The organism is Aeromonas sp. Y318-1, assembly GCF_027706125.1.
In the GTDB taxonomy this organism is placed as follows: Bacteria; Pseudomonadota; Gammaproteobacteria; order Enterobacterales; family Aeromonadaceae; genus Aeromonas; species Aeromonas hydrophila.
In genome coordinates this window covers 1-55,559 of the sequence record NZ_JAPDCM010000008.1, presented here as the reverse complement: position 1 = coordinate 55,559, position 55,559 = coordinate 1, and the positions used below count along the sequence as shown (strand labels likewise).

Annotated in this window: 55 protein-coding genes and 2 pseudogenes (1 of these 57 running past the window's edge); 23 read left to right on the top strand and 34 right to left on the bottom strand. The window is 58.0% G+C overall.

Annotated elements, in window-relative coordinates:
- The 5 genes from atcJ to OKB87_RS13065 all read right to left on the bottom strand — a co-directional run.
- Positions 1–181, bottom strand: partial view of a cold adaptation protein ActJcold adaptation protein ActJ gene (gene atcJ / locus OKB87_RS13085; RefSeq protein ID WP_005305278.1) — the 5' portion only. Its footprint begins 104 nt before the window's first position; the window shows 181 of its 285 coding nt (coding positions 1–181); the start codon lies at positions 179–181; the stop codon falls past the left edge of the window.
- Between the two features lie 279 nt (positions 182–460).
- Entirely contained in the window at positions 461–988 is a 528-nt protein-coding gene (locus OKB87_RS13080) for a protein disulfide oxidoreductase (protein WP_270827685.1), read from the bottom strand.
- A 3-nt stretch (positions 989–991) separates the two neighbouring features.
- Positions 992–1,741, bottom strand: coding sequence for a DsbA family protein (locus OKB87_RS13075; RefSeq protein ID WP_270827684.1), 750 nt, complete (start codon positions 1,739–1,741; stop codon positions 992–994).
- Between the two features lie 10 nt (positions 1,742–1,751).
- Entirely contained in the window at positions 1,752–3,794 is a 2,043-nt protein-coding gene (locus OKB87_RS13070; protein ID WP_270827683.1) for a protein-disulfide reductase DsbD family protein, read from the bottom strand.
- 55 nt (positions 3,795–3,849) lie between these two features.
- Positions 3,850–4,230 (bottom strand): hypothetical protein, encoded by a 381-nt coding sequence (locus OKB87_RS13065; protein ID WP_060390766.1) that lies wholly within the window; start codon positions 4,228–4,230, stop codon positions 3,850–3,852.
- A 176-nt stretch (positions 4,231–4,406) separates the two neighbouring features.
- Between OKB87_RS13065 and OKB87_RS13060 the strand changes: the two genes are divergently transcribed.
- The 4 genes from OKB87_RS13060 (at position 4,407) to pspG (ending at position 6,483) form a co-directional block, all read left to right on the top strand.
- Entirely contained in the window at positions 4,407–5,135 is a 729-nt protein-coding gene (locus OKB87_RS13060) for a 1-acylglycerol-3-phosphate O-acyltransferase (RefSeq protein ID WP_011707454.1), read from the top strand.
- Positions 5,136–5,341: 206 nt separating this feature from the next.
- Entirely contained in the window at positions 5,342–6,004 is a 663-nt protein-coding gene (gene pspA, locus OKB87_RS13055; protein WP_017782532.1) for a phage shock protein PspA, read from the top strand.
- Positions 6,005–6,006: 2 nt separating this feature from the next.
- A complete protein-coding gene (locus OKB87_RS13050; protein ID WP_017411260.1) occupies positions 6,007–6,213 on the top strand; it encodes a PspC domain-containing protein in 207 nt (68 codons plus the stop codon).
- A 42-nt stretch (positions 6,214–6,255) separates the two neighbouring features.
- Complete coding sequence (gene pspG, locus OKB87_RS13045) at positions 6,256–6,483, top strand: envelope stress response protein PspG (RefSeq protein ID WP_270827682.1); 228 nt, start codon at positions 6,256–6,258, stop codon at positions 6,481–6,483.
- A 212-nt stretch (positions 6,484–6,695) separates the two neighbouring features.
- Here the strand turns inward: pspG and OKB87_RS13040 are convergent, their stop codons facing one another.
- Entirely contained in the window at positions 6,696–7,106 is a 411-nt protein-coding gene (locus OKB87_RS13040; RefSeq protein ID WP_270827681.1) for a GIY-YIG nuclease family protein, read from the bottom strand.
- A gap of 44 nt (positions 7,107–7,150) precedes the next feature.
- Between OKB87_RS13040 and OKB87_RS13035 the strand changes: the two genes are divergently transcribed.
- On the top strand, positions 7,151–7,885 hold the full coding sequence (locus OKB87_RS13035) for a substrate-binding periplasmic protein (protein WP_017411259.1): 735 nt from the start codon (positions 7,151–7,153) through the stop codon (positions 7,883–7,885).
- On the opposite strand, the gene rarD is transcribed toward OKB87_RS13035, so the two are convergent.
- Positions 7,867–8,775 (bottom strand): EamA family transporter RarD, encoded by a 909-nt coding sequence (gene rarD, locus OKB87_RS13030; RefSeq protein ID WP_016352063.1) that lies wholly within the window; start codon positions 8,773–8,775, stop codon positions 7,867–7,869. The two genes, OKB87_RS13035 and rarD, sit on opposite strands and share 19 nt — an antisense overlap.
- Positions 8,776–8,876: 101 nt before the next feature.
- Between rarD and OKB87_RS13025 the strand changes: the two genes are divergently transcribed.
- A complete protein-coding gene (locus OKB87_RS13025; protein ID WP_043160694.1) occupies positions 8,877–9,458 on the top strand; it encodes a uracil-DNA glycosylase family protein in 582 nt (193 codons plus the stop codon).
- A 10-nt stretch (positions 9,459–9,468) separates the two neighbouring features.
- Here the strand turns inward: OKB87_RS13025 and OKB87_RS13020 are convergent, their stop codons facing one another.
- Positions 9,469–10,326, bottom strand: a complete 858-nt coding sequence (locus OKB87_RS13020) for a DMT family transporter (protein WP_011707447.1) — start codon at positions 10,324–10,326, stop codon at positions 9,469–9,471.
- Positions 10,327–10,417: 91 nt separating this feature from the next.
- On the opposite strand from OKB87_RS13020, the gene OKB87_RS13015 reads away from it, so the two are divergent.
- Positions 10,418–11,335 (top strand): LysR substrate-binding domain-containing protein, encoded by a 918-nt coding sequence (locus OKB87_RS13015; RefSeq protein WP_041216486.1) that lies wholly within the window; start codon positions 10,418–10,420, stop codon positions 11,333–11,335.
- A gap of 89 nt (positions 11,336–11,424) precedes the next feature.
- Here the strand turns inward: OKB87_RS13015 and znuB are convergent, their stop codons facing one another.
- Positions 11,425–12,204 carry a zinc ABC transporter permease subunit ZnuB gene (gene znuB, locus OKB87_RS13010; RefSeq protein ID WP_041216487.1) on the bottom strand — a complete coding sequence of 260 codons (780 nt, stop codon included), beginning with the start codon at positions 12,202–12,204 and terminating at the stop codon, positions 11,425–11,427.
- Between the two features lie 21 nt (positions 12,205–12,225).
- On the bottom strand, positions 12,226–12,990 hold the full coding sequence (znuC, locus tag OKB87_RS13005; protein ID WP_017411255.1) for a zinc ABC transporter ATP-binding protein ZnuC: 765 nt from the start codon (positions 12,988–12,990) through the stop codon (positions 12,226–12,228).
- Between the two features lie 94 nt (positions 12,991–13,084).
- On the opposite strand from znuC, the gene znuA reads away from it, so the two are divergent.
- Together znuA and OKB87_RS12995 are read left to right on the top strand one after the other, a co-directional pair.
- Positions 13,085–13,999: a zinc ABC transporter substrate-binding protein ZnuA gene (znuA, locus tag OKB87_RS13000; RefSeq protein WP_270827680.1), complete on the top strand. Its 915-nt coding sequence runs from the start codon at positions 13,085–13,087 to the stop codon at positions 13,997–13,999.
- A gap of 85 nt (positions 14,000–14,084) precedes the next feature.
- A complete protein-coding gene (locus OKB87_RS12995; protein WP_011707442.1) occupies positions 14,085–14,759 on the top strand; it encodes a transglutaminase-like cysteine peptidase in 675 nt (224 codons plus the stop codon).
- Here OKB87_RS12995 and OKB87_RS12990 read toward each other — a convergent pair.
- Both OKB87_RS12990 and OKB87_RS12985 read right to left on the bottom strand, forming a co-directional pair.
- Entirely contained in the window at positions 14,754–15,695 is a 942-nt protein-coding gene (locus OKB87_RS12990) for a TAXI family TRAP transporter solute-binding subunit (protein WP_270827679.1), read from the bottom strand. The genes OKB87_RS12995 and OKB87_RS12990 overlap by 6 nt on opposite strands.
- Entirely contained in the window at positions 15,695–16,987 is a 1,293-nt protein-coding gene (locus OKB87_RS12985) for a LapD/MoxY N-terminal periplasmic domain-containing protein (RefSeq protein ID WP_270827678.1), read from the bottom strand. Before OKB87_RS12985 ends, OKB87_RS12990 begins: the two co-directional genes overlap by 1 nt.
- 260 nt (positions 16,988–17,247) lie before the next feature.
- Between OKB87_RS12985 and mepM the strand changes: the two genes are divergently transcribed.
- On the top strand, positions 17,248–18,585 hold the full coding sequence (mepM, locus tag OKB87_RS12980; protein ID WP_016352056.1) for a murein DD-endopeptidase MepM: 1,338 nt from the start codon (positions 17,248–17,250) through the stop codon (positions 18,583–18,585).
- A 66-nt stretch (positions 18,586–18,651) separates the two neighbouring features.
- Here the strand turns inward: mepM and OKB87_RS12975 are convergent, their stop codons facing one another.
- A complete protein-coding gene (locus OKB87_RS12975) occupies positions 18,652–19,596 on the bottom strand; it encodes a D-2-hydroxyacid dehydrogenase (protein WP_270827677.1) in 945 nt (314 codons plus the stop codon).
- Between the two features lie 162 nt (positions 19,597–19,758).
- On the opposite strand from OKB87_RS12975, the gene OKB87_RS12970 reads away from it, so the two are divergent.
- Positions 19,759–20,340: a YjaG family protein gene (locus OKB87_RS12970; RefSeq protein ID WP_135318949.1), complete on the top strand. Its 582-nt coding sequence runs from the start codon at positions 19,759–19,761 to the stop codon at positions 20,338–20,340.
- A gap of 48 nt (positions 20,341–20,388) precedes the next feature.
- On the opposite strand, the gene OKB87_RS12965 is transcribed toward OKB87_RS12970, so the two are convergent.
- A complete protein-coding gene (locus OKB87_RS12965; protein ID WP_011707436.1) occupies positions 20,389–20,868 on the bottom strand; it encodes a MarR family winged helix-turn-helix transcriptional regulator in 480 nt (159 codons plus the stop codon).
- Positions 20,869–21,031: 163 nt separating this feature from the next.
- Between OKB87_RS12965 and OKB87_RS12960 the strand changes: the two genes are divergently transcribed.
- The gene (locus OKB87_RS12960; RefSeq protein WP_270827676.1) at positions 21,032–21,559 is read left to right on the top strand and encodes a hypothetical protein; all 528 of its coding nucleotides are present in this window, start codon (positions 21,032–21,034) and stop codon (positions 21,557–21,559) included.
- A gap of 9 nt (positions 21,560–21,568) precedes the next feature.
- Positions 21,569–23,167 (top strand): BCCT family transporter, encoded by a 1,599-nt coding sequence (locus OKB87_RS12955; RefSeq protein WP_270827675.1) that lies wholly within the window; start codon positions 21,569–21,571, stop codon positions 23,165–23,167.
- 93 nt (positions 23,168–23,260) lie between these two features.
- On the opposite strand, the gene mutS is transcribed toward OKB87_RS12955, so the two are convergent.
- Positions 23,261–25,816, bottom strand: coding sequence for a DNA mismatch repair protein MutS (gene mutS, locus OKB87_RS12950; RefSeq protein ID WP_270827674.1), 2,556 nt, complete (start codon positions 25,814–25,816; stop codon positions 23,261–23,263).
- Between the two features lie 202 nt (positions 25,817–26,018).
- On the opposite strand from mutS, the gene OKB87_RS12945 reads away from it, so the two are divergent.
- Positions 26,019–27,302 (top strand): tyrosine-type recombinase/integrase, encoded by a 1,284-nt coding sequence (locus OKB87_RS12945; RefSeq protein WP_123173875.1) that lies wholly within the window; start codon positions 26,019–26,021, stop codon positions 27,300–27,302.
- A 91-nt stretch (positions 27,303–27,393) separates the two neighbouring features.
- On the opposite strand, the gene OKB87_RS12940 is transcribed toward OKB87_RS12945, so the two are convergent.
- A complete protein-coding gene (locus OKB87_RS12940; protein ID WP_245095815.1) occupies positions 27,394–28,440 on the bottom strand; it encodes a hypothetical protein in 1,047 nt (348 codons plus the stop codon).
- A gap of 409 nt (positions 28,441–28,849) precedes the next feature.
- On the opposite strand from OKB87_RS12940, the gene OKB87_RS12935 reads away from it, so the two are divergent.
- The 3 genes and pseudogenes from OKB87_RS12935 to OKB87_RS23685 form a co-directional block, all read left to right on the top strand.
- Positions 28,850–29,032 carry a helix-turn-helix transcriptional regulator gene (locus OKB87_RS12935; RefSeq protein ID WP_143238122.1) on the top strand — a complete coding sequence of 61 codons (183 nt, stop codon included), beginning with the start codon at positions 28,850–28,852 and terminating at the stop codon, positions 29,030–29,032.
- Between the two features lie 669 nt (positions 29,033–29,701).
- On the top strand, positions 29,702–30,385 hold the full coding sequence (locus OKB87_RS12930) for an inovirus Gp2 family protein (RefSeq protein WP_236381755.1): 684 nt from the start codon (positions 29,702–29,704) through the stop codon (positions 30,383–30,385).
- An 821-nt stretch (positions 30,386–31,206) separates the two neighbouring features.
- Positions 31,207–31,327: pseudogene (locus OKB87_RS23685) on the top strand (IS3 family transposase); the annotation flags it as partial.
- An 18-nt stretch (positions 31,328–31,345) separates the two neighbouring features.
- Here the strand turns inward: OKB87_RS23685 and OKB87_RS12925 are convergent.
- The 5 genes from OKB87_RS12925 to OKB87_RS12905 all read right to left on the bottom strand — a co-directional run bounded on the left by OKB87_RS12925 (position 31,346) and on the right by OKB87_RS12905 (position 35,725).
- Complete coding sequence (locus OKB87_RS12925; protein ID WP_139729615.1) at positions 31,346–32,041, bottom strand: family 16 glycosylhydrolase; 696 nt, start codon at positions 32,039–32,041, stop codon at positions 31,346–31,348.
- Positions 32,042–32,280: 239 nt separating this feature from the next.
- On the bottom strand, positions 32,281–32,592 hold the full coding sequence (locus tag OKB87_RS12920; protein ID WP_010673336.1) for a PTS lactose/cellobiose transporter subunit IIA: 312 nt from the start codon (positions 32,590–32,592) through the stop codon (positions 32,281–32,283).
- Between the two features lie 10 nt (positions 32,593–32,602).
- Positions 32,603–33,982, bottom strand: coding sequence for a glycoside hydrolase family 1 protein (locus OKB87_RS12915; protein WP_100654524.1), 1,380 nt, complete (start codon positions 33,980–33,982; stop codon positions 32,603–32,605).
- A gap of 57 nt (positions 33,983–34,039) precedes the next feature.
- Complete coding sequence (locus OKB87_RS12910) at positions 34,040–35,392, bottom strand: PTS sugar transporter subunit IIC (protein WP_042658342.1); 1,353 nt, start codon at positions 35,390–35,392, stop codon at positions 34,040–34,042.
- 27 nt (positions 35,393–35,419) lie between these two features.
- Positions 35,420–35,725 carry a PTS sugar transporter subunit IIB gene (locus OKB87_RS12905; RefSeq protein WP_042658343.1) on the bottom strand — a complete coding sequence of 102 codons (306 nt, stop codon included), beginning with the start codon at positions 35,723–35,725 and terminating at the stop codon, positions 35,420–35,422.
- A 116-nt stretch (positions 35,726–35,841) separates the two neighbouring features.
- On the opposite strand from OKB87_RS12905, the gene OKB87_RS12900 reads away from it, so the two are divergent.
- Complete coding sequence (locus OKB87_RS12900) at positions 35,842–36,033, top strand: hypothetical protein (RefSeq protein WP_270827673.1); 192 nt, start codon at positions 35,842–35,844, stop codon at positions 36,031–36,033.
- Between the two features lie 616 nt (positions 36,034–36,649).
- Here the strand turns inward: OKB87_RS12900 and OKB87_RS12895 are convergent.
- Positions 36,650–38,878, bottom strand: coding sequence for a glycoside hydrolase family 9 protein (locus OKB87_RS12895; protein ID WP_270827672.1), 2,229 nt, complete (start codon positions 38,876–38,878; stop codon positions 36,650–36,652).
- Between the two features lie 790 nt (positions 38,879–39,668).
- Between OKB87_RS12895 and OKB87_RS12890 the strand changes: the two genes are divergently transcribed.
- The 3 genes from OKB87_RS12890 (at position 39,669) to OKB87_RS12880 (ending at position 45,795) form a co-directional block, all read left to right on the top strand.
- On the top strand, positions 39,669–42,389 hold the full coding sequence (locus tag OKB87_RS12890; RefSeq protein ID WP_270827671.1) for a glycoside hydrolase family 3 protein: 2,721 nt from the start codon (positions 39,669–39,671) through the stop codon (positions 42,387–42,389).
- Between the two features lie 93 nt (positions 42,390–42,482).
- On the top strand, positions 42,483–44,456 hold the full coding sequence (locus OKB87_RS12885) for a methyl-accepting chemotaxis protein (protein WP_270827670.1): 1,974 nt from the start codon (positions 42,483–42,485) through the stop codon (positions 44,454–44,456).
- Positions 44,457–44,466: 10 nt separating this feature from the next.
- Complete coding sequence (locus OKB87_RS12880) at positions 44,467–45,795, top strand: ABC transporter substrate-binding protein (protein ID WP_201948215.1); 1,329 nt, start codon at positions 44,467–44,469, stop codon at positions 45,793–45,795.
- A 330-nt stretch (positions 45,796–46,125) separates the two neighbouring features.
- On the opposite strand, the gene OKB87_RS12875 is transcribed toward OKB87_RS12880, so the two are convergent.
- The 4 genes from OKB87_RS12875 to OKB87_RS12860 all read right to left on the bottom strand — a co-directional run bounded on the left by OKB87_RS12875 (position 46,126) and on the right by OKB87_RS12860 (position 50,739).
- Positions 46,126–47,148: a LacI family DNA-binding transcriptional regulator gene (locus tag OKB87_RS12875; protein ID WP_042084009.1), complete on the bottom strand. Its 1,023-nt coding sequence runs from the start codon at positions 47,146–47,148 to the stop codon at positions 46,126–46,128.
- Positions 47,149–47,289: 141 nt separating this feature from the next.
- Positions 47,290–48,159, bottom strand: coding sequence for a MalM family protein (locus OKB87_RS12870; RefSeq protein ID WP_236381746.1), 870 nt, complete (start codon positions 48,157–48,159; stop codon positions 47,290–47,292).
- Between the two features lie 74 nt (positions 48,160–48,233).
- Positions 48,234–49,523, bottom strand: coding sequence for a carbohydrate porin (locus OKB87_RS12865; protein ID WP_236381745.1), 1,290 nt, complete (start codon positions 49,521–49,523; stop codon positions 48,234–48,236).
- A gap of 61 nt (positions 49,524–49,584) precedes the next feature.
- Entirely contained in the window at positions 49,585–50,739 is a 1,155-nt protein-coding gene (locus OKB87_RS12860) for a putative glycoside hydrolase (protein WP_270827667.1), read from the bottom strand.
- Here OKB87_RS12860 and OKB87_RS12855 point away from each other — a divergent pair.
- The gene (locus OKB87_RS12855) at positions 50,705–51,106 is read left to right on the top strand and encodes a hypothetical protein (RefSeq protein ID WP_158651142.1); all 402 of its coding nucleotides are present in this window, start codon (positions 50,705–50,707) and stop codon (positions 51,104–51,106) included. The two genes, OKB87_RS12860 and OKB87_RS12855, sit on opposite strands and share 35 nt — an antisense overlap.
- 136 nt (positions 51,107–51,242) lie before the next feature.
- On the opposite strand, the gene OKB87_RS23680 is transcribed toward OKB87_RS12855, so the two are convergent.
- The 7 genes and pseudogenes from OKB87_RS23680 to OKB87_RS12820 all read right to left on the bottom strand — a co-directional run bounded on the left by OKB87_RS23680 (position 51,243) and on the right by OKB87_RS12820 (position 53,938).
- Positions 51,243–51,446 (bottom strand): hypothetical protein, encoded by a 204-nt coding sequence (locus OKB87_RS23680; RefSeq protein ID WP_236381743.1) that lies wholly within the window; start codon positions 51,444–51,446, stop codon positions 51,243–51,245.
- Between the two features lie 110 nt (positions 51,447–51,556).
- A complete protein-coding gene (locus tag OKB87_RS12845) occupies positions 51,557–51,814 on the bottom strand; it encodes a hypothetical protein (protein WP_201944266.1) in 258 nt (85 codons plus the stop codon).
- Complete coding sequence (locus OKB87_RS12840) at positions 51,807–52,217, bottom strand: hypothetical protein (RefSeq protein WP_236381741.1); 411 nt, start codon at positions 52,215–52,217, stop codon at positions 51,807–51,809. Before OKB87_RS12840 ends, OKB87_RS12845 begins: the two co-directional genes overlap by 8 nt.
- Positions 52,218–52,226: 9 nt before the next feature.
- Positions 52,227–52,654 (bottom strand): annotated as a pseudogene (locus OKB87_RS12835) (DUF2787 domain-containing protein).
- Between the two features lie 19 nt (positions 52,655–52,673).
- On the bottom strand, positions 52,674–53,021 hold the full coding sequence (locus tag OKB87_RS12830; RefSeq protein ID WP_236381738.1) for a YkvA family protein: 348 nt from the start codon (positions 53,019–53,021) through the stop codon (positions 52,674–52,676).
- Positions 53,022–53,104: 83 nt separating this feature from the next.
- Positions 53,105–53,554: a hypothetical protein gene (locus OKB87_RS12825; RefSeq protein ID WP_270827666.1), complete on the bottom strand. Its 450-nt coding sequence runs from the start codon at positions 53,552–53,554 to the stop codon at positions 53,105–53,107.
- A 48-nt stretch (positions 53,555–53,602) separates the two neighbouring features.
- The gene (locus OKB87_RS12820; protein WP_025202118.1) at positions 53,603–53,938 is read right to left on the bottom strand and encodes a hypothetical protein; all 336 of its coding nucleotides are present in this window, start codon (positions 53,936–53,938) and stop codon (positions 53,603–53,605) included.
- Between the two features lie 207 nt (positions 53,939–54,145).
- On the opposite strand from OKB87_RS12820, the gene OKB87_RS12815 reads away from it, so the two are divergent.
- A complete protein-coding gene (locus OKB87_RS12815) occupies positions 54,146–54,496 on the top strand; it encodes a helix-turn-helix domain-containing protein (protein WP_101530889.1) in 351 nt (116 codons plus the stop codon).
- 11 nt (positions 54,497–54,507) lie between these two features.
- On the opposite strand, the gene OKB87_RS12810 is transcribed toward OKB87_RS12815, so the two are convergent.
- A complete protein-coding gene (locus OKB87_RS12810; RefSeq protein WP_270827665.1) occupies positions 54,508–55,497 on the bottom strand; it encodes a recombination directionality factor in 990 nt (329 codons plus the stop codon).
- Between the last annotated feature and the right edge of the window lie 62 nt (positions 55,498–55,559).

Sequence of the window (55,559 nt, the reverse complement as noted above, 5' to 3'; positions counted from 1 at the left end):
ACAGCACTTCATAAGCCTGCTTTACCTGGTGCAGCTTGAGGGCTGCCTGCTCTTTCTCTTCTTCACTCGCCCCGTGCAGCTTGTCGGGGTGGTACTGGTTCGACAGCCGACGATAGGCTTTTTTGATGTCGTTTTCACTGGCGTTGGACTTGACGCCCAACACCCGGAAGTAGTTGTTCATGACGGATCCTGCCTCACTGGCATCGTGGAATTGACCCTGCGCTGGCCTGGCGGCGGGGCTCTTGGCAAACCAGGCTCGGCAAAAACCCGACATTTTAACGCAAACAGGCCGCCATCGCCATGGATAGGAAGCGAACAGATGGGCGTGCGGGTAGCGTCGTGCGGGGCCTCGTCAGGGGCGGTTTAGGGCCGTTTGTGACTATTTTGTCAGTTCCATGGCGACCCATGTGTGACAGGGGTTGAAAAAACGCCCGGACTGGCCGGGCGTCGAGGTCAGGGGTCAGCGCAGGCTGGCCCACAGCAGGCGGGCCTTGAGCCCGAGCCATGAGCTCCAGCCGGTGGTGCAGCTCACCAGCTTCCCATCCTTGATGATGAGGAAGGTGGGGGTGACCCCCACCTGCCAGCGAGCGGCCAGCGCCCCCTGCTCATCGTTGTGGGTGGGAAAGGCGAGCCCCTTCTTCGCCATCCCGGCGCGCAACTGGTCATCGCTACCGGAGCGCAGCGCCACCGTCAGCACGTTTTCACCCTGCTGCCAGAGCTGCTCCACCGTGGGGGTGGTGAAGCGGCAGACGCCACACCAGCTGGCCCAGTAGTAGACCAGCAGCGGCTTGCCGCGGCTCTGCTCGGCCAGGCTGGTGGTGGTGCCATCCTGCAGGGTGAAGGGGGCCTCCATGGCCCCCTCAGCCAGGGTCGGGCTGCGCCACAGATCGAGCAGGGTCGAGATGACCAGCGCCATCAGCAGCAGCCAGAGCACCTCCTTGCCCCAGCGGCGCCAGCGGGGTGGCTTTACGACTGCATCTTCCGCCATGGTTTAGCTCCGCTTGGCCAGCTCGGCTTTGACCAGCTGCTCCAGCTCGTCATAGGGCACGGCACCCGGCACCAGCTGGTTGCCGATCAGGGTCGCCGGAGTGCCCTGCACCCCCAGGAGCGTGCCGATGCGAAGGCTGTTGCGCAGCTCCTCGGTGGCCTTGGCATCGGGTTTGAGGGCCGTGTTGCCGGTGGCCGCCAGCGCCTTGTTGATGTCCGCCTCGGTCAGCATCCCTTGCTTGCTCATCAGCTTGTCGTGCAGGGCGAGGAAGCGGGCCGGCTCCTGCTGCCACAGGGTGAGGCTGTACTGGGCCGCCTTGGCGGAGCTCTGTCCCTTGAACGGCAGCAGCTTGATCACCAGTCCCAGATCGTCGGGATAGGCCTTGAGCAGCTTGGTCAGCTGGGGATCGAACTGCTTGCAGTAGGGGCAGTTGTAGTCGGTGAACAGCACCAGGGTCAGCTTGGGGTGCTTGGCGCCAAGGCGCGGGCTGGTGGCGCTGTTGAACAGCACGTCCTGATTGCCCTTGATGAAGTCGCCGAGCTGGGCCTCCTGGGCGGCGGCGTTCTGCTTCTCCCAGGATTCGGCCGCCTCGTCGAGGATCTTGGGGTTGGCGACCAGAGTCTCGCGAATGAGCTCCTTGATGCGTGCCTCCTGCTCCGGGGTGAAGGGCGCCGCCTGCAGCAAGGGGGCGCAGAGGGTGCCGGCGATCAGGGCGGTGCAGAGGGTGCGCAGTTTCAGGGTACGCAGGGTCATGGGATTCTCCTTAAAAATGGGGGGCATCGGCCTGGACGAGGCCGGCCTGGTGCAACACGTCGAGCAAGTCGGCCTTGTCCAGCAGGGGCGAGAGGATCTCTCCCTCTGGCAGGCCTGGCCCGTAGATCTGGTTGAAGGGGACGGCGGCCGCGCCGCGCTGGTGCAGGAAGGCGGAGATGGCATCGCTCGGCCGGCTCCAGTCGCCGCGCAGGGCCACCACGTCAGGGGCCGACAGGGCGCTCTGCACCTCGTCACGCAGCAGCACGTTGTACTTGTTGGCCTTGCAGGTGACGCACCAGTCGGCGGTGACGTCGACGAAGACCCGCTTGCGCTGGGCCAGCGCATCGACGATGGCCTGTTCGGAGAGTGGCTGCCAGGCAATGCGATCGACGCTGCCTGACCCCTGCGCCGTGAGGGCGCCCCCCAGCAACAGGGCGCCGCCGATGAGTGCCGAGAGAGAGAGGGCCAGCGTGAAACCGCGCATGCCATAGCGCCAGAGGATGCCAATCAGCAGCGCCAGCAGCATGGCGGCCATCAGCCAGCCGGTGGCCGTGCTGCCCAGATGGTTGCCAAGCAGGCTCGCCAGCCAGAGGCTGGAGCCCAGCATCATTAGCCCGAGCAGGATGCGTAGTCGCCCCATCCAGCGGCCCGGTTTGGGTAGCCAGAGGGCGAGGCGCGGCAGGGCCGCCACCAACAGCCAGGGCAGGCTCATGCCAAGGCCGAGCGCCGTGAAGATGAGCCAGAGCTGGCCGAGCGGCGCTGCCAGTGCAAAGGCCACCGCGGTGCCGAGGAAGGGGGCCGAGCAGGGGGTGGCCAACAGGGTGGCAAAGCTCCCCTGCAGGAAGTGGCCGCCGAGCCCCTTGCCGCCGCTGGTGGCGAGGCGAGTGCTGAGATTGCTGGGCAGGCGGATTTCGAACAGCCCCAGCAGGTTGGCGCAAAACAGCAGGGTCACCGCCGCCATGAAGCCGATGAAACCGGCGCTCTGGAACTGGATCCCCCAGCCGACGGCGCCCTGAGTGGCGCGCAGCAGGCTGCTCATGGCCGCCAGTACCCAGAAGGAGGCAATGATCCCGGCACTGGCGGCGAGGAACTGCTTGCGCACCTGTCGCTGTTCGCTCGCCTGCTGCTGCAGCACGGTGCCCAGTTTCAGGGCCAGCACCGGCAGCACGCAAGGCATCAGGTTGAGGATGAGGCCGCCGAGCAGCGCCGCCCCCAGCAGCCAGATGAGAGGCTGGCCTGGGGCTGGCAAGGCGAGGGGATCGGCGATGGTGGCGCGGGTCTGCCAGGCCTCATCGCCGCTGCCGAGCAACAGGCTGAGGGATTGGCCACGCAAGTCAGGAGCATCCCCCTGCCAGCCATCGCTGACCGGAACCCGGGCGATCAGGGTGTTGCCGCTTACCTCGAGCGCGGGCTTGCCGAACTCGGCTCCCTCCAGCGCATCGATGAAGAGCGCAGGCACCTGCCACCCCTCTGCCCGCTCGGCGCGCAGCTGCAACTGGTGGTGCTGGTAGCCGAGCTCGACCCGGGTGTCGGCGGGCAGCGTCTGCGGCAAGGTGCTCATGGTTTGGGCCCAGGCGAAGTCAAAACCGGCCGGCGCCTGCCCATCCACCGCCAGGGTGAAGGGGTAGTCGGTCAGGATGCAGACGTTGCTGCAGGTGGAGAGGCGCAAGGTGCCCTTGAGCGGCTGCCCGGCCGGGTAGTCCAGGCTCAGGGGAAAGCGCACCTGTTGCTGATAACCCTGGGTGCTGAGCCCGGCCACCTCGAAGGGGCGCGGCGTGGGCCAGTGCCACTGGAAGTCGCCGACCGGCTGATCCCACAGGATCTGGGGCGCTATGCCCCCTTCACCCGGGCTGCGCCAGTAGGTTTTCCAGCCGGATTCGAGGGCCACCTCGAGCAGGATGCGGGTATGGTCAGGGGCGCTGCGGTCGGCTTGCAGCCTGACCTTGGCGTGATCGTTCTGGGGGCTGGTGAGCCAGCCCGTATCGCTGGCCAATCCGCTGGATTGCCACAGCAGGCAGCCCAGCAGCAGGCTCGCCTTGAAGAGAGTTGACATAAATGTTGTCTCGCAAAAAATGAATGACAGCAGGCTGAAAAAAGCGCGGCTGAACTCATTCCCGCCAGACACAGAGGGTGAGGTGAAGTCGTCGTTCGGGAGGGGAGACGGCCCGTGGCGGCGGCAGTGGCGGCGTGTAGCGCCAGAGCGGGGCCAGCAGCGCGATGAGCAGGGCCACCGCAAAGAACAGCTGCTCGAGGCAGAGCAGGGTGGTGGCGCTCAGCCACTTGCCGTTGAGCTGGCAGCTGTTGGGCTGCGGGCTGGCGGGCGTGCCCTTGTCAGCCTTGTCGTCGGCCGTGACGAAGGAGGGCAGGGCCTGACAGCTGAGAGCGTGATCGAGCAGGGCCAGCCGGGCCAGCGGCTGGGCAGCGCAATTGAGCACCAGCAGGCAGACCAGCAGCAGGAGTCGTTTCGCCACGCGTTGTTGGTGAATCATGCTCGCCCCGTTCATCAAGATGGCCACATCCTAACGGCCAACGCCGGGTGGGGCAAGCCGCCGTCGGTTTTAAGGCTCAGGGGCGAGCGGCTGGGGTGGTCGGTTCTGTTTGGCGAACGCTTGTTCGCTAAAAGGGGGACCAGTATACTGCGCCGAGTCAAAATCCGAGGTGTTCGATGCTCAAACTTGCCCGTGTGCTGCTGCTTGGTCTGCTGCTCATCTTCTGGTTCCTGTTCGGTCTGCTGCTTTGCCTGGTGCGTCCGCGCCATCCCAACAACGTCTATGTCTTCGCCCGCATGTATCATGCTGTCTGCCCGCTGATCGGCCTTAAGGTCCGGGTGACGGTGGCCGACGAGGTCAAATCGGTGGGGCCGGCGGTCTACGTCTGCAACCACCAGAGCAACTACGACATCTTCACCGTGACCGGCGCGGTGCAGCCCGGCGTGGTGGCAGTGGGCAAGAAGAGCCTGCTGTGGCTGCCCTTCTTCGGTCTCATCTTCTGGCTCTCCGGCAACGTGCTGATCGACCGCTCCAACCGCTCCCGCGCCATCGGCACCATTGGCCAGGTGGTGGAGCGCATCAAGAATCGCGGCACCTCCATCTGGATGTTCCCGGAGGGGACCCGCTCCAAGGGGCGCGGCCTGCTGCCGTTCAAGGCAGGCGCCTTCCACACCGCAGTACAGGCCGAGGTGCCGGTGGTGCCCATCGTCTGCTCCAGCTACTTCGGCCAGATCGATCTCAACCGCTGGGACAACGGCGAGGTGCTGCTGGAAGTGATGGCCCCGGTCTGCAGCAAGGAGCACGGCGCCGCCGGCATTCGCGACCTCTCCGACAACTGCCGGGCCCGGATGGAGGCCAAGCTGGCCGAGCTGGACAGCCAGCTCGGTCATCCCCGGGCCGCCTGAGTACATTGCTGATTGCATGAGGGAGCCGCCGGCTCCCTTTTTTATTGGTGAAAATCACCACTAGATCGGTATTTTTCGCCACCAAGACGATATTGAAAATACCTGATAAAACCTCATCTATATGTAATTAAAGGAAAAATTATCTTGGCACGGCTCTTGTAATGTCATGGGAAGAGATAGCCATCCCATCAACAAGGAGCCAGACCATGAGCGTATTTAGCCGCCTGACCGACGTGATCAATGCCAACCTGCACAGCCTGCTCGACAAGAGCGAAGAGCCGGAGAAGATGCTGCGGCTGATGATCGAAGAGATGGAGCAGGTTCAGGTCGAGATGAGAACCCAGGCCGCCCGCGTCATTGCCGAACAGAAGCAGCTGGAACGTCATCAGCAGGCGTTGCAGCACCAGATCCTGGAGTGGTCGGCCAAGGCCGAACTCGCCATCCAGAAGGGGCGCGAGGATCTGGCCCGGGCCGCGCTGACCGAGAAGCTGGCCGAGGTCAAGAAATGCGAACAGCTGGAGCAGGACAAGGCGCGGGTCGCCGAGGTGCTGGCCCAGCTCACCGCCGACAGCGAGCGACTGGCCGCCAAACTGACTGAGGCACGCGAGAAGCAGAAGCTGCTGACCCTGCGTGAACAGACCGCTCACAGCCGGCTGCGGGCACGTGCCCAGGTGGACAACCAGCGGATGCACGAGCTGATGGCCCGTTTTGACGGCTTTCAGGGCCGGGTCGATCAGCTGGAAGCCCAGCTGGAGGCGGCAACCCTGGGGCAGAACCCTTCGCTGGAGGCCCAGTTCCGCGAGCTGGAGCTGAACGACGAGATTGAACGGGAGCTGGCCCGCCTCAAGGGTCAAAAGGTGGAGGCATAACCATGACGCCCTGGCCGAAGGATCTTGCCCATCGCAAGCTGACCGGGGTCTGCGCCGGCATCGCCAACGGGCTGGGGCTCTCCAGGGTGACGGTGCGGGTCGCGGCCCTGATGGCGCTGATCCTGATGCCGCCCCTGGCGCTGGCCGCCTATCTGCTGGCGGTGCTGATCATGCCGCCCCGTCGTGAATTGAAGCGCTGGCTGGATTGACCCCGGGTCACTCAGCGGCATTAACCCAGTGAGGAGCAAAACATGCTGGAATTTATCGTCTTGATGCTGGTTCTGGTCGGCATGGCGCTGGCCGGGTTCACCGTGCTGGCCATGCTGCTGGTGAGCGGCGTCTTCGTGCTGTTTGGCGCCCTGGCTGGCATGTTTGCCCTCATCATCAAGCTGGCGCCCTGGTTGCTGGTGCTGCTGGTGCTGCTGGTGGTGTGCTGGTTCATCAGCAGCCGGCGCAAACAGGCCAATACCTACCGTTGACACTCCCTGTTACCGGCTCCTTCCTTGGCCGCTGCGTGCAGCTGCCTTTTTTGTCTGGGTGGTGGAGTGCTGGTTTCAGCCGCCGGCGCAAGCAGGTTAACCAACCTGCCGTTGACACTCCCTGTTACCGGATCCTTCCTTGGCCGCTGCATACAGCGGCCTTTTTTGCGTCTGCAGGTGGTGTGCTGGTTTCAGCAGCCGGCGCAAGCAGGTTAATCAACCTGCCGTTGACACTCCCTGTTACCGGATCCTTCCTTGGCCGCAGCGTACCGCGGCCTTTTTTGTGTCTGGGCGGTGTCCAGCCAGGACTGGCTGCAGGCGAGCCAGCGCTCCGGCTGGGTGATCAGCTGCTCCTTGAAGGCCTTGCTCTGCTGCTTGAGCCGGTATTCGAGGCGCAGCGCCGCCCCTTTCTCGCCGACGGCCTGCTGCCATGCCAGGGTCAGCGGCCCCTTGCCACGCAGGGCGCGGGACCCCTTGCCGCTCTGATGCTGGCGCAGGCGGCGGAGCGGGTCCGTGCTGATCCCGGTATAGAGCAGGCCGCTGGCGGTGCGCACCATGTAGATGAACCAGTGGCTGGCGGGCGGGCTGGCAGGCGGTTCGGCGCCGGGAGCGGGTTCTCTCATTCGATCTCTCTGTGCCACACTCAAGAGCAGCTCAAGGAGGTGCGATGCGAGCGTGGTGGTGGTTGTGGTGTTTGCTGTCGATATCGGCTCATGGCGAGACGCTGCGTCTCTACGACTATCATCAGCACCCCCCCTTCATGACCGGGGAGCAGACTGGTCTGAGCCGGGATCTGGTCAAGTATCTCAATGAAAAGCTTGGCGGAGAACCCAGGCTCGAACTTTGGCTGGTGAATCGGGCCAGACTGGCACTGGAGATGTCGGATCCAGGCTTCGACGGCCTGGTGGCCTGGGTCAATCCCGCCTGGGTGGGGGATCCCCAGCGCGAGCTTTACCTCTGGAGCTTTCCCATTATGCGCGATACCAACGAGCTTATCTCCAGCGTCGCCAGGCCGGTCATCTATCGTGGGCCTGACTCACTGAAGGGGATGACCTTCGGCGGCATCGAAGGGTATCGCTATCAGGGCATCGACGAGGCGGCGGCCAGGGGCGATCTGGTGCGGGTTGATGCCAAGAAGGTCAAAACCAACTTCAGCCTGCTGGTGCGCGGTCGCATCGACGTGACCCTGGTGCCGGGCTCGGCGCTCACCTTCTTCACCCATGACCCGGCCTTCGAGGGCAAGCTGTTCGTCTCGCCCTTTGCCCAGTCCAGCTATACCCGCCACATCCTGTTGCCAAAATCCCGCAGCGCACTGCACAGCCGGCTGAATGACATCGCCGAGCAGATGGACCGGGATCCCAAGTGGCACGCCATCCTGGAGTCCTACCGCGGCAGACCCTGAGCGTCGGCATTGCGGCGCAGATGGCGCCCAAGCTTGTGCAGCGGCAGCAGGCTCACCAGCAGGCCGGCCCAGACGAAAGCAAACCCCACCGATTTCACCGGATCCGGCGTCTCGCCAAACCAGAAGATGGCGAGCAGGAAGGCGAGGCTGGGCTCTATGTATTGCAGCAGACCCACCGTGCTCATGCGGGTGCGCATCATGCCGTAGCAGAACAGCCCCACCGGCAGCAGGGTGGCGGGGGCGCTGCCCATCAGCAGCAGACGCTCGGTCCAGTCACCGGTCACGAACTGGCTGGCGCCGCTTACCGCCAGAGCGCCAATGATCAGCAGGGCGACAGGCAACTGCACCAGCGCCTCAAGGTAGAGGCTGACGCCGGCGTCATAGTGGACCTTCTTCTTGAGCAGACCGTAGAGGGCGAAGTTGGCCCCCATGATGAGGGAGAACCAGGGCAGCTGGCCGTAAGAAAAGAGCATGTAGGCCAGCCCCGCCAGCGCCAGCGCCACCGCCAGGTGTTTTTGCGGGGTGAGCTTTTCTTTGAGGAACAACACGGCAAACACGATGTTGAACAGCGGCGTCATGAAGAAGGCGAGGCTGGTGGCCAGCACCTGGCCGGTGGTGAGGCACCAGGTGAACATGCACCAGCTGATGGACATGACGGGGCCGGCCAGCAGGATGAGGCCGAGCTGGCGTGGTTCGCTGCGCAGTCGCGCCCAGGGCACCCGGTAGCCGATGAGGAGGAACAGGGCGCCCAGCAGCACCGCCGACCAGAGTACCCGGTGGGAGAGCAGCTCCCACATGTTGACCGCGGGCATGAACTGGTAATAGAGGGGCAGCATGCCCCACAGCACGAATGAGAGGGCCGCGCTGCCGGTGCCCATCCAGTTCTTCATCTCGCTCCGTTTATTAAATTAAACAAATGTGGCTGCATGATAAGTATCTGCTGAATCTTTCACAAGCAGGATCCGGCGGAAAACTCTGCTACTATCGGGCCATGAACCGACTCGACAGTTTGTTTGAACAGATCCGTGCCTGCCACCTGTGCGAGGCACACTTGCCGCTCGGGCCCAGACCGGTGATCCGTGGCAGCGAGCGCGCCCGTCTGCTGATCATCGGCCAGGCGCCCGGTACCCGGGTGCATGCCAGCGGCATCCCCTGGGACGATCCCTCCGGCGATCGCCTGCGTCAGTGGCTCGGGGTGGACAAGGCCACCTTTTACGATGAATCCCGTATCGCCATCATGCCGATGGGACTCTGTTACCCCGGCAAGGGCAAGTCGGGGGATCTGCCGCCGCGCCCTGAATGTGCACCCACCTGGCACGACAAGGTGCTGATGCTGCTACCCAACATCGAGCTGACCCTGCTGATCGGCCAGTATGCGCAAGCCTACTACCTGCGGGATGCGGCGAAAGGGTCGCTGACCGAGACGGTACACAGCTGGGCAGACTACGGCCCGGCCTGGTTGCCGCTACCGCACCCGTCACCGCGCAACACCTTCTGGCTCAAGAAGAATCCCTGGTTCGAGCAGGATGTGATCCCCCATCTGCAACAAAGGGTCGCCCCGCTGCTGGGGTGACCCTCGTTGGTTAGAGCGCCGGTTCGACCTGCGGTTTGGGCTTGCTGCGGGCCATGGCGATGAGCGGCAGTATGATGCACAGGCATCCCAGCAGCAGCGGCAGGCCCGGCTGCTCATCGAACAGCCATACCCCGATGGCGACCGCCATCAGCAGGCCGGTGTACTCCGCCGAGGCGATCTTGCTCGCCTCCGCCTTGCGATAGGCCACCACGCACAATCCCGCATAGACCATGATCAGCGCCGAAGAGCCGAAGGCGGGCCACCACATCTGCCACTGCCAGTCGCCCCCTTCCCACCAGGCCAGCGCCATGATGAAGGGCATGCTCAACACGTTGGTAAAGAACAGGGTCTGGGCGATGGGCTGCTGGAGCGGGATCCGCTTGATCAGCAGATTGTTGAGCGCCATGGAGAGCGCCACCCCGAGCGCCGCCAGCGCCGCCCAGTTCACCTCGGTGGGGCGCAGCACGATCAGCACCCCGACAAAGCCGATGAAGGCGGTCAGCACCTTCTGGCGCGAGATCGCTTCCCCCGCCAGCCACACCGCCAGCGGCACCATCATCAGCGGCGCCGCATAGAAGAGGGCGTTGGCGGTGGCCAGCGGCAGCCGGGTGAGGGCGATCACCATCAGGCAGACGCCGACCGCCCAGATATGGGCCCGCAGCAGATGCCACTTGAGCGCCACCGGCGGGTTGCGACGCCATGACCAGAGCAGCCAGGGGGCCAGCAGGATGGCGGCGGAGAGCTGGCGGAAGAAGACGAACTGGAACACCGGCTGGTCCGGCTCCAGCACCTTGACCAGCGCGTCGGAAAAGACCGCCACCATATTGCCCAGCACCAGATAAAGGATGCCGATCCCCACTGCATTCATACCACCTCCCATGTTTGATGAGGGAAGGGTAGCCCGCGTGCCGTTATCCAGTAAAATGATAAAAAATCACCATGCATGAGAATTTTGGATAATGAAGCTGCCCCCCCTGCGTGCCGTTCAATACTTCGAAGTGGTTGCCCGCCTGCTCAGCTTTTCTCGCGCCGCGATTGAGCTGAACGTCAGCCAGAGTGCGGTCAGCCACCAGATCCGCCTGCTGGAGGATTTTCTAGGGGAGCGGTTGTTGCTGCGCCAGGGCCGGCTGCTGTCGTTGACGGCGCAGGGGGAGGTCTATTTCGAGGGGATCTCCGCCGGGCTCGGCCAGATTGCCCAGAGCAGCGAGCAGCTGCGTGGCGGCGGCGAAATGCGGATCCGGCTCGCGGTCTACAGCTCGTTTGCGGTGAAGTGGCTGATCCCGCGCCTGGCGGGGCTGCGCCAGCTCTATCCCGAGCTGGATCTCAGCCTGGAGATGGTGGCGGAGGATCCCGAACTCTCCGATCGGGTGGCGGACTGCTTCATCACCGTCTCCCCCAAAGGGCCCGGTTATATGCACGATCTGCTCTATCGGGAGCGGCTGATGCCGGTGTGCAGCCGGCGGCTGTGGCAGCAGGTGGAGGGGGAGTGGCCCGCGGCCCTGTGGCAACTGCCGCTGCTCTCCATTCAGGCGATCTACAAGGAGAAGGGGGAGGATTGGCGGCGCTGGGCCGACGTGGGTGGGCTGACGATCGCCCCCGAGGCGAGGATGCACCATTTCAGCCACATTCTGCTGGCACTGGAGGCGGCCAACTGGGATCAGGGGGTGGCGCTCATCAACGACTATATGCTGCAGCCGGAGGATCCCGGTCTGGTGCGACTGCCGCTGCATGCACTCGAGACCGGAGACAACTTCTATTTCGTCTGCAAGCGCTCGCGTGTCCATGAACCCGCCATCAGCCGGCTGCGCCAATGGCTCTGGCAGGAGGCGCAAGTCAGCCTGCGCCCCGGCGAGAATGAACCGCTCAGGCGCGTTTGAATAGGCTCAGCACGAGCAGTTGGTGGCGGAGATCCAGCGAAGAGACGAGATATGGAGTGGCCTGACAGCAAGGCTCAGGCCACTTGGGTTCAGGCTTTTTTGAACTGGCTCAGGATAAACAGGCTGGTGGCGCAGACCACCACCGAAGGGCCGGCCGGGGTGTCCTGATACCAGGAGAGCAGCAGTCCGCCGAGCACGGCAAGGCAGCCGATGAGGGCGGCAAAGCCGGCCATTTGTTCCGGCGTCTGGCTGAAGCGGCGGGCCGTTGCCGCAGGGATGATCAGCAAGGAGGTGATGATCAGCGCCCCGACAAACTTCATCGCCACGGCGATCACCAAGCCAATCAGCAGCATCAGCACGCAGCGCAGCACATCGACCCTTACCCCTTCCACTCGCGCCAGCTCTTCGGAGATGGTCATGGAGAGCAGGGGATCCCACAGCCGCCACAGGGTGAGCAGCACCAGGGCGCCGCCGCCATAGATCCAGAGCAGGTCCATCGGCTGCACCGAGAGCAGGTCGCCGAACAGGTAGGCCATCAGATCCACCCGCACGTTGTCCATGAAGCTCAAGGTGACCAGACCCAGCGACAGGGCGCTGTGGGCCAGGATGCCGAGCAGGGTATCGGTGGCCACCTGCTGGTTGCGACTCATGATCACCAGCAGCATGGCCATGGCGAGGCAGCAGACCACCACCGCCAGGGTGAGATCCACCTGCAGCAGGATGCCGAGCGCGATGCCGAACAGGCAGGCGTGGGAGAGGGTGTCGCCAAAATAGGCCATCTTGCGCCACACCACGAAGCTGCCGAGGGGGCCGGCCAGCAGGGCGATGCCGAGGCCGGCCGCGAGGGCGTATAACAGAAAGCTGTCCACTTGATGATCCTGTCTGGTTCGTTATTGATTGCGGGAGGGCAGGCGGATGACGGGGGCCTGCGGTTCATGATGATGGTGTTCACCGTCGCAGTGGTGATGATGGGTGTAGACCGCCAGCACCTCCTGCTCCGGTCGGCCGAACAGACGGGCAAATTCGGGGTGGCGGGCCACGCTTTCCGGTTCGCCGTGACAGCAGACGTGGCGGTTGAGGCAGATCACCTCGTGGGTGCTGGCCATCACCAGGTGCAGATCGTGGGAGACCATCAGCACGGCACAGTTGAACTCGGCGGCCAGCTGGCTGATGAGGGCGTAGAGCTCGATCTGGCCGTTGATGTCCACCCCTTGCACCGGCTCGTCCAGCACCAGCAGCTCGGGCTTGACCAGCAGGGCGCGGGCCAGCAGCACCCGCTGCATCTCGCCGCCGGAGAGTTTCTGCATCCGGTTGTCCAAAAGATCTTCCGCACCGACCCGGTTCAGCGCCTCCTCGATGGAGAGGCGGCCATTCTTGCCGAGCTGCAAGAAGCGGCGCACCGTCAGCGGCAGGGTGGGATCCAGATAGAGGCGCTGGGGCACATAGCCGACCCGCAGGTCGCGGCTGCGGGTGATTTGGCCCGAATCCGGCGTGAGCAGGCCCAGTACCAGCTTGCTCAGGGTACTCTTGCCTGCCCCGTTGGGGCCGACCAGGGTCGTGATTTTGCCTTTGTTCAGGGTAAAGGAGACCTTGTCGAGCACGGATCGCCCATCAAATGAAAGACAGACCTCTTTCAGCTCCACCAGTTGGGTCATGACAGCTCCGGGGTTTACAGCCTGTGAGAGTTATAATATAACAATAACGTTGGTTTGTTATATTATCACACACACACTTCCTGACGAGATCTCTATGCGAATTCTTGCCCTGATCACTGCCCTGCTGGCGGTGAGTCTGCCTGTCCGTGCCCTCGAGGTGCTGACCACCATCAAGCCGCTGGGTTTCATCGCGGCCGCCATCACCGACGGCGTAAGCGAGCCCAAGGTGCTGCTGCCGACCGGCGCCTCGCCCCATGATTTCTCCCTGCGCCCCTCCGATATTCGCAACATCAATGAGGCCGACCTGGTGGTCTGGGTCGGTCCCGAGCTGGAAGGCTTCATGGCCAAACCGCTGGCCAAGCATCCCCATGTGTTGACCCTGACCCGGGTCGAAGGGATGCCGCTGTTCGATTACAGCAAGCAGGCTGGTCACGAAGAACATGCTGACGAGGGGCATGAAGGTCATGATCACGACGGTCATGAGGGGCACCACCACGAGGGCGTCGATCCCCACATCTGGCTGGGACCGACGCAGGCGCTGGTCATCGCCAATGCCCTGAGCGAAACCCTGAGCGCTCAGGATCCTGCCAACGCCGAGCGTTATCGCGCCAACCTGCTGGCGTTCAAGGCCAAGGTGGAGGCCAAGGACAAGGTAATTGCCGAGCAGATGAAGGCGGTGAACCAGAAGGGCTACTTCGTGTTCCACGAGGCCTATGGCTACTGGGAGCGCCACTACGGCATGAGCTCCAAGGGCCACTTTACCGTGAGCCCGGAGCGGCGCCCCGGCGCCAAGACCCTGGTGGAGATCCGCAAGGCGCTGGAAGAGAAAAAGGCGAGCTGCATCTATGCCGAGCCGCAATTCTCGCCAGCGGTGATCGAGTCGGTGGCCCGCAATACCGGTGCCAAGGTGCTGCTGCTGGACGAAGTGGGTGAGCAGGTGCCGCTCGGCCCGGATGGCTATCCCCGGTTCATGCAGCAGCTGGCGGACGCTTTCGCCGAGTGCCGCTGACAGACCCGCCGAGCCGCCGTGCTCATCGATAGGGTGAGCACAGCCAACTATACTGACCTCCAGCATCTGACAGGGAGTGTCTTGTATGAAATGGCTGCTCGTTTCCACCTGCACGTTGGCGCTATGCTGCGCCAGCGTGCAGGCATCCCGCCTCTCCGAATACATCGCCAGTCCCGAGTTGCGGGCAAAATTGCAGGAAGTGTATGGTGGTCGTGCCATTCAGCGGGCCGAGGCATTTTCGCGCCTGCTCACGCCCAGGGCCGGTACCACGGATCAGCAGAAGATCGAGCTGGTGAACAACTATTTCAACAACCTGACCTATAGCGATGATCCCAGGTTGTGGGGAGAAGCGGATTACTGGGCCAATCCGCTGGAGTTTATCGGCGCCCGCGGTGGCGACTGCGAGGATTACAGCATCTCCAAGTACTACACCCTGATGGAACTTGGGGTGGACGAGAAAAAGTTGAGGCTGGCCTACGTCAAGGCGGTGCGTTACAACCAGTTCCACATGGTGACGCTCTACTTTTCGACTCCCAAGTCGGATCCACTGGTACTCGACAACATCAACAGCCGGATTCTGCCAGGCAGCAAGCGGACCGACCTTATCCCCGTCTACAGCTTTGATGCCAAGAGCATCTGGATCATGAAGTCCCGCCGTGAAGGGACGCTGGCAGGCAGTGCCGACCGGTTGGCGCAGTGGACGTCGATGAAGACCCGATTCTCCAGCGAGCAACTGCGCTCCCCCCGCCGCGAGCTATAGCTTGCCCGCGGTTTTCAACTCCTCGAAATATTTGGCCGCGCCCGGATGCTGCTCGATGCTCAGCACCGGGCCGGTTTTATTGCGTGCCTGATGGAACAGGTTGGCGTAGCCGTAGGTCTGCTCATTGAACTTGGTTTGCTGGGTCAGCATGGCCTTGGTCAGGCGGTACACATCGGCTTCCGGCGTGCTGGCGGTGGTCACCAGGGTGGCTGCGATGGCAAAGGTCGGCGTCGCCTTGAGGTTGCCCGGGTAGATGCGCGCAGGCACCTGGCTGCGCTGGTAATACTTCACCCCCTTGAGCAGCTGATCCCGGGTCGCTCCCTCGATCGGCAGAAAACGCACGGCGCAGCGTTTGGCTGTATCCAGCACGATGCGGTTGGGGTGACCCATCACCAGGCCATAGGCATCGATCTGCTTGCTGCACAGCGACTCGGCCAGATTGGCCACGCTCTTGAGATCGAGATCCTGCTCCTTGGCACCCAGCACGTTGAACAGGGCGAGCGCTGTCTGGCGGGTGCCTGAGCTCTTGAGCCCCATGTCGATGGGGGCCAGCTTGAGCTGCTCCAGGCTGGTGATATCGCCATCAGCCCTTACCACTATGGTGAAAGGCTCAGCGTGGGTGGCGAAGATGGCTCTGAGCTCTGGCTGCGGCTGACTGGCATATGGACCCAGGCCGTGACTGGCCTGATAAAGCCAGTCCGACTGCACCAGCGCATAGCGGGTCTCACCACTTTTCAGCTGACGCAGATTTTCGATGGAGCCCGAGGTCGCCTGCAGCTTGCACTGCAATCCGGCATCGCTCTTGTTGGCCAGCCGGCAGAACTCTTTGGCGATCTGGTGATAGATCCCCTGCTCACCGCCGGTGGCGATGGTCATGGTGTCGGCCAGCAGTGGCAGTGGGCACAGCAGAGCGAGCAACAATCCGGTCTTGTTCATCATGCCTCCTTGCTGGCGTAGCCATCGATGCCCCAGTTGCGCAGGGTATCGATCTCCTGAATTTCGCCGGCCTCCGCCAGCAGGGTGTAGCCCGCGCTGTGCAGGCATTGGGCCACCAGATTCCAGTAGAGCGGGGCCTGGGTTGGCTGGCAGCTGATGAAGACAGGGTTGATGGGGTCGAGCTGATTGAAGGTCTCGTTGGTCATCGGGATGGCGCTGAAGGCCATCTCCACGCCCTGTTCCTGCAAGGCGGCCAGCCGCTCCTGGGCAAGGGGCGGCACATGTTCCTGATCCCAGCGCCAGTCGAGGGTCTTGCCTCTGCCCTTGGCAAACAGGGCAGAAAATTGCGTCCAGTCAGCGTGGCCGAGCAGGCTGAGCGGTAGTTGCAGCCCCTCGACCGTGTGGTGCAACCAGAGATCGAGCAGGTGCCGGATCTCGTCCGGTGAGCTGTCCAGCGAGGGCGTGACCTCTGGAATGAGGCGGCTGTAGAGGCGAATACTGCCCTGGGTCGAGAAGAAGTGTTGTTGCAGCAGGCCTTCTCCCGCCTCAGTCAGGGTTTGCAGCGGCTGATTTGATATGGCGACCTGTTTGCTGAGCTGGCTTATCTTGAGCCGCTGTTGCAGCAGGTCCCGTTTGCGTTCGGACACCAGCTGGTTGACCGAGGCAACCAGCTCTTTGAGATCCTGCAGCCAGGGGGAGGCCAGATTGCCGCTGAACTGGCGCTTGCGGATCTTCACCAACTGCTGGTTGATCTGCTCGAGCGGGCGCAGCAGTCGGTTGCAGACCCAGGAGATCACCAGGGTGAATACCAGCAGACCGGCCAGCAACGCCGTGCCGGTACGGCTGATGGCATTCCACAGGTGCTGGTAGGCATAACCCGTGTGCCCTTCCAGGGTGAGGGTGCCCAGCATGCGCCAGCCATCGGTCAGCTCCTGCTCAATTTTTACCGGCGGCATGTCGATAACAGAGGGAAGCCAGGTCGGCACGTTTTGCTGCGCCGTGTGGAAGACCTTCTGAAACAGCACCTGGCCATCGGGATCCAGCAGAGTGACCGCGCTGACGAAGCCGCCGTCGAACATGGCGTTGACGATGGTTTCGGCCAGTACCTTGTCATCGTTGAGCAGGGTGCCCTGCAGCACCAGTCCGAGGGCTGTGATGGCGGTTTCCAGATTGGCTGACATCTGATCAAGGATGGACTGGCGTACCGTGGTGACCTCCAGCATGAACAGCAGGATGGCCCCGGCCAGGAACAAGATCAGGATGATTCGATTTAACAGTTTCGCTAACGACATATCCACTCCATGGAAAAGTTATCGCAACATGCTGAAACCTTGGGTCTGATGCGAGCGGACCCGGCTCTTAAAAATAGGAAAAAAATGGTTAAAAAAGACGATCATTTCTGCCCATAAAGGAATGTTATGCATAAAATGTGAGGTTCATGCAGATTGCTATGAACTAATTGTGAGTATTTAGGTCAAACAATCAGTTTTATACGGTTTCATAACAAACAAACTGACCACTAACACCCTTAGATCTAATGACAGGATAGCGGATGAAACGTCTCCGTCCCTTGGTAGCGCAGGCCGCCAATTGGGAACCCCCGGTTCCCCGCAAACACTTTTACGCCATGCTATTGCTGACCGCGATGACGCTGTCAGCGGTAGCCATATTGCCAGCACCGGGTGACATCCTGGAGCGGCCATTGCGTCTGGAGTTGCCGATCGCCACCAACGGCACCGCAACCAACGAAGACAATACGGACTTCAACGACATCCCGGATCACGAGCTGGTGGAAGCTGCGACCCCGGAAGATGACATCCCGACCGATGCCACCCCCCAGTGGCAGGATTATCGGGTACGAAACGGCGAAAACCTGACCACCATCTTCAACAACCTGGGTCTCTCCACCACTACCCTCTACAAGGTGCTGGATGCCGATACCAAGAACAATCTGGCACGTCTCAAGCCCGGTCAAACCATCGAGCTGCTGATCGATCAGGACAACATACTGCAGCAGATGAAGATTCGTCTGAACATCAAGCAGACTCTGATCCTGGAGCGGACCGACGACACCTACAGCGCCAACATGCTCAATGAAGAGGTGGAGTGGCAGAAGAAGGGGTATGACGGGGTCATCAACGGCAGTTTTTACGTCAGTGCCCGCAATGCGGGGATCCCGGCCAACCACATCCAGAAGATTGCCAACCTGTTCCAGTGGCGACTCAACTTCGCCAAGGATCTGAAAAAGGGCGACAAGTTCAAGGTGCTGGTGCGCCAGGAGACGGTTGAGGGCAAGAGCACCGGCAATACCCAGCTGCTGGGGGTGGAAGTGTTCAGCCAGGGCCAGAGCGTGTCTGCCTGGTTGTCTGAAGATGGCAACTACTACGATGGCCAGGGCAACAGCCTGGAGCGCGGTTTCCGCCGTTATCCGACCCACAGCCGCTACCGAGTCAGCTCCAGCTTCAACCCGAACCGCCGCCACCCGATCACCGGCCAGGTGCGTCCCCACGAAGGCACCGACTTTGCCCTGCCGGTCGGCACTCCCGTGATGGCAACCGGCGACGGGGTCGTGCTGAAGGCGACCAGCCACCCGCTGGCCGGCACCTATGTGGTGATCAAGCACGGTCGTACCCTGATGACCCGCTACCTGCACCTGAGCAAGCTGCTGGTCAAGCCGGGCCAGAAGGTGAAGATGGGTGACAAGATTGCGCTTTCCGGCAACACAGGTCGTTCCACCGGTGCCCACCTGCACTACGAGGTGCGGATCAACAACCGTCCGGTCGATGCTATGAAGGTCAAGCTGCCGATGGCGGAACCGCTCTCCGGCAAGGAGAAGCGCCAGTTCCTCGCCAAAGTGAAGAGCTATCGCAAGGAGATGGAGGCCGGTTGATGCCTCTGTCGCCGAAACAAGAAGGCCCCGCCACTCTGGCGGGGCCTTTTTATTGGCTGATGGCCATCAATAGCCCTTGTCGAAGTCTATCTTGCCGTCCAGCGGCTGGCCGTCGATGAAGCGGATGTAGTTGCGCACGAAGATCTGGGCCACATCCTCGGGGAAGCTGTAGGCGCTGTTGTGCGGCGTGATGATGAGATTGGGCTGGCCCCAGAGCGGGCTGTCGGCGGGCAGCGGCTCCTGTGCGAACACGTCCAGCACCGCCATGCCCAGCTTGCCGGTGCGCAGCGCCGTGAGCAGGTCACCTTCGTGGATGGCGTTGCCGCGCCCCACGTTGAACAGGATGGCGCCCGCTTTGCAGTGTTCGAAACGGGGAGCGGTGAAGAGGTGATGTGTCTCGCGGGTGGCGGGCAGGACGCTGACGATGACGTCGGCCTGCGCCAGCACCTTGTTGAGGGCCGGCAGCTGATACACCTGATCGAAACCAGCCCGCTCGCGGCCGCTGCGGCTGATGCCAAGCACCTTCATGCCGAAGTGCTTGCCGGTGTGGGCAATGTGCTGGCCTATGCTGCCGGTGCCCAAGATCAGCAGGGTGCGTCCCTTGAGGCCGTGATAGGGGTGGCTTTGCCACAACCGCTGCTTCTGTTGCTCCCGATAGAGCGGCAGCTGGCGCATCAGGCTGAGCAGATGGCCGAACACATATTCGCTCATCAGCGGGCCGAAGATGCCGCGCACGTTGGTGAGCTGATAGTCGCGGCGGCAGCTGGCATCCAGCAGCACGTCGACCCCGGCGTAGGTGGACTGCAGCCAGCTGAGCTTGCCGGCCTTGGCCAGCAGCGGCTTGGCCCGCGCCGGCTCTGCCATCAGGATGTGGGCTTCGCCGATCAATTTTTCGGCCTCGCCCTGGTTGTCGGCCCGCAGAATGTGCAAATGGGGGAGGTGGGCCGCCTTGAGCAGGCGCTCGTAGTGAGCATTGTCCTGGCTGAGCAAAAGAAGGGTACGTTGACTCATACTCTTGTTCCTTATCAGATTTGCGGCGCGGGAGAGAGGCCGCTCTGTCCTCATCTTACCCGAGTTGACCGGCCAACATAGCCGACCAGGCCGCTTTTTCGTTTTCGCGCGGCCCCTCGTGGGCTACAATCTGCCCCACATTTTGCAAAGGATCCGACTCCAGTGTTTGGTGACAAGTTTTATAAGCGACTGGCCGAGCTACAGCCTTGGCAACAGACCGTCTACACCCTGGCGCTGGCAGAGCGCATGTACCCCAACTATGCGCTGTTTTCCCAGGCCTCCGGTTTCGGGGATGCGAAGGCATTTCGCCACGCCCTGGATCAGATGTGGAATTACCTGACGGTGAAGGGATCCCGCGTCAATCTGGGGGCGATCCTGGAGGCGTTTGAAGTCTATATTCCCGAACCTGGCAAATTCGAGTCCTACGGTGCCTATCCGGCGCTGGATGCCTGCGTGGCGCTGGGCTGTGCCTACAACTCGGTGATCTGCCGGGTGGGTGAAGAGGCCAACGATGCCAGCCATGCATCGGTCGGTACGGTCGCCGGTTTCATCGAGATGCTGGAAGAGCGCGACCTCACCGACGAGGAGCTCTACGAGCACGAATACATGGAAGCCGAGCTGGAGTTTCAGGTCGAGCTGCTCAAGCGGGTTTCCCATGAGCGCGACAGCGACCGCATTCTGGCTATCCGTACCTTTGCGGCCCAGGATGGCGTCTCCAATATCGGCATCAGCCTGGAAGAGTGATCGCACTCTCCCCGGCCCATAAAAAAAGCTCCCGTTCGGGAGCTTTTTTTATGCCCGCTCTTCGGTGAGGGGCCGGACGCTCAGCACCGGGGCCGCGTCTATCTCGTCAGCATTCATCATGGCCGAGATGCGCTGCAGGGAAGAGAGCAACAGGGTCTGCTCCCAGACCTCAAGTGCCTGAAAGCGCTGGATGAAGCGCTCCTGCAGCGGGGTGGGCGCCTGGGCCAGCAGGGCACGGCCTGCGTCAGTCAGCGTCGCATGCACCTTGCGCTTGTCGGTTTCGCTGCGGATGCGCTGCACCAGCTGGCGGCTCTCGAGGCGGTCCATGATGGTGGTGGCGGTGGCCTGGCTCATGTTGGTGTGATCCGCCAGCTGGCGCATGGAGATCTGGCCCAGCTCGTCGATCCCCTTGAGCAGCAAGAGCTGGGGCGAGGTCAGGCCGGCCTCCTTGATCAAGCGCTTGGAGTGCATGTCGATGGCACGAATTATCTGGCGCAGGGCTACCAGCACTTCATCATGTTTTTCCATGGGGAACGAATCGTCGAGGGGCTGTTGAGAGGCGCAAAATTCTCCGCCTAATTCGTCACAAGGTCAATATGGTTTTTACTGTAATGATTTCTGCTCTAATCATTTCTGTGTTAGGTTAGCGGGCATTTTCCGAATTTTGACCCGACATTTGAGGAGCAAGATGATGAGTGACGAACTGGACATCAAGTCGCTGGCGGCCGACCTTCGGGTGGTCAGAGTGCGTTATGAACTGCCTGATACCTCTGCTTTCGTGCGTTACCAGCCTACCTATGACGAAGACCCCAACAACCTCAAGGTGCACCACTACGATGGTGAGCTGCCCCTCTCCTGTAGTGAGACTGGTTCTTTCAACCTAAAGGAGTTGGTGAATGAATTGCGTTACGCCTATGTGCTGGTGCACCTCTTCCCGGACGAGAGCGCGATGAACTTCTATCTGACCGGCCTTGATACCGGTCTGGCCCAGCTGGAGTTCATCGGCGGCTCCTACGACTTCAACCGGCTCTGGATCACCAGCGGCATCTCCAACCTGGGCGTGCCCATGGCCATCTTCCTCGGCAAGCGTCATGCGGTGAATGGCCAGCCTTCGGTCAGCCTGGTGGACCACCGGGTGCAGACGGCTGGCAAGCTGGTCTACCGCGCCATCGGTGGTGCCGGCGATCACGTGGGTGAAGACTTTTTCAACAACGATTAAGGAGGCCAGATGAGAGCAAGCAAAGGACTATTCAAAGGCCTCAACCCGACCATGGCCATGACGGCGCTCACCGTCATCACCCTGTTCCTGCTGTTCGGGGTGTTCGTTCCCGAAACCGCCGCCAGCTGGTTTGTCGGCGCCAAGGATCAGATCATTGCCGGGTTCAAGTGGTACTACATTCTGGTGGTCGCCCTGTTCCTGTTCTTCGCTGTCTACCTGATGTTCAGCCGCTTTGGCAGCATCCGGCTGGGTGACGACGACCAGGTACCGGAGTTCGGCTACTTCGCCTGGTTTGCCATGCTGTTCAGTGCCGGCATGGGCATAGGCCTGGTGTTCTGGAGCATTGCCGAGCCGATGAACCACCTGCAGGGCAATCCCTTCATCACCGAAGGGATGACTCCGGAGGCGGCCCAGATCGCCATGCGCCTCACCTTCTTCCACTGGGGCCTGCACCCCTGGGCCATCTATGTGATCGTCGGCCTGTCGCTCGCCTTCTTCAGCTATCGGCGCAAGCTGCCGCTGGCCATCCGCTCCGTGCTCTATCCGCTGCTCGGCGATCGCATCTACGGCTTCTGGGGCCATGCCGCCGACGTGCTGGCGGTGTTCGGTACCGTGTTCGGGGTGGCCACCTCCCTTGGCCTGGGGGTCTCCCAGATGAACACAGGCCTCAACCAGATGTTCGGCATGGAAGTATCGCAAGCGAACCAGCTCTGGCTCATCGGCGGCATCAGCCTGATCGCCACCTTGTCGGCGGTCTCCGGGGTCGGACGGGGGGTCAAGCTGCTCTCCGAGCTCAATATCTGGCTGAGCGTGTTTGTGCTGGGCCTCTTTCTGGTGCTGGGGCCGACCACCTACATCCTCAACGCTTATGTACAGAACATCGGTGATTACCTGCAAAACATCGTCAAGCTGAGCTTCTGGACCAACACCGAGGCCAACGGCACCTCGGCCTGGCAGTCGAGCTGGACGGCGTTTTACTGGGGCTGGTGGATTGCGTGGGCGCCGTTTGTCGGCATGTTCATCGCCCGCATCTCCAAGGGGCGTACCATCCGTGAATTCGTGCTCGGCGTGCTGCTGGTGCCCTCGCTGCTCGGCATGTTCTGGCTCACCGTATTCGGCGGTACCGCCATGAATCTGGAGCTGTTCGGCGGTGGCGGCGTGGTGGCCGCGGTCAATCAGGACGTGACCCTGGCGCTCTACCAGACGGTGGAACTGCTGCACTGGGAGACCTTCGGCTGGATCGCCAAAGGCGTGCTGACCCTGCTGATCTGTACCTACTTCATCACCTCCAGCGACTCGGGCACTCTCGTGATCACGACCCTGCTCTCCATCGGCGATCAGGATCCTCCCGTGTTGCACCGTGCCATCTGGGGACTGGGTCAGGGGCTGGTGGCCGCCATCCTGCTGGTCTCCGGCGGGCTGGCCGCCCTGCAGGCCGCCAGCATCATAGCGGCGCTGCCCTTCTCGGTGATCATGCTGGCCATGTGCTACTCGCTGATGCTGGGCCTCAAGCAGGAGAGCCAGCACCAGTTAGAATACCGACAAAAGCTCAAGCGTCACGACGGTTCAACCCACATGAGCCTGCTGGAGCGGATCGGGCCGGCCTGACCTGGCTACATCCTGTTCAGGGTGCCATCAAGCAGCCAAACAAAAGGGGAACCTCGCGGTTCCCCTTTTTCATGGCTGATCAGTTGCCGCTGGTCAGAGCATCTGTTTGAGGCGATAGAGCAGATCCAGCGCCTGCCGCGGGGTGAGCTCGTCCGGGCGCACCGCTTCCAGCTCATCGACCACCGGATGGCTCTGGAGCGCCATGGCCACCGGGGCCGGGCGGCTTTCACCAGCGGCTACCGGGGTGGCGCTTTCCAGCTCGTGCAGTTTGTGACGGGCCTGCTGGATCACCGATTTGGGCACCCCCGCCAGCGCCGCCACCTGCAGCCCGTAGGAGCGGCTGGCCGCTCCCTCCTGCACCGCGTGCATAAAGGCGATGGTGTCGCCGTGCTCCACCGCATCGAGGTGGACGTTGGCCAGCCCTTTCATCAGCTCCGGCAGACGGGTCAGCTCGAAGTAGTGGGTAGCGAACAGGGTGTAGGCGCCGATCTTGCTTGCCAGCTGTTCGGCGCAGGCCCATGCCAGCGAGAGACCGTCATAGGTACTGGTGCCGCGACCGATCTCGTCCATCAGCACCAGGCTGCGGGCGGTGGCGTTGTTGAGGATATTGGCTGTCTCGGTCATCTCCACCATAAAGGTGGATCTTCCCGATGCCAGATCATCCGATGCCCCGATGCGGGTGAAGATGCGGTCGATGGGACCGATGCGGGCGCTGTCGGCCGGCACGAAGGCGCCGATGTGGGCCAGCAGCACGATCAGCGCGGTCTGGCGCATGTAGGTCGATTTACCGCCCATGTTGGGGCCGGTGATGATCAGCATGCGGCGATCACGGTCGAGGTGGATCGGGTTGGCGATAAAGGGGTCGGTCATCACCTGCTCCACCACCGGATGGCGGCCCGCCTCGATCAGGATCTGATCCTCGTCGATGAGCGTCGGGCAGCGGTAGTCGAGGGTCTCGGCCCGCTCGGCCAGGTTGGCCAGCACGTCCAGCTCCGCCAGCGCGGCGGCGGACTCCTGCAGATCGCCCAGATGCGGCAGCAGAGCATCGAGCAGCTCTTCGTAGAGGCGTTTTTCCAGCGCCAGCGCCTGGGCCTGGGCGGTGAGCACCTTGTCCTCGTACTTTTTAAGCTCGTCGATGATGTAGCGTTCGTTGTTCTTGAGAGTCTGGCGGCGGATGTAGTGGGCCGGCACCAGGTGGCTGTTGGCTCGGCTCACCTCGATGTAGAAGCCGTGCACCTTGTTGTAGCCCACCTTGAGGGTGTTGATGCCGGTCAGCAGCCGCTCGCGCTCCTCGATGCGGGCCAGGCTGGCGGTGGCGCCGTTGGCCAGATCCCGCAGCTCGTCCAGCTCCTGGTTGAAGCCGTCGCGGATGACGCCGCCATCGCGGATCAGCACCGGTGGCACCTCCATCACGGCGCGCTCCAGCAGAGCCAGCAGTTCGGGGAAGGTGCTGGCGCGATCGCGCAACTGCTGCACCGCCTCGTGCTCGCTCTCCGCCAGCAGACGCTGCAATTCGGGCAACTGGGCGAAGGCCTGCCGCAGCCGGGTGAGATCGCGCGGACGGGCCGAGCGCAGGGCCAGGCGCGCCAGCACCCGCTCCACGTCGCCGACCTGGCGCAGCAAGCCGCCCAGCTCGTCATAGAGGTTCTGCTCGATGAGCTCCTTGATGGTGCTCTGGCGGCCTTTGAGGATCACCCGGTCGCGGATCGGCTGGTGGATCCAGCGCTTGAGCAAGCGGCTGCCCATGGGGGTGGCGGTGCAGTCCAGTACGGCGGAGAGGGTGTTGTCGTGACCGCTGGCCAGATTCTGGGTCAGCTCCAGATTGCGGCGGGTGGCAGCATCCATGATGACCGCGTGATCCGGCTGTTCGAGGCGCACGCTGCGAATGTGGGGCAGGGCGGTGCGCTGGGTGTCTTTCACGTATTGCATGAGGCAGCCGGCGGCGCACAGGGCGGTCTCGCTCTGCTCGACGCCAAAGCCCACCAGATCCTGGGTGCCGAACTGTTGGCACAACAGCTTGCGGGCGGTGCCGAGCTCAAACTCCCACTCGGGGCGGCGGCGCAGACCGCGGCGACCCTCGACGTGGTGCAGGAAGGCGAAGGATTCGGGGTAGAGCAGCTCGGCCGGGTTGGTGCGCTGCAGCTCCGCCAGCAGGGTCTCTTCTTTCTCGAACTGGTTGATGAAGAAGCGGCCGGAGCCGATGTCCATGGTGCCGTAGCCGAAGCGGCGGCCATCGTGATAAACGGCGGCGATCAGGTTGTCTTGTCGCTCGCTGAGCAGCGCCTCGTCGGAGACGGTGCCCGGGGTGATGATGCGAATGACCTTGCGCTCCACCGGCCCCTTGCTGGTAGCGGGATCCCCTACCTGCTCGCAGATGGCAGCCGACTCGCCGAGCTGCACCAGCTTGGCCAGATAGCCTTCGATGGCGTGATAGGGAACGCCCGCCATCGGGATGGGGCTGCCGGCCGACTGGCCGCGCTTGGTCAGAGAGATGTCGAGCAGCTGGGAGGCCTTGCGGGCATCGTCATAGAACAGCTCGTAGAAGTCGCCCATCCGGTAGAACAGCAGGATCTCCGGATTCTCGGCCTTGAGGGTCAGATACTGCTGCATCATAGGTGTGTGTTGTTGTAGATTTTCTATTGTTATCAATGTCTGATCGCCGTTAAGTTGCTGTTCTTAAACTGTCTTTATTCTTTGTTAAAGCTCAGCATGGTTCAGTTTGTCTCACCTAAGCTCACTGAATCTTGCTTCTAAGCGTAGGCTAAAGCGTAGGTTTGTGTGATGATGAACGTGATTAGAATGAAAACCTACGCTTTTCTCTCATAAAAAACGATATGAAAGGATGTAAGTGATGGCTGCGCCCCAGAATAGCAAACCGCTTTCTTACAAGGCAATTGAGTCGATGAAGCCAGGAGACAAAGATAAAGTCGACATCGGTGATTACCGAGGATTGCGAGTAGCGTGCGGGAAAACGGGAAAGAAAAGCTTTTACTACCGCTACAATGACCCTTTGAATCCGCGTAAACAAAAGCAAGTCACCTTAGGTGTCTTTCCTGCCATGTCATTGGAGGAGGCAAGGACCAAGTTCAAGGAATTGAAGCTCATGAGGCATCAAGGTGTCTGTCCGGCTACAGAGCTGAGCGCAGTTAAAGTCAAGCTCGAGCAGGAACCTGAAGTCGTTGCACCGTTTACCATCACTGACATGATCGAGCTTTACCTGACTGAGCACATCGAAGATCGGCACGCCAAGGAAGGAGGGATTTTACCTGGAGCCCGTAAACCCAAAGGGCAAGCAGAAACTCGAAGGACTCTCTATAACGATCCTGTGCGTGTATTCGGAGAGAGGTTAGCCACGGAGGTGCTAGCTAACGATATCGTGGCTTTGGTCATGGAGATTGTTGCGCGGGGAGCGAATGTTCAAGCTGGTAGTGTTCTTCGTGAGCTATCAGCTGCTTTCGATTATGCAATTGGAACGGGTAAACTGGATGAGCACTTTGTAAACCCAGTTACGAACGCAAAGAAAAGATTAAAATTAGCGAAAGTGCGTTTAACATGTCAAAAAGGAACTCGAATTCTTAGTGATGAAGAGCTAAAAAAATTTCTTCTCTGGTTACCAAGTTCTGGTTTTACTATTCCACAGAAAAACGTGCTCAGAATGACGCTATGGACAGGGTGTCGAACCGGAGAAATCTGTGGTGCTTATTGGCGAGATATTGATCTAAGTAATGGTACATTCCATTTAAAAGAAACGAAAACTGATACCGAGCGATATGTTCAGCTGCCAAGACAAGCTATCGACTTTCTTCATTCACTGAAATTAATCACAGGTGATTGTTTATTCCCCTCTCTTTTGACTAAAAAGCCGATACCTCAAAAGTTGTTAACTGAAACTGCGTGGCGATTGCGCAAAGACAATGTAATGATTGATATACCTTCGTGGACACCACATGACCTTAGGCGTACCGTTAGAACAGGGCTTGCAAAGCTGAAATGCCCAAGTGATATTGCGGAGGCAATACTAGGTCATGCTCCAAAGGGCATAGAAGGAACATATAACCTCCACAGATACAATGATGAGTGCAAAGAGTGGTTGCAAAAGTGGGCGGATCATTTAGACAGGTTAACTGCGATATAGATGGTTTTCCTCGATTAAATATAGTTTTCCTGGGGGCGTAATAGCCCCCATGTAACATGTTATTTTTATAGTTAGATCTTAACGGTTGATGCTATTTCTCATAGGGATTGATGCTGCAGTATGCATCGTTAATTAGTTCTTCTAAGACTGCATTTCTTTTTAGTCCCTTTGCTTTTGTTATTGCTTTTAATTTCCTTTCAATATCTATATTCATGACAAAGTTATATTGCTTGTTGTGTGGGTTGTTTTTTCTGTAATTTTTTTGGGTTAGGGATTTTTTGATTTTATCAACTTTGATTATGCAGTCACTTTCTTTAAATACGAATAGTAAATCAAAGTAAGTTGTAATGGCTTCAGAAATATCTTCATTGCTATTGCCGTCAATTATTTTTAAAAAAATGTCCTCTTGATCTATCTGGTCTTTTATCCATAGCACATCTTCATCATCTAATTCTTTAAAGTTCAACCAGCTTTTAGGTTTTTGTCTTTTAATTATTTTACCCCAAAGCAATTCAATAAGCTGAAGTTGTTTGGATTTTATAGCGATACCATCTTCTAAGCGATCAAAATACTCAATTATCCTTTCTTTTTTTTGACGAGAAGTTTTGGCTCTGGGGTGACTATTGGTAAAACGCATGTGGCTTAATGAGATTGTGTCTTCAAAAGAATTACTTCTAAAATAAGCTAGCCCTGGTTGACTAAGATTTGGGATGATTTTCTTGTAAAGGTCACTGTCTTTGTCAAAAAAATAACTCCAATTATTAGTTATAGCGAATACAAAATTACACACTCTTTGGTTCGCTACCTGTATCCAATAAAAGTGCTCCATCTCTAGGCAGTTTCTACTGAACTGTTTGAATAGAAATTCTGCGATAGCATCGGTGTTATCTAGCTGGATTGAGCTATCTATCTTTCGAATGTAGTTTGCGAAAATATAATCTTGCTTGGTTTTAAAATGGTCATTAAAAATTGATAAAATTGAGTCAAAATCAGTGTTTATGGTGTCAAATTGTAGTTGATGCAAAATATACTCTGCAAATCTTCTCATTTCCTCTGTGGCTTTCAATCTATTGAAACGATCACCCCATGGGTATTTTGAATCACTTGCTATTGGTTGTTCATAGCTGGATGTTTTCATATAAATTCATTCCATTTAAAAATAATTTAAATTTAATACTAGAGTTTTTATAGTGCTAGTCAAGTGTCATCATAGGGTTTTTATTGAGTTTTTGTAGTCGATTTATAGTATCTACGTTTGGACTGTTATCTCCATTCCTTGTGCTTTTTCATTGATTTTCATTAGCTTCTTATGGGGGGGAGAGTTTTGGTTCTCGTGGTTGGCGTGAGCTTGCTCATCACTGGTTTTTAGAGAGAGCTGGTATGTGAATGCCTGTAGTAGCATCGGTGAGGCGTTGGTGATTTGGTATTTGCTGTGGATCAGTGAGTTTAAATTGTGGGGTAATGGATCCTACTGTGATGATGGCGTCTGGGATATGTAAAAATGAACACAACGAACCTTAGGTATGAAAAAATCTAAGGAGAGTAAGATGGGTCTCATTAAAATAAATGAATTGATAGCAATGACTAAGCTGTCTCGCCCTACAATCTACCGGCTAATCAAGGCTGGAAAGTTCCCTTCACAACTCAAAACATCGCCCAAGACTGTGGCATGGGAAAAATCAGAAATAGAGGGCTGGATTCGCAAATTGATAATGGAGCGAGAAGGCTAACAACTAACAATTTACTGGGCTCCCCTTTGGGGAGCCTTTTTTAGCTTGGTGGTTTAATTTTATCTATTTAGGGGAGGTAAATGTTGGTCGTCAATTTTCTTTGCTAGTTAATTTCTTGGCATGGAGTAGTTGCTTGTACGTTGAAGCTAAGTTCAGAGTGACGTTCTTGCCTTAACATCCGGTGCTGCTGGAGTTTTATTTAAAGTGATCACGTATTCCCCGGTGATTTAGGAGGTCGCTAAGTTCGGTAATAGTATTACTATACACGCGAAGTGTATAACAAGGTAAATGCGGCGTAGAGGATATACACACCAAGGTGTATACCCAGGTAGAGGGTGTAGGAAATATATCGAGGATGAGAGTGATACACCATCAGAGTGTATCACAGGGTATACCAAAGAGAACATGTGATATACACACGAAGTGTATGCCAATCAGATACACATCGGGCTTGTACGTCAGATACAAGCCATTAGCCGTATACATCGGCATAGTGCAGCATATGCAAAGCACAGAGTGCTAAATGCAGGTTGGTATATCAACCTACTGGTTTGATAAGAGAGCAGGGTATCAGTTGACTGTAAAGCTTTACGTAGCACCTCTCATTAATGACAGCAAGTGCATCTCACCAGCAGGCGTGGATATTCCATTCGAACAATAGGACCGTATATGAAATCAAAACTTGGGTATTGTTTAATAGGCAACGAGCAAGAAAACTTGCGAGTTGTGGCTGAAGCCAAGTATGGTGAAATATCCTTTGAACAGCTGAAAACATCCGTGGAGGTGATCGCTAACTTTTTGAATAAACATCCGCGAGTGTTTGCTGTACGTGTTGATCTGCGTTTCCCTCATATACCAGTTATGGATAATCCGGACATGCCGACAGGCTTTCCACCGGAGGTAGAAGAGGAAAAGGTTATTACGCGCTTTATTGCTTCACTAAAAAGCCAGATAAAAGCCGCACGTCACCGTAAGGGGAAGACCGGTAAACCATTCTTTTTGGGTTATATCTGGGTGAAGGAGCAAGTAGCAAGCCAACATCCTCATTACCACTTGGTGCTACTGTTTAACCGAGATGACTACGGTCATCTTGGTGATTACTCTAATTTTGATGCGGATAACATGGCTACACGCATCCGTAAAGCTTGGTGTAGTGCATTGAGGCTCGCATACCCTGATTATGCGTCTTTGGTACATTTCCCTGATGACGCAGAGTATCGATTTGATCGCCGAGATGCAGATCTACACAATGAGAGATTCTATAACTTCTTGGAGAGGACTGCGTATTTATTTAAATTACGCACGAAAGTACGAAACAGCCGTAATTTTGGGCGTAGTCAACTGATAAGGTAATGTTTACACTTAATTCATGGGCTCTAGCGGGGATGCTTGGCCATTCAAATTCAACTTGGGAGTTTCTACTCCCGGATCTGTTAAGCTAATTCCTCATTTGTTATCGCATCAGTTGGAGTAACCCATGGCAGCCTATTCCCCTTCCTTCACCCATGACCCATGCCATGTTGAGTCGAGTGGCGGATATCGCTGAGTTGCTGGGGCTGTAGCGGTTTGCTCAGAGCTCTCAGGTTCTTATGTTGCGTCGAGAGAACCGGATCCGCACCATCCATGCATCCATGCATCCATGCATCCATGCATCCATGCATCCATGCCTCCTTGGCTCTAGTGAATGATGTAGTTATCGAGGATCAGCGTGATGGTTTTGGCTCGTCGGTAGTGGCGACGCAGCTTTTCCGGCATGGCGATAAACAGGGATGTGACGTGATGGCGAGACAGGTCAGACCGTGACTGGCAAAACCCGAGGTATTCAAAGCACTTTCGAGAGCGACAAACTGATAGAGGAGCGCGTAATCGAATCCCATCAGGGACCGAGGCAGTAGCCTCGATCACAGTCCGGATCTATGGCTGCAATCTCAACCTAACTTACCGTCATCGATTGAAGGCTTGGCAAACCGGGACGACCATTGGCCTACCTGTCAGAAAGGCCCGAGTGTAACGGTCGCTTGGGGCTGGGGAAGTCATGATTTGCTGGCTGATTTGGGCAACAACGCTATGTTCAAGAAAAGTGCTAAATTGATACTGAAGGAATTTCGTACTAAAACAACAAAAAACACCGACCTTAAGTCGGTGTCAGTTGATAATCATATATATACACAAAGCGGGATATCAGTTATTACCTGATGGATTACTACAACTGGCGGCATCCACATCGTTACAATCTTGTGATTGTCGCCAGAAAAAGCCGAAGACTGACCTTACCAAGTGTCCGAATTTAGTTGATCATTACATAGCCTACTATCATTCCCATGGAGTTACGTTGACGTACTTGTATTTGGCGTAGACAGGTTGGCTGTTGTAGGTACTGGGTGGGAAGCTGGGATTGGCGCTGATCCAGTTGTTCACAAAAACCTGCATCCAACTGGTGACGGGGCGGCTCTCTCGGCGCACGCTCACCCATTTGTTCTGGGTGCGGCTGAACACCTGCCAAGTGACACCCGCTGCATCGATATTAAAGGCGTAGCGCTCCATATTCCAGATTGACATGCCGTACTTGCCTAAATCGATGTCTTGAGGATACTGACGCCCCTGGATCCAGATGTTGGTATGGAGCAGGTTGGTGCCCCCCATCAGCTCGATGTCGACTTCATAGTGAGAGCTGGTGCCTGCATCTCCGGTATAGGTAAAGAAGGAGCTGATGGTGCCGGGCACCGATCCTGCCTGCATCTGCACCTCATAACGACCCTTGCGGGTGTAGTTGTAGGTTCGCAGCTCAGCGCAGCTCTTGTTTCCTTTGTCGGATTTCGCATGGAGGATGGCCATGCCGGACTCCATCCAGACGTTGGCGGCGCGCCAGGTGCAGTCGAATTCTGCCCCTCCATTACGCCAACCATCAGAGACCTGCCAATCCTGATTGCTCCACCACCATGCCGATGCCTGAGTGGAATATAATCCTCCCGCCATCAGCAATACTGACATCAGTCCAAGTTTACGCATATTATCCACATTCCTGTGTGTTTATTAATGGGTGTTTTATTGATGACTACAAGCAGCATAAGAATAGCCATAAACAGATATTGAAACTTATACTGGTATCGCGTCATGACAGTTTCATATTTTTGAAATTGCCTGAAAAGGTATGAAATACATGACGGCTGGTTGGTATAACCAGAATAAAAAAAGCCACCGTATATAACGGTGGCAAAAGCACGGACTCCCGATCCGATGAGTTAAAATCAGCTTGCTTGGCGGCGATAGATCTCGACCAGTTCGGTGGCCAGTTCGCGGCACAGAATGGATGTCATCAGGTGATCCTGAGCATGTACCATGACCAGTGTCATCTTGGTCTTGCCTTCGCCCTCATCGGCTTCAATCAGTTTGGTTTGTACGGCATGGGCAGCCTTCCCTGCGTCGGTGGCCTGGAGCAGCAAGGCATCCGCTTCGCTGAACTGGCCAGCACGAGCCTGACGCAGGGCTTCGAAACAGAGACTGCGAGATTGACCGGCATTGACGATGATGCCCATGACTGCTTCTTCAAGATCCATCATTTATGACTCCTTAAAATCCATTATTACGAGAGACGTTGGCGAACCATTCACCACTTTTCTTGACGGTGCGCTGCTGGCTTTCCAAATCAAGGCTGATGAATCCATAGCGGTTCTTGTAGGCATTCATCCAGGACCAGTTGTCAATAAAGGTCCACAGGTGATAACCACGGCAATTACTTCCTTCAGCAATGGCGGTATGAATCCACTGGAGGTGGCCACGAATGAAGTCGATACGATAGTCGTCTTTTACCTGACCATCTTCACCAATGAATCTGTGTTCCCCTTCGACACCCATGCCATTTTCGGAGATATAGCTTGGAATATTTCCATAGTTGTCGCGCAGGTTGATCAATATGTCATAAATACCGCGCTCATATATTTCCCAGCCACGATAAGGGTTCATTTTGCGGCCTGGCATCTCGTAATTCTCGAAGAACCAGTCAGGCAGGAAAGGGGAGTCCGGGTTGATGGCCGTCATGCGTGCCTTCACTCGCCGCGGCTGGTAATAGTTGATGCCGAGCAGATCGATCTTGCCGGCGGCCAGCAGTTCGCAGTCGCCGCTTTGCACCACGGGCATCTGATCGTGTTCGCGCAGGATATCGATCAGCTCCTGGGGATAAACTCCCTTCACCGCAGGATCGAGGAAGGCGCGGTTGAAGAACAGGTCAGCAATGAACGAGGCCTTCAAGTCCGCCGGGTTTGAAGAGCGCGGATATGAGGGGGTCAGGTTCAGGACAATGCCGATCTGGCCGGGCAGGGATAGTGTTCGATAACGCTTCACCGCCAGGCTGTGGGCCAGCATCATGTGATAAGCCACCTGGGCTGCCCGTCTGAAGTCCATCTGGTTCGGGTAATGGAAGTCATACAGATAACCACCTTCCACCACCACCACTGGTTCATTGAAGGTCATCCAGCAGGCGACGCGATCACCGAACAGTTTGAAGCAGAGCTCTGCGTACTCGGCATAAGCCGCCACGGTTTCGCGGCTCTCCCAGCCCCCCTGCTCCTGCCAGTACATCGGCATGTCGAAGTGGAACAGGCCGATGAAGGGTTTGATCCCCTTGGCCAGCAGCTCATCGATAACCTTGTTGTAGAAGTCGACGGCCTCCTGGTTGACGGTGTGGCCATCCGGCAGCAACCGGGCCCAGGAGATGGATGTGCGGAAGCTGTTGTGGCCAATCTGTTCCATCAATGCGATGTCTTCACGATAACGATCGTAGAAGGTGGAGGTGTTGGCTGGGCCTACCTGACCGTGGAAGCGATGTGGCTCCGTCTCGAACCAGTGATCCCAGATGGTCGGTGCCTTGCCGCCCACGTTGGCAGCCCCTTCCGATTGTGCGGCCGACGAGGCGCTACCCCACCAGAAGCCTTCGGGGAATGTATATTGCATTGCAGTTTCCTCTTGATGACCGGCGTGCAGGCGGCGTGGCGCCCGCACGCCGGGTGCTTACGCCTGACTCTGAATCGGTGTGATTGTGTCTGCTTTTTCTGATCTGGCGGCTTCTTCCGCTTCAGCCGTCTCGGCTTCCTGCTTGAGCAGGGTGCGTTCGTAAGCCCGCACGAAGGGGTAATACATCAGGGCGGAGATCCCCATGCAGATGAAGCACATGATGACCGGACTGAAGGCCCAGTTGGTCGCCCAGGAGGCGCCGATGGGGGCCGGCGTGGTCCATGCGGTCAGCATCACGACCTTCTCAACCAGACCCAGATCCACGGCAAACCAGGCCAGGATGGCGTTGATCACCGGCACCAGGATGAAGGGCAGGAAGAAGACCGGGTTCATGATGATGGGGGCACCAAACAGGATCGGTTCGTTGATGTTAAAGAACCCGGGGACCACGCCCATTCGTCCTATGGTGCGCAGGTGCACGGCACGGCTGCGCATCAGCAGGAATGCCAGTGGCAAGGTGGATCCCACGCCGCCGATGAACAGGAAGTGATCCCAGAAACCGGGCAGGAAGGTGTGAGGAATGGCCTGACCTGCGGCTAGTGCGGCCTGGTTGCTGGCCAGGTTTGCCATCCAGAAGGGGTTCATGATGCCGGTGACGATCATGGTGCCGTGGATGCCGGCAAACCATAGGATCTGGCACAACAGCACCGCCAGCAAGACGGCAGGCAGGCTGTCGGAAGCCGCCACTAGCGGTTTGAGCATGGCCATGATCGCCTCGGGCAGGATCATGCCTGTGGTTTCCTGCAGCAGCATGTTGAAGGGGTGTAAGGTCAGGATGATCGCCAGGACCGGGATCAGTACCTCGAAGGAGCGCGCCACCCCCATCGGGACCTGCTCGGGCAGACGGATGGTGATGTTGTTGCGCTTGAGCCAGGCGTAGACCTCGGTCGAATAGATGGCACAAATGAGAGCGGTAAAGATGCCCTGACCGGAGAAATACTGGGTGGAGATGGTGCCGTCTTTATATTGCGCCGCCACCAGCATGAACGACATCAGGGAGAGCAGGCCCGTGGTGATGGGGTCCAGGGAGTATTGCTTGGCCAGGCTGGATGCGACGCCCACCGAGATGAAGACCGTCATCAGTCCCATGCTCATGTTGAAGGGCAACATGAGTTCGGCACGATAGGTGTTGGAAAAATCTAGCCAAGCTCTGGCAAAGCCCCAGGTGGTTTCGCTGGAGATGGGGGGGAAGATAAAGACTAGCATAAAGCTGCCGACGATCATGAACGGCAGCGCGGCAATGAAGCCGTCACGGATGGCCAGAACATAGCGTTGCTGGCCCAGTTTTCCTGCCAATGGGCCGATCCGTTGTTCGATCAACTTGACCAGCATCCCATAGAGTGAACTCATTGTGTGTGTCCTTCCTTGTGAGCACGCTTAACCAATCAGGGACAGGGCGTAATCCAACACCTTGTCACCGCGCTGCATGCCGTAATCCATCATGTCGATGGGTTGTACCTTGACACCATGAACGGCTGCCTTGGCTTGTAATTCAGGTTGCATGTACTTGATCTGTGGCCCTAGCAAGACCACCTGGTAGAGCGGCATCTGATCATCGAACTCTGATGCGCCAAAAGCCTTGATCTCGGCAGCCAGGCCCCGTTTTTCGGCTTCTACCAGCATTTTTTTCACCAGCAGGCTGGTGGACATCCCGGCAGAGCAGCACAGCATGATTTTTTTCATGATCATTCCTCAGTTATTAAATTGAACTCACTATAGATCGACCTAATAATTTGGGAAATCGATTTCACATTTGAGCTTTTGCAATTGTGATGTCGATCACTTGTTGAGTTGTGTTTGTGAGCAATCATGGCGCTCATTCTATTGAAAATGAAGTGTTTTTTGTTTTTTTGTTGATGAGTTTAATCGAGTTTTTGCTGGGCTTTTATTTTGAAATATCGATTTCATGCTTATTGGTTTTTTATGCCTACCCAACACCTGCTGGGCAGGCTCCACAAGATGCAGAGCGTACTCTTCCCGCGGTGCATTGATGTTGAAAGCCCCAACAGATACCCGCCTCCATGATGTCCTGTGCTTTACCGCTCTCTGCTGATGGTTACTCCGCCCTGATGGCAGGTCTCGTCATGGCCTAGGGGCCTTTTCTGGACCATGTTGGGGATAGGGAGACCTTTCAGATGTGAGATGGTTGCAAGATTTCATTGCAGAAGCTCGCAGACCTAGGGCAAAGCCCTGCGCCGATGGAGGCGTTGACCTAACCTTGCCGTAAGCCCGAAGGGATGATGACAGTATCGACTCCAGGTACTGGCACGGGCTCATCTACCTGTATGTAGCACTGTATTGCATCGCAGGAGAGATTGCTCTGCGCGGCTGCCGTATTGCGTCAGGAGGCCTAAGGGCACGGTATTACGGTAGAAAATCAGCAGCGCCCAAAGGTGGATGAGAAGCACTCAGAAGGCATAACTTTGTCGTAAAGGCTGTGGATAAGGGAGGGACGCAAGAGTTTGCGGGGCCACTTATCTATTCGCCCTGTGGCGTTTGCATTGATGGGAGATGGGGAAAAAGATAGACACAGGCCCGATATCTGCATAGGGACAAGGTCGGGAGGGGAAAATGCTCCGCCATGGTGACGGAGCATCGGGAGCGCACTTAACGGGTTAATCCGCCTTCATCCAGCACGCTGACAGCCCAGAAGAAGGGAGCATTCCAGTTGATGGTAACTTCGTTCAGGGTCCAGGCTCCTATCTCGTCTTTCCAGCAGGTCTGGCCGGTGCACTTCCCTTTCATAGTGGATGCAACGGGATCGCTGAAGTTGATGGAGTTGGGGCCCCCAGACATTACTCCTGGCGGAACTAGGGGGGACGCGTGATCAGCTGGGTGTGCCCAGAACCTGTGGTGCGGATTCTTCAGCGGACGACTGCCGTAGCCCGACACATAGGACTGGTCGAGGGGGTTGCGGCCCAGCACATAGTCCATGGCATCGGACATGGCCTGCAGGTATTTGCGCTCCCCCGTGAAGTCATGCGCCAGCCCGAGGAAGATGCTGCGATTCATCAGGTTGGAGTTGGAGCCCCAGGGGTATTCGGTGGCCTGATAGGGGATAAGGTAACCCTCTGTCGCCACGCTCTTCTGGTAGCCGTCGGCGGCGGCGATGATAGCGGCGCGCGCCTTCTCCACTTCCTGTTTGCCCAGTTTGTTAGGCACCATGGCCAGCGTGATGGTCCCTGCGCTGCTGAGATCCTGCCAGTAGAGATCACCGCTTGCGCTGCGATCCCCCTTGGGGGCGGCCATATAGAGAGGGGACTGCTGGACGGCCTGCTTGTACTCGGATTTGCCGGTGGTGGTAAATAGCTCGGCGGCAGCCCAGTAGAATTCGTCCTTCAGGTTGGTGTCATCGTAGGGACCGGATCCCACAAAGTTGTCATAGGCATAGACGTCCGGATGGCGTTTTGCCGCCTTCCAGGCTCGTTCGGCTGCCTGTAGGCTGCGCTGTGCGAAGGCCGGATCCAGATCTTTCCATACGCGAGCAGACTGGGCTGCGGTGGCAGCCAGGTTCAGGGTCGCAGCCGTGCTGGGGTGGCTCAGGAAACGGGGTTGTGGATCCTTGTGGGGCGGGAGCGGCATCCCGGTCCAGGCTTCATCGGCGACCTTGTGGAAGACCATGCCTGAGGCATCGATCTCGGTCAGTTTCAGGCTGTCGAGCTGCTTGGACTGATCTCCTACCGGTACCCAGGCCTTCTTGCCTTCGGGTACCTGCATGGCGAGGAAGAACTCCATCATCCAGCGGGATTCGTCCAGCAGATCGTTGTGGCCGTTGTGCTGTTCCGGGATTTTAGCCTTGCCGTCGGCAAAGGCGCTCTTGTCACCCTCTTGCGCCAGTTGCTCTCGCTCATAGAGGTTCATCAAGGTCCATACCGAGATGCCGCCGTTGACCACGTACTTGCCCTGATCGCCAGCGTCGTACCAGCCGCCGGTCACATCCAGCGTGAAGTCACAACCTGGCCACTGGTTGCCCTTGGCATCCTGTTTGTTGAAGCAGGTCACTTTCTCGGGCTTGTGTCCTGCCGGGCGAGCGAGATCGGGGCGCTGGACATATTTGGCCTCGATGTCGATGCCGCTACGCTGCTGATAGAAGAAGGAGAGGGCATCGAATTTCATGGTGTGATAGATGTCATCGCCGATGCTGAATGGATGACTCTTCTGGCCGGCGACCTCCAGTACCAGGCCGGTGCCCGGGGTGGTGACCTGACTGAAGTCGGCAATCTGTACGTTCTCGCCGGATGCTGCATTCAGGCCAAAGGGTGTGGTCTTGCCTTCGGCGATGGCCTCACCCTGGGCATTGCGCAGGGTCCAGGGGAGCGAGTCCTTACTGTCGGTGGCGATGGTCGCACGTTTCAATGCCTTGCTCAGGTAGCCGACTTGGTTGACGCGCACGCTGGCCAGATCAGATTTCTTGACCAGGGATGGACCCGAGAGCGTTGCTTCACCGATGCAGACGGTGGTCGGTGTCTGGGTGCCCATCTGGAGTTGAAACTGGGTCTTCTCGTCCGTGGAGGAGGGCGTGAACTGGATGTCGAAAGGTTTGGGTGTGCTGCTGAGGGCGAGGTCCTGCACCATATGGTTGGTGTAGGGGGCGCCATCATGCTGGATCAGGGCCTTGACGTTGATGTCGCTCTTGGCCATGGCAGTGAAATGGAGCTTGTAGGTTTGCCCCTGAACTAGGCCGAGGTTGGACTGGCCCAGGATGACATCCCAGGGATTGGATCCCGACTCGGTGAAGGTGATACAGCCCATCTGGTTCTCGGCGTTCAGGGTGCCCCCAGCCGTCCACCAGCCATCGGTTCCCTGGAAGCCCCCGTTGGTTAGCAATTCACCCACAGGTCCGGCAGATGCCGAGGAGGCACCGGAGCCTGATGCCCCTGCGCTGGGCAGGGAACAGCCATGCAAGCCAATGACGCAAGACATGGCAAGCGTCAGGGCACTAAGCCGAGATATTTTCATTGTTACCCCTTTGATCACAGACGGAAATAATGGCGTCGATTTTCGCACTCGCGCTGAAAATGACCGAGTCATCCTGCTACCCGCATTTCACTGTCAAGACTTACATACAACCCTTGAGTGGAAATCGATTTCATGAATTAGGTAATAGTAAAGTTTGTGGCAAATCAAGTTTGCCTTTATGAACTGTGATGTGGGCTACAAATTTTCGTTTATTGATATGTAGATCTACGTGATTTGAATTCTATTGAATCCTTATCATCCTCTCTTTATTTCCCGCCAGTTTAACCAAATGGGTGCCATTCTCGGTAAAATATGCAGTGGCATGAGATGAAAAATACACTATATGTTTATAATTTTATTGCTTTTTCTATCATGTTGCTTTTCCGTGTGCTCCATCCCCTCCTGGATATTTTGCTGGCGAGAAACAGTCTGATCTTTGTGAGCTACATCACTATTTACTCTCTCGGTGGGATTTTTACCGTGGCAGGGTAAAGATACTGCTGGAATGGTGAGGAGATTTCTGTTTACCATTAAATATTCTTGCAATCGATTTCATGGCTGGGTTGTTTTTCAAGGCGGACCCCCATGATCGATGCGTCAGGCGATGAATGAGAATATCCGGAGAGTCATAAGGAAAATGCGTAAAACTACAGGTCTCACCAGGTCTATGACCTGCCTATTCGTGGGGTGCGGCATCTGGAGTGCCGGGATGGCGGATGAGCTGTCGACCATGCCCTATTTTGTCACTTGGCCGCAGATCCATAGCGCCATTGCCAAGGACGAGGGGATGGAGCGCCAGATCCAGTCCCTGCTCTCCCGGATGACCCTGGAGGAGAAGGTCGGCCAGATGATCCAGCCCGACTTTCGTGAAGTGACCCCAGAGGAGGTCACTCGCTACAAGATTGGTTCCGTCCTCAACGGGGGTGGCGGTTGGCCAGGCAACAACAAACACGCCTCAGCAGCGGACTGGGCACGCCAGGCCGACACTTACTGGCAAGCGGCGGAAGCGGGCTTTGAGGGCAGGGGCTATCGCATTCCATTCATGTGGGCGACCGATGCGGTGCACGGCCACAACAACGTCTTTGCGGCGACCCTGTTCCCGCACAACATCGGCCTTGGTGCTGCGCGGGATCCGGGGCTCATCTACCGTATCGGCCAGGTGACGGCGCGGGAAGTGGCCGCCACCGGGCTGGACTGGACCTTCGCCCCGACGGTGGCGGTGCCCAGAGATGATCGCTGGGGCCGGACCTATGAGGGCTATTCCGAAGATCCCGCCATCGTCTATCACTATGCTGGCGAGATGGTGCGTGGCCTGCAAGGTTCCGCGACGGATCTACGCGGCCAGCGCCATGTCATCTCGAACGTGAAACACTTCGTGGGGGACGGTGGTACCCTGAACGGGGTCGACCGGGGTCAGAACTTCTATTCGGAAGAGGATCTGCGCAACCTGCACGCGGTGGGCTACTTCTCGGGGCTGGATGCCGGTGCCCAGGTGGTCATGGCTTCGTTCAACAGCTGGCACAACGAGCTCAACCGCGACGTGCTGCCAGAAGACGGGGTGGAGTACAACGGCAAGCTGCACGGCAGCCGCTATCTGCTGACCGACGTGCTCAAGGGCAAGATGGGCTTTGATGGTCTTGTCGTCTCTGATTGGAACGGTCACAGCGAGATCGCCGGCTGCACCATGGGGAGCTGCCTGCCTGCGGTGTTGGCCGGGGTCGACATCTTCATGGTCACGGCGCGCAAGGACTGGATGGAGTTTCGCCAGAGCCTGCTCGATGGCGTGGCGAGTCGGCAGATCCCGATAAGCCGGATCGACGATGCCGTGACGCGTATCCTGCGGGTCAAGATGCGGGCCGGGCTGTGGGAGAAACCCATGCCGTCGGCCCGTGAGCTGGCGGGCAAACAGAGTGAACTTGGTGCAGTGACGCACAAGGCGCTGGCCCGGGAGGCGGTACGCAAGTCGCTGGTGCTGCTCAAGAACGAGGGCAGGATCCTGCCCCTGAGCCGGCAGAGCCGGGTGCTGGTGGCTGGGAGCGCCGCCAACAATCTGGGCAAGCAGGTGGGGGGCTGGAGCCTGACCTGGCAAGGCAGCGAGAACGGGCGCGGTGATTTCCCCGGTGCCCAGAGCGTACTGGATGCGGTGACCGCCACCGTCGGTGCGGATCATGTACAGGTGAGCACGGGATCTGGTGAGCTTGCGGGAGCCAAGCCCGATGTCGCCATCCTGGTCATGGGGGAGGATCCCTATGCCGAGTGGTTCGGTGACATTCCTGACAACAAGACCCTTGCCTATGGAGATCTCAAGAGCAGCTATCACGAGGATCTTTTGACCCTCAAGCGACTGAAGGCGGCCGGCATCCCCGTGGTGACCGTGCTTTTCTCCGGACGTCCGCTCTACGTCAATGAGGAGATCAATCTCTCTTCCGCCTTTGTCGCCGCCTGGTTGCCGGGCACCGAGGGGGAGGGGATCACCGATCTGCTGTTCAAGGATGCCAAGGGCAAGGTGGCCCATGACTTCCAGGGACGCCTCTCCTTCTCGTGGCCCTTCAGCAAGTGCGCCACCACCATCAATCGCACGCCCACCCATATCCCGGGCTGGCAGCGCCCAACCTTCGAGCAGGATCCAGCGGGTGAGTACGCACCGCTCTTCCCCTATGGCTACGGGCTCAGCTACGGCAAGCCTTCCCCTGTGGCGGCCCGGGTCAGCAACCTCAATACCCTGACCCTGGATAAACGAACCTTCGGTTGCAACGAGAGCGACCCCGCTAAACTGAGCGCCGCTGACAAGGTGCTCGAGCTGTTTGGGCCAAAGGCGGGTGAAGAACACCGTCTGCGCATGGGGGATGCCAGCAACTGGACGGGGACTGAAGTCTCCGGCAACAGCGTGACCGAGATGACCTTCATCAAGGTTCAGCCCATCGACTACCTGCGCCAGCAGGATGCGCGAGCGGTCACCTTCCTCGGGGCGGACAAGCCGGGTGTCGACTCCGGGGCAACGATCCAGTTGCAGACCACCCAGGTCAAGGGGGCGGATCGTCGCACCTACCTGAAGGGCGAAAGCGAGCTGCAGGTGACGCTGCGGGTGCAGCAGGCACCAGCGGGGGACATGACGCTGGGGCTGCAGTGTGGCTGGCCCTGCGGCAAGTCCATCGAGATTGCTCCGGCCTTGCGCCAGTTGCCCCCGCAGAAGTGGGTGACCCTGAGTCTGCCCCTGCGCTGCCTCGAAGAGGGCATGGACTTCGCGAAGGTCAATACCCCCTTCATCCTGGGCACCAGTGGACAGGCGCGCATCGACATGGCGACCGTACGCTGGGTACCGGCTTCTCTGCTGGGGGCCTCAGGGGAAGTGGTCAGGCTCGATTGCCAGGGCAGGTTGAGTCGATAAGCCGTCAGCCAGATGCACCAGGATGCCTGTCGGGCTCCTGGTGCCTTGATAACCGGCTCCGCCCCGATGCGGAGGGAGAGGTGGGAGAAAAGGATGTCGATCGTACAGCGGATCAGATTGGGCTTTGCGCTGCTGCTGGTCCTGTTGCTATTGCTCGGGGCCATCAGTTACCTGAAGACGACCTCCATTCACGGTCGTTTCCAGCAGGTGACCGAGGAGGCGACGCCTCAGGCCCTGACCGCCAGCCGGTTGCGCGCCGCGTTGCTGATGGCTGACAGGGACAGCCTGGCGCATCTCGCCATCCGGGAGGCGTCGGCGTTTCCCGAGTCCCGTCAGCGTGTTGCCCATGACAAGGTCCGCTATGAGCAGCACATCAAGGCATTCGCGGCCCTGACGCTCGATACCGAGAGTGAGCGGCAACTCGCCCGGGTCACCGACCAGGCCCCCCGGCTGTTTACCATCTCTGAGCAGTTGATGAGCCTGCACGAAGAGTCGGTCGAGCTGGAGCGGGTGCTCTCACGGATGCGGGGCGAGCTGCTGCACCTGGACGACAACTACCGTTCGGCGGCGGACCTGCTGGTGCGTTACACGGCGGGGCGGCGCTCTTTGCAGAACAAGGCGGAGCTCATCACCAGCGGTATTGCACGAGATCTCAAGCTGATCCTGCGTGCCGACGGCAACACTGACCTGGTGGCGCTACAGGGGGGGCTGGCCAAAGACATCGACATTGCGAACCAGCGGCTGGAGCGGATTGTTGTCCCCGATGACGTCAAGGCCAGGTTCACCCGCCATGTGGCGCGCATTCCCCAGCTGGTATTTGGCGACAAGGGGCTGATTGCCACCCTGGTGCGCCGTCAGCAAATCAGCCAGCAACTCCATGGCTTGCGTGAACAGCAGGAGGGGCAGAGCCAGCAACTGGGGGAGGTCCTGGACAGGCTTATCGCCATCAGCAACCAGAGCATGCAGGAGGACAGGCTGAGTGCCGACGTCGCGGTTGACAGCGCCCGCACCTGGATCGTGATAGTGGCCCTGTGTTCCGTGCTCATCGCCCTCATTGTTGCCTGGAGTACGGCCCGCAGCATCCAGGTGCCGCTGGTGCGGATCAATCGGGTTCTCGGTCTAATGGCACAAGGGGACATGACGCTGCGGGTTCGTTACCCCGCCAGGAACGAGCTTGGTGAGGTCGCGAACTCCATCGACCAGCTGGCCCACCACACCAAGGAGCTTCTGATGGAGGTCCAGGCCGGCTCTGAGTACCTAGTGAGCGAGACGCGCAAGACCGCGGAGATCGGCGAGCAGGTGATGTCGCAGGTGCAGGCGCAGAAGGCCCAGACCGATCAGGTGGCGGCCGCCATCTTCGAGCTGGAGACCAGTGCCACCGAAGTGGCGCGCTCGAGCGATCATGTCCGTCGGGAGGTGGGGGAGGCCAATGACGAGAGCCGGCGCGGACGTCATCTGATGCAGGCCAATCGGGATGGCATCGAGCAACTGGCGACCGACATCGCCGGGGCCACGGCGATCACCCGCAAGCTCGAAGGCTACAGCAGCAACATTGGCAACATTCTTGAGGTGATCCGTGGCATGGCTGAACAGACCAACCTGCTGGCCCTCAATGCGGCCATCGAAGCGGCCCGTGCCGGGGAGGCCGGGCGGGGTTTTGCCGTGGTGGCCGAGGAGGTGCGGGCGCTGGCTACCCGTTCACAAGGGGCGACTCAGGAGATCCAAGTGATGATCGATAACCTGCAGGGATGCGCCCGCGATGTGGCGAACGTGATGGCCCAGAGCCATGAGCAGACTGAGCTGAGTGTGCAGCAGACTCGGGATGTTGAGAGTGCCCTCACGCGGATTGCCTCGCGTATGGAGGCAATCAAGGAGATTGCGGATCACATGGCTTATGCCGCAGCGGAGCAGATTTCGGTGAGTCAGGGAGTGGCCCAGCATGTGGCGGCCATCGCAGACGTGGCTCACGAGACCGAGCAGGCGTCCCGGGTATCGGCGAGCAGTGGTGAGGTGTTGTCGGGGCTGGCCAGCCAGCAGCAGAGTCTGGTGGCCCGTTTCAAGGTGTAGGAGAGAGGCGATGTGGAAATCTGTGAGTGCCCTGCTGGTCTGGGGGCTGAGTACGGCGGCGGTATCCCAGGAGCTGGTGCTGGAAACCTGGCGCGTGGATGACGAGGCGCTCTGGAAGGAGCAGTTTCTGCCCCGTTTTCAGGCGATCCATCCCGAGATCACCCTTAAGCTGCATTCGCAGCGCTCGGCGGATTACGATCGGGAGCTTGCCGAGCGGCTGGCGGCGGGGAAGGCGGGGGATCTCATCACTTGCCGCCCTTATGATCAGTCCCTGCGGCTGTTCCAGCAGGGGCATCTGCTGGATCTGACGGACCTGCCCGGGATGGAGAACTTCCCGAGCTTTGCCAAGGCCGCCTGGCAGACCGACTCCGGGGCCCAGACCTTCTGCCTGCCCATTGCCTCCGTGATCCAGGGTTTCTACTTCAATGTCGATATCTTCAACGCCCTTGGGCTGACACTGCCGCGAACCCGTGCCGACTTCTTCGCCGTGCTGGAGAAGGTGAAGCAGGATGGCCGCTATCTGCCGCTGGCACTGGCGGCTCACGACAGCTGGGTGGTCTCCGAGCTTGGTTATCAGAATATCGGTCCCAATTACTGGCATGGGGAAGATGGCCGCCTGGCGCTGATCAACGGTCAGGCGCGAGTGACCGATGCCCCTTATGTGGCGGCGTTTCGTGAGCTGGCGAGCTGGCGGCCCTACATAGGGGACCATCCTGCCGATGCCACCGAAGCACAGGCGGTGGATGCCTTTGCTGCGGGCAAGGCCGCCATGATAGTGGCGGGCTCCTGGTCGCTGGCCCAGTTCACCGGCAAGGTCAATTTTGGTGCCTTCCCGCCCCCCGTCGCGCGGGAGGGGGACACCTGCTATTTCACCGATCACACCGACATGGGGATCGGCATCAATGCCGCCAGCCCGAACAAGGAGGCCGCCCTGAAACTGGTGGAGTGGATGGCAAGCGCCGACTTTGCAGAGCGTTTCTCCAATTCGGTACCCGGTTTTTTCTCCCTCTCCAACCACTTCTTCGAGCTCAAGGAACCGGTGGCGAGCACCATGATGGGCTGGCGGGATACCTGCGATTCCACCTTGCGTCTGGGGGCGCAGTTCCTCATCCGGGGTGAGCCATTGCTTACCACAGAGCTTGCGGAGGTATCGCAATCCGTGGTGCTCGGCACCATGACGCCGGAAGCCGCCGCCGCGCGCATCCAGCAGGGGTTGGCAAGCTGGTATCTCCCCCAGAAGACGGCAAAAAGAGCCCGTCTCTGTGAGGCGGACGAGCATCTTCCCACGCTGGCAACCAGCACAGCTATCGGGACGGAGTCTCCCTTCGCTGCGCCTTGACGGTGGACACGCCCACAGGGCAATCCCCCGCAGCGATCAGCAGACTCTTCAAGGCGCCTTCAGGCGCCTTTTTCCATCAGGGCCGGTTTGTAGGCAGATGTCATCGGGTTGTCATTGCCAGGCTCTGGCTGGTTTTATGGAGCCAGCCGGATTGAGGGGCCGGTAGAAGAGGTACGCCGGGTTGTGTGTGGAGTCTGTGCTACGTCAGAGAGACAAGGTGGAAGATGCGACAAGGACAAGTCGCTCGCTGGACAGGCGGCTGACAAAAGAAAAACGGCCCGAAGGCCGCTTTGAGCGGATGCTGCGCAGGGAAAAATCCCCAGTCGACATTCATCCTTTGTACGGCAGTGTAGTATCACGCACCACAATGCTCAATTCGGGCAGTTCGTCCGAGTTTGGCTCCGTGCCCTCGATCAAACCCAACAGAGTCTTGACCATTTTGACCCCCATCTCGTAGATGGGCTGGCGTACCGTGGTCAATGGTGGGTTGGAATAGGTAGAGAATGGCAGGTCATCAAAACCAATGAGTGAAACATCCTCTGGTACCCTTAAGCCGCACTGCTTGAGCCCCAAAATAGCCCCGTAGCAGGTCTGATCGTTGGCGCAGAATATGGCTGAGAATTTCCGGCCACTCTGCACCAGTTTCTTCACTGCATTCAGGCCACCAGCCTCGGCGAAATCCCCTTGGATGACCAAGGATGGATCATATTCGATTCCCGCGCTGACTAAGGCCTGACGATAACCATGATGACGTTCGATGGCATCGTTTTGATCCGGTAAGCCGACAATGTGGGCGATGTCATGATGACCCAGATCCAATAAATAGCGAGTTGCCATGTAGCCACCCAGCCGATTATTGATGCTGAAGGAATGTACCCGCTCGGTCATGATATTGTGGCCAGTGGCAACAATGGGTATTTGCTGTGAAAACTCGAGCAGCGTTTGTTGATTTACGTGGCCGGTCAAAATAATAAGACCATCGACCCGACGAGCTACCAGCAGGCGCAACCGTTCGACTTCTTCTTCCGCATTCCAGTGACCGCTGACAATCAGCGGCACATACTCCATGCCCTGAAGGGTATGTTCAACACCACGCAACATTTCGTTGGAAAATGGACTCTCTACATGTTGAGTCAATACCCCAAGGGTCATGGATTGACCCGTTTTCAGATATTGTGCCATAAGGTTGGGACGAAAATTCAATTCCTGAATTGCATCTTCAACCGCTTGGCGTTTATCTGCAGCCACTTTGGCCGAGCCGTTTAATATCCGGGATACAGTGCTTGCCGAGACACCGGCTCGTCTGGCGATATCATAGACAGTGGCTTTTTTCTCCTGAGCTGACTTCGACATCCGCCCTCCGTACTCGACTGTGAAAACCCTTGGCTATAACCAATATTACAAGAATATATTCTCAATAAATCAGCGGGTTAGGATAACCCTTTCCCTTGGTGGTGACAAGCAATGATGCTTCGCCTCAGATTGAGGTGCCCACTACTGCTGGGCGGCAAAAAAAACCTCTCTTGCTTTGGTAAAACCGGCCTGTTCGGCGGCCTTGACCCAGGCGAGAGCCTGCTCGTAGTTTTTGCTCACAACCGCAGTGCGAATATGTTGATAATAATCCAGTTCACCTAGCATTTTATCTGCTGTGATCATCACGGGCGATATGGTTTTTGCGTTCGGTGTCGCATTTACAGCAGCCTCTGCGTCCAGTGCCAAATATAATCGTCCGGTGGCCGAATGGGGCACTTCCACATTAATGAGACGGGCGACATCCGTGGCGCGATCATATTGCATTGCGCGCTGGAGATCATCGGGATTGAGCCTGGTGCTGCCTTGCATATCCAGCGTAGTAGAATAGATCACCATATAGGCAGCTCGGACGCTGCCGATGGGGGCCGGAATGGTAAATTCTCCCTGGATGTTCTGTCCTGAAATTAATGAACGGCCGTTATAACTGAAAGTGGTGCTGGGAATGGTTTGAACGGGGTGGTGATTCTCGTCCAGTAACAGGATGCTGGGCAGAAAAATGGTATAGTCGATCGGGATGGTTACTTTGATGCGGGCAGCTTGGGGGAAAGAGGGCAATGAGAATGCCATCACATAGCTTTTGCCCGAATCGAATGCGTAAACTGGGCTGTCAGTGCCCACATTTACCCAACGGCTTTCTTGCCCGAAGGGCTGGAAGCGAAGATCCTTGAATGCCTCGATCGCCATTTTGCCCGACAATTGTTCTCGGTCATGTTGAAGCTGCAGCTGCAAGTCGGAGGCTGCCGATCTTGGCGGATGCTCCGGGCCTTTACTGACGCACCCGGCCATCAACAGACTGACCAGGAAAGGCAGACACTGTTTCGTTCCCTTCATCGTGTTTCCTCGTATGCAATGCGGGTCCCCCAAGGGACCCGAGATTATAGTGCAAATAAGTATCGCGACCTAACCTACCACCACATGTCCGCCTGCACACCGACTAGGAAATCTTCCCGGTCTTCCTGCCAGGGGGTCTCGTTGTTGTGATCGACATAGGTCGTCAGAATGCGGATCTCCGGTGAGGGCCCCATGCCGGTATTGACGGTGAAGGTCGGCACTATGCTGACCTTGTGAGAGGTGCCACCCCGTTCGACGTTATCGATGATCAGGTTGTTTTTCACATATCCGACTTCCGTCTGGATGGAGAAGAACTCATTGATCGGGAATACCGGGCGCAGAGATGCGGCATACCAGGAGTCATGGCCACCCAGCTCGTAGTCGTTGTACTGGTAGGAGAGGGTCGGCAGCAGATGAATATTGGCGCCATACCAGCCACCCCAGAGGAAGACGCGATAGGATTGATCGCCTTCCATCACCTTGGACTGGTAGGGTTTATAGCCATCCGCCTTGTCCTGCAGTGTCTTCTGATACAGGGAGCCCTTGCGATACATGGCGGTATTGGTCAGGTTGGCCCCCAGCAAGTCGCCTGAACCCAGTCCACGTCCTGCCTGGGCGATGAACTTGGAGAAGCCGCCCGGCATGAAGAAGAAGTCGTCGCGGGAATAAATGACGGTTCCTTCTGCCCCCTTGGTCGCATATTGCTTGTTGTCGCCGGTGAATTCGTTGCTGGGCATCTGCTTGAGTGCGATCTCCATGTCCCAGGCGCCGTAGAGGGCGCTGGTGTGGAGGGTGTGCATGGTGGCTTCAGTGCCATTGGCGCGGTCGGAGTGGCTGGTGTCGTTGCTGTTGATATAGGCAAAGTCCCACTTGCCACCCGCCATCTCCATGGCTTTGATGCCGACGCCGGTCCCCGAGTAGTCCGTGTAGAAATAGTCGGTTGTCCAGATGTAGTTCTCGCGGTCGTAATAGCGCAGACCACCCCACATGGTCCCGGTCGGGGTGATGCCACCCAGCTCCACATAGGTTTCTGACACACCGCTTTCGCGAGGTGCTGCACGGGTTTGCAGGCCATCGGCATCGGACTCCACCTTGAAGTGAATGTTGACCGACTTGTTGTTGCCCAGATCCCACAACTTGTTCAGACCCGCTTCCCAGCTGTTGTCCAGCTCGGAGCCCAGGCGCCCCATGGTCTTGTCCATCTCATATTCGTACCCCGCCTTGGCGAAGTTGTCCTTGGCGTCAAACATTGAACCAGCACGAATATAACCGTGGAAGCCAAAACTCTCGGCGGCATTCGATACGGCGGGCACTGCTAGCCCGTAACATGCCCCGACAAACAAGGCGAGTGACTTCAATTTCATCTTATTGCTCCAATCCGTAGAAAATTATTTTCAATCGATTTCTCGAAGATTCAATGCCTTATCACTTGATCTGCTGGCAGGGCTGATTGCTGTCAAAGTCTGCCGGGATGGCTGTTTTCAGGGCTACGTTGGTGAAGGCGAAGCGCAGACCGGCCATGGAGTCCCAGGCCCCGCTCAGGTAGAGCGCCTTTTGTACTGAGCCTGTGTTGGCCGCCGGAATGAGAGATGCAACCGGCAGGATGCAGCGGTACCAGGTGTCGTCATCGGGCACGATGTTGCTGTCCATGGTAAAGAAGGTGCCAAAGTCTGGGCCTGCGGTACCGTCCATGCGGATCTGGATGTTGGGGGAGTCACCGTAACTGGAGACTTTCAGGTCGAGCAGCATGACGCCGTCCTGATAGGCGGAGAGATCCCCATTGGCGCTGTCGGTCCCGAGGAAGGCGGCGCCATTGCCTGGCAGGTCCATGGTGATGACCTGGTTTTCATCGGTCAGGGTGCCGCCGAAGCTGGCTGCCGGGTAATCAGCGCTGCGGTCTTGGGCCTGGCTCTTGTCACCGGAGTAGTAGAGTGCGGCATCGGTGGCCACCAGCGCGGGGGCATTGTTGACGCCGGAGCCTGTGTCTGGATTGGTGTCAGGATCGGTTCCAGGGTCGGTAGCGCCGCCAGGCGCTTCACAGGTGACCGGGTCGACAACGGGCTTGGCTGAGGTGGTGAGCAGGTACTTGATGTTGGTGATTTCGTAGTTGAAGGCTTCCTTGGTGGCCAGGTGGAACGGTGTGCCCACAGTGGCGAGGTTGACGGCCTTGGCACCGGGGAAGGGCTTCATGCAGTTGATGGGCAGAGTGAGCGTTTCCCAGTTGCCGGAACCGGTCAGGGCGCTTGCAATGGGCAGGCTGCTGCGGTTGGGATACTCGTTGTCGATGGAGGCATTGAGCACTTCCGGCACCTTGCTCTTGGTTCGCAGCTGGAACTCGATGAAACCGGAAGCGTATTTGCTCAGGTTCAGAGGGGTGGCGGATTTGAGCATAAAGGTGCCATCTCCGTCACCGGCTACCTGCACATCGGCTGTGTCATCGGTACCAGCATTGTTGATGAGCACAGCATTGATGCTGGTCATGGCGACAGGAGTAGACGTGACTGGCTGCAGGTTCCAGTTATCCTTCTCCGACTGAATATTGGGGGTGACTTTTGCGTTCGCTCCAACACCAAACAGCAACAATACGCCATCTTCACCGCCTGGAGGTGTTTCACCAGGAAGCGTTTCACCCGGATGGGTTTCACTGCCGTTGCTAGAAGAAATGTTCTCTTCACCGCCACATCCACCGAGCAAGGCTGCGGCGATCAATGTTGCTAAAAGTCCTTTTTTTGTTGCATTCATACTGACCACTCCAATCAATGGGAAAATGTCCATCACGATGAATTGTCGAGACTCAAACTGCCACCATGCAATCGATGCCAAGGCAAATCACACTGCGCCCATTTTCTTGAAATCGATTTCCAAAGCAATGCTTATCCACCGTAATTATCAAAGTTTGTGTGGTATATCACAAAACAACTTCTATTCATTTTTGGCTGGACGTTGATGATTACTTGCCTCCTTTGCCTTTAATCTTTTTGCTTTTGATTTTCTTGTGTTTTTTTTTGTATTTTTTTTGGGGGAGGGGGTCAGTGTTGTTTCGGTGTTAATATGGAACGTAATTCTAAGTTTTCATGGTGTTTTTACGGTTTTGGTTTTTTGATTTCGATTTCATGCGTGGTATTCAATAAGGCGGGGCTTGGCATCGGTCCTAAACGTAAATTTTCCTTTGCTCGTTTCTGATAGGCAATTTGGTTGGCGATGCTCAACAGATCCTCTTCGTTAATCAGCTCGGTGACGAGATAGGTGCCGGGGATCTCCCCGGCGATCAGTTTGTGATGCAACATGATTAGGCTCCATACGCCATTGCCCCACCGCATTGGACGCGCAGGGTAGGCGAAGTAGTTGGGTAATAGGTTACTGCATGGGGTGTGACCGCAGGCTTGGTTGGCGGTGTTCATGCCGCCAAGGTGTGCGGTGTGTAGTCGTGCAACGGAATGTGGTAACTGGTGGCTAGTAGGGTGCCGAACTGGGTTAGCCAGCGGTGATCCGGGTGGTCGCATAGCCATTGCGCCAGTGCGTCGCCCCGTTCGTTTTCATAGCGCAGGTAGAGGCCATAACCGTTCACGGGCTGGCCTTGGTCATGCACCACTTCAATTTGACCATCGCGCTCAAGATAAGCCTCCAGTTCGATGGCGATCATGGCGTTAATCATCTTTGTTCTCCTTGTCGGGGATGGGGTCACTCTCCACGCGATAGCCGCGATGTATGCAGGTGCGCTGCAGATCGTTCAGAAAGTTGGCCAGCACGCGGGGCTGCTCGCTGAGCGGCACGGGGCCAGCTTGGCAATGCCAGAAACAACGGCGCTTGGGGTCAATGCAGAGCTCATCGACCGGCTGGCTCATGGTGCGCCAGTCCTCGGCATTGGTGAGAGAGAGCAGTTGCCACTGCACGCCAGACCAGCGCACTTGTAAGGTGACTGTGCGGGCTGGTGGGCTATCCGGTGTTAGGTGCAGCAGCCAACGCTGACCACTGCGAGTGGGGGTTAGCTTGGAGCTTGTGGCGACTCGTCCCAGCCACTGACGTGTATAGTGGGAGATCGCTAATTCTTGGCTCATCGTTACCTCCTAATCTCCTGCGACCGTGACGCTGAAGCATTCCAACCGGCAGTAGGCAATGAAGTTACTTTGCCAGATGTCGAACAACTCCCGCGCCTCAGCCAGCCGCAGCGGTCCCCAGCCCAACATGGTGTATTCCCCCCATCGAGGAAGTTGAAATCGAGCTCCTTGCAGAGCTCAGCATCTTGGCCCTGCCCCTGGTAGCTGAAGTCGGTGACGTAATCGAACAGCCAGCCATCTAGCCCACGGATCAGGCGGATCTCGACCGGGTGTACGCCGCCTTGCTCGGCGCTGTAGCCGGGATTGCGAAAGTTGAAGGTCAGTTGGGTTAAGCGATCGATATTGAGCTCGGTTTTAGCGACTTCCTGGTTGAGTAGAATCAGCAATGCTTGGGCAACGGGCAAGGCAAAGCCGTCCCGGAAAAAGGGAATGGCCATGGTGTACTCCTTGTGGGGGTTAATCTTGGTCGAACAGCTCGCGCATTTTTTTGGCCACACGGGCACGGATCTGTTCATCAATAAAGGCGGCAATGCTGGCGAGAGCTGCACTCAGTACCGCGATGTCATCGGTGAGTCCCATCGGCAGCACATCCGGGATCGCATCAATGGGCGATATAAAGTAGGCCAGCGCACTGTAAACCAGGAGCTTGGCCCAAAGCGGCAGATCATCCTTTTGGCTGGTGTAGTAGAGCAACAGGGAGGTCTCGATAAAGGGCCGACCGGCACGTTTGGCAAAGGCCCAGAGTTTGTGCCAAAAGCCTTGGTGATCGAACGGCTCGCATTCAGGGGGAATGCAGGGGGGCATAGTGCGTCTCCTTCAAGAGTGGGTGAATGGCAGAAATAAAAAGAGGAGGCAAATGCCTCCTCTTGGATGGGAATGGGTGTGACCTATTGGTCCCACATCAAGCAGTCAAACTCGGGGGTATTGGTGGCGGGCAGAACTGATGCCACCTCTTGGGTCGGCAGTGCGAGCTGCTTGCCGTCAGCCGTCAAAATTCTGATCGACTTGGCCTTGCGTAGCTTGCCCCACATGTCGAAGAAATTGTTCTCACTGACACGGGACTCGGTCTCATAGGGCGCATCGTATTGGCTGCCATCGACGACGATGGAGAAAGCCTGCCCAGCATAAGAGCCGTACTCCTTGCCCTGCACGGTGGCCGTCATGCTGACCTTGCGGGTGTCATTACAGGCGATATAGAGGTTGTTTTGCTCGTTGACCACCGCCGTGTATTCGCTGGTGCCCTGACCCCAGCCGCTGCTCCAGCGTCCGGCCTCGCCATACGCCATGGCGTTGCCGCACAGCAGCAGTGCTGTTGAGGTAATGAAGAGTTTTTTCATCCCTGTGACTCCTAAAGGCTCAAGGATTTAGATGAGCCATTAACGTGGTTATTTTTTGTAAAGCACGCTGAGTGAGTTATCCACCAAGTGCTTAACGATTTCATAGTCTGGATTGTAAGTGGCGAGATTATGTGCCGCGATGGTGACGGCAGATGCGATCCCGGCTAGACCGGTAATACCGCCAAAGACGCTGGCCCCTGCTGCGGCGATCCGGCCCTTGGTATACACCCGGCATTTCAGCCCGGCAGGTTCGATGCTGTTTTCAAGTTTTGTCACAGCGGCGCTCATACGCCCAGATAGCCCCACGACTTCGAAAGATTTTCGAGCACGGATCAGTGAGGTCAGCTTGTCAGTACCCAGATCTTCATAAGTCAGTCTTTCCATGTTTTGTGTCCTTGGTCGTGTAGTAAAAGCGTCTTATGGAGCCCAGCTGTTGCGAGTTGGTCACGATGGTTTATTGGTTGAGGGCCTCGCATCTGTGTCAAATCAGCATCAATTGCCGTTTGTGGACTCATTAAGTCTTTAGTCTACCTTTTGAGTCCTTATCGTCAATGGGTCCATGGTCAACCATAGAGGTTGACTGGAGGACCCATGACAGATATCAACCTTGAGCTGTTAGCCAAGAGCGTTGGCAAGGCGATCAGCCACAAGCGTACTCAAGCCGGATTCACGCAAGAGCATGTGGCTGAACACCTCAATATCGGGATGGAAGCCGTCTCTCGAATGGAGCGGGGAATTGTGGTGCCGACCGTGGTGCGGCTGGCGGAGCTCGCTCAACTGTTTGGTTGTGAGCTAGCCGACTTTCTGCGTGAGACCAGTAACCGCCCGACCGAGCAGGGCATTGTGCTGAGCCAGCAACTGGCTCGGCTCGATGATGCTGACCGAACCCTGTTGCTGGAAACGGTAGAACGGTTGGTGGAGCGGTTGGCGCGTCCCCGCTGATCACCCGCCATTCACTGGGGAGGGGATGGGTTCCCTTTCCCCAATTTGTTGGTGAGTGGACTCCTTCTTGGTTGCGGCCTCTGCGGCGTTCTGGTTGCTTGGCTTTGCGGTGCGGCATGCGAAGTAGTCGCCTCCACACCAGCGTTACCATTCGCCGTCTCGTCGCTGTTGGTTTCGGGATAGAACTCCTCCAGCAGCATCGGTACCTCTTCATCAATATCCTCAAACTGGCCGTTACGCAGCAGCTCACGAGCGGCTTGCTCCATCTGGTCGATTGCAAGGCCTGCCTCCTGGTCACGCTGGGCCGCCTCCTGTGCGAGCCTGACTGCCTCGGTTAGGTTGGTTTCCTCCCGCAAGGTTAAATCCACGTAGTAGACCGGGGTGCGGTAGGACTGGGTGGTGCTCTTGGCCCGCAGCCGTAGAGTGAGCGGCAGATAGCGGGTATGGCCCCCGCTCACAGCCTCCAGGTACTTCAGTCGAGCCGCCAGAGTGCGCACCGAGTTGTAGCCGGTGGTGCGGAAGATAAAGCTACCCAGCTCATCCCCTTGCCCCTCCACAAACAGGTTCAGTCGACCGTACAGCTTGCAGCCCTGTTGCCCTGCAAAGGCGCAGCGCTCTGGTCCAGGGCAGCTGACTTCCTCCATGCCTTGCGCCCCCACTCGTCTCGCCACCTCCCCATTCCCGACACACAACGGCCTGCCGGTTTGACGGTCAAAGGCGCTATATTCCGCCCGCAGATTCAAGTCGCTATCGTTGAACAGCACCCGTACCGGAATGGCGCGGATCTTGGTCTGCTCCTGCCCTTGGCTACTTTTTTGCGATGAGTAGTGTTGATGCAGGGGATGGAGCAACCATCCCCCTTTTTGTTGTATCTGGGTGGTGAGGGTGAAACTGTCGTCCTTCTCCGGTACCCACTTATCTTGTTTTTGCACCAGCTTGCCGATGCAGACCCGCCCGATCACGGGCGGGGTTATCGCCAGTCCTTTTGGATTTGACCCCATAGGTCCAGACACTTTTCCCGCTTAGGGTTGTGATACCCGACTGCGCAGAAATTCCCGTGGTG

Excerpts from the sequence above, each read along its gene's own strand:
- OKB87_RS12995 (WP_011707442.1), top strand. The coding sequence starts at position 14,085 with ATGAAATGGCTGCTCGTTTCCACCTGCACGTTGGCGCTATGCTGCGCC.
- OKB87_RS12945 (WP_123173875.1), top strand. The coding sequence starts at position 26,019 with ATGGCTGCGCCCCAGAATAGCAAACCGCTTTCTTACAAGGCAATTGAG.
- OKB87_RS12845 (WP_201944266.1), bottom strand. The coding sequence starts at position 51,814 with ATGATTAACGCCATGATCGCCATCGAACTGGAGGCTTATCTTGAGCGC.
- OKB87_RS12975 (WP_270827677.1), bottom strand. The coding sequence starts at position 19,596 with ATGAGTCAACGTACCCTTCTTTTGCTCAGCCAGGACAATGCTCACTAC.
- OKB87_RS12840 (WP_236381741.1), bottom strand. The coding sequence starts at position 52,217 with ATGAGCCAAGAATTAGCGATCTCCCACTATACACGTCAGTGGCTGGGA.
- OKB87_RS12885 (WP_270827670.1), top strand. The coding sequence starts at position 42,483 with ATGTCGATCGTACAGCGGATCAGATTGGGCTTTGCGCTGCTGCTGGTC.
- mepM (WP_016352056.1), top strand. The coding sequence starts at position 17,248 with ATGAAACGTCTCCGTCCCTTGGTAGCGCAGGCCGCCAATTGGGAACCC.
- znuA (WP_270827680.1), top strand. The coding sequence starts at position 13,085 with ATGCGAATTCTTGCCCTGATCACTGCCCTGCTGGCGGTGAGTCTGCCT.
- pspG (WP_270827682.1), top strand. The coding sequence starts at position 6,256 with ATGCTGGAATTTATCGTCTTGATGCTGGTTCTGGTCGGCATGGCGCTG.
- OKB87_RS13015 (WP_041216486.1), top strand. The coding sequence starts at position 10,418 with ATGAAGCTGCCCCCCCTGCGTGCCGTTCAATACTTCGAAGTGGTTGCC.
- OKB87_RS12965 (WP_011707436.1), bottom strand. The coding sequence starts at position 20,868 with ATGGAAAAACATGATGAAGTGCTGGTAGCCCTGCGCCAGATAATTCGT.
- OKB87_RS23680 (WP_236381743.1), bottom strand. The coding sequence starts at position 51,446 with ATGTTGCATCACAAACTGATCGCCGGGGAGATCCCCGGCACCTATCTC.
- OKB87_RS12925 (WP_139729615.1), bottom strand. The coding sequence starts at position 32,041 with ATGCGTAAACTTGGACTGATGTCAGTATTGCTGATGGCGGGAGGATTA.
- OKB87_RS12865 (WP_236381745.1), bottom strand. The coding sequence starts at position 49,523 with ATGAAATTGAAGTCACTCGCCTTGTTTGTCGGGGCATGTTACGGGCTA.
- OKB87_RS12940 (WP_245095815.1), bottom strand. The coding sequence starts at position 28,440 with ATGAAAACATCCAGCTATGAACAACCAATAGCAAGTGATTCAAAATAC.
- OKB87_RS12915 (WP_100654524.1), bottom strand. The coding sequence starts at position 33,982 with ATGCAATATACATTCCCCGAAGGCTTCTGGTGGGGTAGCGCCTCGTCG.
- OKB87_RS12815 (WP_101530889.1), top strand. The coding sequence starts at position 54,146 with ATGACAGATATCAACCTTGAGCTGTTAGCCAAGAGCGTTGGCAAGGCG.
- OKB87_RS13035 (WP_017411259.1), top strand. The coding sequence starts at position 7,151 with ATGCGAGCGTGGTGGTGGTTGTGGTGTTTGCTGTCGATATCGGCTCAT.
- OKB87_RS12920 (WP_010673336.1), bottom strand. The coding sequence starts at position 32,592 with ATGATGGATCTTGAAGAAGCAGTCATGGGCATCATCGTCAATGCCGGT.
- pspA (WP_017782532.1), top strand. The coding sequence starts at position 5,342 with ATGAGCGTATTTAGCCGCCTGACCGACGTGATCAATGCCAACCTGCAC.
- OKB87_RS13020 (WP_011707447.1), bottom strand. The coding sequence starts at position 10,326 with ATGAATGCAGTGGGGATCGGCATCCTTTATCTGGTGCTGGGCAATATG.
- OKB87_RS13075 (WP_270827684.1), bottom strand. The coding sequence starts at position 1,741 with ATGACCCTGCGTACCCTGAAACTGCGCACCCTCTGCACCGCCCTGATC.
- OKB87_RS12930 (WP_236381755.1), top strand. The coding sequence starts at position 29,702 with ATGAAATCAAAACTTGGGTATTGTTTAATAGGCAACGAGCAAGAAAAC.
- OKB87_RS12875 (WP_042084009.1), bottom strand. The coding sequence starts at position 47,148 with ATGTCGAAGTCAGCTCAGGAGAAAAAAGCCACTGTCTATGATATCGCC.
- OKB87_RS12985 (WP_270827678.1), bottom strand. The coding sequence starts at position 16,987 with ATGTCGTTAGCGAAACTGTTAAATCGAATCATCCTGATCTTGTTCCTG.
- rarD (WP_016352063.1), bottom strand. The coding sequence starts at position 8,775 with ATGAAGAACTGGATGGGCACCGGCAGCGCGGCCCTCTCATTCGTGCTG.
- OKB87_RS12905 (WP_042658343.1), bottom strand. The coding sequence starts at position 35,725 with ATGAAAAAAATCATGCTGTGCTGCTCTGCCGGGATGTCCACCAGCCTG.
- OKB87_RS12910 (WP_042658342.1), bottom strand. The coding sequence starts at position 35,392 with ATGAGTTCACTCTATGGGATGCTGGTCAAGTTGATCGAACAACGGATC.
- OKB87_RS13070 (WP_270827683.1), bottom strand. The coding sequence starts at position 3,794 with ATGTCAACTCTCTTCAAGGCGAGCCTGCTGCTGGGCTGCCTGCTGTGG.
- OKB87_RS12830 (WP_236381738.1), bottom strand. The coding sequence starts at position 53,021 with ATGCCCCCCTGCATTCCCCCTGAATGCGAGCCGTTCGATCACCAAGGC.
- OKB87_RS13065 (WP_060390766.1), bottom strand. The coding sequence starts at position 4,230 with ATGATTCACCAACAACGCGTGGCGAAACGACTCCTGCTGCTGGTCTGC.
- OKB87_RS12820 (WP_025202118.1), bottom strand. The coding sequence starts at position 53,938 with ATGGAAAGACTGACTTATGAAGATCTGGGTACTGACAAGCTGACCTCA.
- OKB87_RS12935 (WP_143238122.1), top strand. The coding sequence starts at position 28,850 with ATGGGTCTCATTAAAATAAATGAATTGATAGCAATGACTAAGCTGTCT.
- OKB87_RS12990 (WP_270827679.1), bottom strand. The coding sequence starts at position 15,695 with ATGAACAAGACCGGATTGTTGCTCGCTCTGCTGTGCCCACTGCCACTG.
- znuC (WP_017411255.1), bottom strand. The coding sequence starts at position 12,990 with ATGACCCAACTGGTGGAGCTGAAAGAGGTCTGTCTTTCATTTGATGGG.
- OKB87_RS13050 (WP_017411260.1), top strand. The coding sequence starts at position 6,007 with ATGACGCCCTGGCCGAAGGATCTTGCCCATCGCAAGCTGACCGGGGTC.
- OKB87_RS13080 (WP_270827685.1), bottom strand. The coding sequence starts at position 988 with ATGGCGGAAGATGCAGTCGTAAAGCCACCCCGCTGGCGCCGCTGGGGC.
- OKB87_RS12810 (WP_270827665.1), bottom strand. The coding sequence starts at position 55,497 with ATGGGGTCAAATCCAAAAGGACTGGCGATAACCCCGCCCGTGATCGGG.
- OKB87_RS12825 (WP_270827666.1), bottom strand. The coding sequence starts at position 53,554 with ATGAAAAAACTCTTCATTACCTCAACAGCACTGCTGCTGTGCGGCAAC.
- OKB87_RS12890 (WP_270827671.1), top strand. The coding sequence starts at position 39,669 with ATGACCTGCCTATTCGTGGGGTGCGGCATCTGGAGTGCCGGGATGGCG.
- OKB87_RS12960 (WP_270827676.1), top strand. The coding sequence starts at position 21,032 with ATGAGTGACGAACTGGACATCAAGTCGCTGGCGGCCGACCTTCGGGTG.
- OKB87_RS13025 (WP_043160694.1), top strand. The coding sequence starts at position 8,877 with ATGAACCGACTCGACAGTTTGTTTGAACAGATCCGTGCCTGCCACCTG.
- OKB87_RS13040 (WP_270827681.1), bottom strand. The coding sequence starts at position 7,106 with ATGAGAGAACCCGCTCCCGGCGCCGAACCGCCTGCCAGCCCGCCCGCC.
- OKB87_RS12870 (WP_236381746.1), bottom strand. The coding sequence starts at position 48,159 with ATGAAGGGAACGAAACAGTGTCTGCCTTTCCTGGTCAGTCTGTTGATG.
- OKB87_RS12955 (WP_270827675.1), top strand. The coding sequence starts at position 21,569 with ATGAGAGCAAGCAAAGGACTATTCAAAGGCCTCAACCCGACCATGGCC.
- OKB87_RS13060 (WP_011707454.1), top strand. The coding sequence starts at position 4,407 with ATGCTCAAACTTGCCCGTGTGCTGCTGCTTGGTCTGCTGCTCATCTTC.
- OKB87_RS12880 (WP_201948215.1), top strand. The coding sequence starts at position 44,467 with ATGTGGAAATCTGTGAGTGCCCTGCTGGTCTGGGGGCTGAGTACGGCG.